Source organism: Hyunsoonleella rubra (assembly GCF_042684665.1).
In the GTDB taxonomy this organism is placed as follows: Bacteria; Bacteroidota; Bacteroidia; order Flavobacteriales; family Flavobacteriaceae; genus Jejuia; species Jejuia rubra.
Window position 1 is genome coordinate 57,672 of the sequence record NZ_JBHULY010000006.1, and the last position, 56,063, is coordinate 113,734.

A 56,063-nucleotide genomic window follows, 5' to 3' on the forward strand; every position below is an offset into this window, starting at 1 on the left:
ATGAGCCTAAAGATATCATTATCACTTCGGAAATTTTAAGCATAAAAACCATTTCCGTCAGGCTTAAGGAAAAAATCAACACTCTTGACGAGGTAGTGGTAGGCAAGATTTTAACTGGGGATTTATCTTCTGATATTGGTAATGTTGAGGAGGAGTTGCCAATTAATTTTTATGATTTGGGAATACCGGGTTATACTGGTAAAATAGCCACACAAAGTGAGAGGAGGCTTGCTCAAGCAGGCGAGTTTAAGCCAATAATGCTATTGGGGCTTCTGGGTGGAAGCATGCCTCTTGACCCAATAATAAATGGTATTTCGGGCAGAACTAAAATGCTAAAAGGACATGTGCAACATGAAAAAAATGATACCCTCTTAAAACGCATTCGAATTGAATTATCTGAGACTTTATTTAGTCTAAATCCGTTAGAAGAAGAATTCCGAATGGACTTTTTCTACTTCTGCGAAATGGACGATAACTTTTATGCTAGGTGTGCCGGAAAAACAGATTTGGAAGTACTGGAATTTCTTCAGGAAAAACTGAAGACTTATAAAGCCAATCAAATTTTAAAGCAGAATTAAATACTTTCGGAACGTTTTTTGAAACTTATAAATAAGTACATTAGCCAATATTTTGCTTTTATGAATTATTTTAAAATTCTTCCTTTATTGATTTTATTTGTGAGCGCATCAGCTTTTGGCGTTTTACATAAATATTATATCAGTGTCACTCAGTTAGAATATGTAGAGGAAAAAAAATCGATTCAAATTGTTTCCAGAATATTTATTGATGATTTTGAAAACGTTTTAAGAGAGCGTTATGACGAGGGCATTACTTTGGATGCTAAAAAGAATTATAGATTGAACGATATGTACATTGAAAAGTACTTAAGCGACAAATTACAGATAAAAATCAACAATGAGCAAACTGATTTGGTATTTATCGGTAAGGAAATAGATATTGATATTATAAAATGCTATTTGGAAATTGAAAATGTTGAAAGTATTGACAGTTTGGAGGTTTCCAATAAAGTATTGTTTGATGTATTTTCTGGGCAACAAAACATGATAAAATTGAATATCTACTCTGAAAGAAAGAGTTTTATACTGACTTCCCAAAACGAAAAAGCAGTGTTAAATTTTAATTAAATTAAAGTTTAAACCCTGTTAAAACTCTTATTTTTGAACCTTTTGTGTAACAAGTTGATAAAATCTGTTATCATATTGTGAAATTTACTAAAGAACTATTAGCACAATGACACGTCTTCTGAATTTCTTCCTATGTTTTGTTCTTGTGTCGGCAGGAACATTTGCCCAAGAACAAGAAAATGCAACGGTAAAAATGGGTCACACCAATACCAATAAATTTAGGCAACTGTATGACGAGTTTGCTACGCCAAACGCATATAGAACTGCATCAGGAGCTCCAGGTCATGCCTATTATCAGCAACAGGCTGATTATAAGATGGATATTGTTTTGGATGATAAAAACACCAAACTTTCAGGTTTTGAAACCATAACTTACACCAACAATTCCCCCGATGAACTAAAATATCTGTGGTTGCAATTGGAACAAAATATGCGGGCCAAGGATTCAAAATCTCCATTGATCGAGAGTAGTTCTACCGAATCGATAATGTTTCCAAGGACCTTTATAGGTAATTATCTACAAGAACCTTTTGACGGAGGTTTTAATATTGAAAAGGTGGAGGACACCAACGGCAAACCTTTAAAATATATGATTAACCGAACGATGATGCGGGTTGAGCTACCAAAACCTATGAAGACGGGTGATAAGTTTTCATTCAATGTCCAATGGTGGTATAATATCAATGACCATGTAATTAAAAGGGACCGTTCCGGCTACGAGTATTTTCCAAAGGACGGGAATCGGGCTTATGTAATTGCCCAGTTCTTCCCCAGAATGGCAGTTTATAACGATGTTGAAGGCTGGCAAAATTTCCAGTTTTGGGGAGATGAGGAGTTCGCGCTGCCCTTCGGTAATTATGAGGTGAATATTACTGTGCCGTCTGACCATATTCTGGACGCAACTGGAGTGCTTACCAATAGGAAGGAAGTTTACTCCAAAACCATGATGGAGCGTTATGAAATGGCCAAAAAATCCTATGAAGAACCAGTATTAGTTGTTACCCAAGAAGAAGCCGAAATGGCAGAAAAAGGCTTTTCCAACGAAACTAGAACATGGAAGCTTAAAGCGGAAAACGTTAGGGATTTTGCTTTCGCATCCTCCAGAAAATTTATTTTGGATATGATGGCCGTTAAAATTGGAAATAAAGATGTAATGGCTGTATCTATGTATCCAAAAGAAGGTAATCCGCTTTGGGAAGATTGGTCCACCAAGGCTGTAGCCAGTACCTTAAAGACATATTCTAAAATGACTTTTGATTATCCGTATCATAAGGCTATTTCGGTACATGCAAAAAATCAGGGGATGGAATATCCAATGATCTGTTGGAACCCCGGACGGCCCAAGGAAGATGGTACGTATAGCAATAGAGTTAGATATAGTATGCTAGGGGTAATCATTCACGAAATTGGACATAATTTCTTTCCAATGATTGTCAATACTGACGAACGGCAATGGGCTTGGATGGACGAAGGTATCAATTCTTTTTTGGAGTATTTGGCGCAGTTGGAATTTGGTGAAACTTATCCAGATGCCTTGGCTCCTGGACATGATATTTACCCTGCGGATAGAGGGCCAGCTAAGTTGATTGTTCCGTATATGAGTGACAATCAGGATAGGATAGCGCCGATTATGTCGAAACCCATGAACGCCTATCAATTGGCAGATAACGCCTATAGCAAACCCGCTGCGGCACTAAATATTTTAAGGGAAATCGTAATGGGCCATGAACTTTTTGATTATGCCTTTAAGGAATTTGCAAATCGATGGAAATTCAAGCACCCAACCCCTGAGGATTTTTTCAGGACCATGGAGGATGCCTCTGCTATAGATTTGGATTGGTTTTGGCGTGGCTGGTTCTACACCACCGATTGGGTGGATATTGGGGTAAAAGAAGTGAAAAAATATTATGTATCCTCTGAACCCAATGCAGATATGAAAGCGATAATGAAAGACCGTGGCATAAAAAGAAGACAATTAAGACCATTGGTGTATTTGGTTGAAGAGGGGAGCGAAGAATTTAAAAGTGCTATGAAAGATCAAGATCCTTCAGAAGTTGTTACGGTTAAGGAATACCTGATGGATAATTTTACTGCCGAAGAACGTCAAAATATTAAAGCCCCAAAATATTTTTACAACGTTACTTTTGAGAAACCGGGTGGTTTGGTAATGCCCATAATCGTGGAGTTCACTTATGCCGATGGAACAAAGAAAACGGTAACCTATCCCGCGCAAATTTGGCGTTTCAATGATAACGAAGTTAGCAAGGCTATAGCTTCCGATAAGGAAATTATAAGCATAGCCATCGACCCGAATGAGGAAACCGCAGATGTGGATACTTCAAACAACACGTGGCCTAGGGAATTCCAACAAAGTGAATTTGAAAGGTTCAAGCAACAGGTGAAAGGATAATGTCTTTATGAGCTGACTAAAAGTAATGGACTGTCAACCTGAACTTGTTTCAGGTTATCTGTAGAAGAGGCGTTTCGTTATCAAAGATTCTGAAGCAATCCCGAAAGCTTTTGGGACAGAATGACGTAAATCCGTTCTTTTTAAATAACCCTTTTATTCTCACCGAACAACTCACTATATTTGCATTGTGATACATCAAGCAACATTTTTGTTCATTAGTGGCGGTGAAATCGCCTTTATCCTATTTATCGCGGTAATGGTTTTTGGAGCCGATAAGCTTCCCGAAATTGCCAAAGGTTTGGGCAAAGGCATGCGCACACTCAAGGATGCCACCAACGATATTAAGCAGGAAATCACCAAAACTGCCGAAAACCACGGTGTAGATACCAGTATCACCAAAGATGTCAAAGAAGAGCTTGATAAAGTAAAAGAGGATTTAGAAGACTTCACTGGATCAGTTAAGCGGAAATTTTAGCGCTTTTCTTGCTGTGTATTTAATCTATTAATCGATTTCATAATACGTTTTACCGAATTTTTAGCCGAGGTATCGTTTTAAAAAATAGGTTTGGAATCCCAAATCTATATTTTATGAAAACACGCCTACTATTCTGTTTTCTATTTTTTTCCGTGCTTTCTTTTGGAAATGAAGATAGAGAAGTTATCAAACGCATCGATGCACTAAATACTTCGGCCAAAACATCGTTTGATAATAACGATATATTGGAATCATTTAAGCAATTTTTAGATGCGAAGGCTTTATCGGATTCTATAAACGATAATTACGGTAGTGCCACAGCCGATTTCAATTTGGGCAACATATATAGTTTAATGGGCGACCATGAAGCTGCAGAGGCCCATTACCATTCTACCTTAGAGTTGTTGCATAAAATAGATGATGCTTACCTTGTTTCTAATGCCTATTTCAATTTGGCCAAAATATACAAGAGCAAAAGGTATTTCAACCAAAGCATAAATTATTTTGAAAAAGCAATAAAATTTGCAATGCAAGGTGACGGCCAAAGTGAAACGGAAACGCATGATATACAACGCGTAATTTTTGAAGCTAGAGCTAATTTGTGCGAAATATATATTGATACCAACGATTTCGAGAAGGCCTTGTTGGGGTTTTCAAAAATGAACCGTTTCCTAAAGGAAAACGAAGTTGATAATGCTTCAAAAGCCTATTTTAATTATGTATATGCTAAGTATTATACTGAAAATGAAATGTACAATAATGCCAATTCCAAATTTAGGGAAGCGGCTTTTTTGATTGAAAGTAATGAGGAGGAGTTGGATTTGGAACTTCTAAGTAAAATATATTTTCAATTGTCAATTTCTTTGGCAAAATCAGATCACAGTACCCAAGCCTACCTTGCCTTGTTGGAGCACAATAAATATAGGGACAGGTTTTTAGATGCAGGAAAAGGAAAACGGGATTTGATCACAAAATCTAAGTTTCTAATTGAAGATTACAAAAATAATGCTGAGAAGGCAAACGCAGAAAGGTTATATCAACTGGAAATAGCCAATAAGTTCCGTAAAATTAATATCGCTATAGTGGTGACGCTTTTATTGCTCATTATCTCAATTATTATCATTTACAGGGGCTATGTCTCCAAGCAAAAACTCAATGATTCCTTAAAATTAAAAAACAGCGAATTAGAGCAGGCCAAGGATGCAGCCCTAAAAACATCAGAATTAAAGAGTAAGTTTATTTCTAACGTTTCTCATGAATTGCGGACGCCTCTGTATGGCGTGGTCGGGCTGTCCTCTTTGCTTTTGGATAACAACGATTTGAATCCTGCTGATAGAAAGCATCTAAAATCATTAAAATATTCTGGTGATTATCTGTTGAATTTGATTAATGATATTCTTCAAGTAAGCAAGATGGAAGCCAATAAAATTGAACTTACAAGTGTTTCTGTAAACCTAAGCGAGCTTTTAAATAATATGGTAGGCTCGTTCAATTATAGGCTTGAGGAAACGAATAATAAGATTGAAATAGCGATAGATAATTACGTGCCTCAATACATAATGTGTGATAAGGTACGGTTGTCTCAAATTCTCATCAATTTGATAGGTAATAGCATAAAATTTACGAGTAACGGAATTATCAATCTTAATGTGAAACTGTTGAGTCTAGATCCGAATAAAGTGGGATTGCGCTTTGAGGTCAAGGACAATGGTATTGGCATACCAAAGGAAAAATTTGATACTATTTTTGATAATTTTGCCCAATTGGAAGATAGCAATCTCAACTACCAAGGTACTGGACTGGGACTGTCAATTACCAAAAGTTTGATAGAGCTTTTTAACAGTGAAATAAAACTGGAAAGTCAAGTAGGTGTTGGTACAAAAATAAGTTTTGAAGTAGATTTTGAGTTGGATGTCACCAAAGATAATTCAGTTGCAACATTTAATTCTAGGGCAAATAAAATTAGTACACAAAAAAATAAGTATAAGATTTTAGTGGCTGAAGACAATAAGATAAATCAAGTTGTCACCAAAAACCTATTGGAAAAGCAAAATTATGCCTGCACTCTAGTTGGAAATGGTAAAGAGGCCTTAGAAGAGGTGAAAAAGAATCATTACGACCTTATTTTGATGGATATAAATATGCCGATCATGAACGGTAATGAAGCCACCCAGGCTATTAGAAGATTTAATCGGGCTTTGCCCATCATCGCTCTAACAGCTTCAGATATTGATGAAATAAAGCATCAATATAAAAATGTTGGATTTAATGATATTATTATCAAGCCTTTTGACAATTACGAGTTTTACCAAGTGATATCCCAAAACATTCAAAATAGAACAAAAAGAGACGGTGACAACGGTGGCGATATTTCGTTGGTTATCGCATCATAAATGACGTGAGTTCGAGGCAAGGAATTCAACTTAATTAATGTTATTCTAATAAAAACCAAGGGTTGTCAGCTTGTGCACATTCAAAGATTTTGGGCGTTACCCACAAGGGGTCGGGCTTTCCACTATATCTTTTAAAATAGGCGTCATTGCGAGGAGTTCGCGACGTGGTAATCTCAAATATTCAACAACTTCATAAACTTGGCTTTCCAATATTTTAAAAAGGATGCCGTTTCAATCCCTAACGCGCTTATCAGCCAAATTCAGTTTTCTAGACCAAGTTTTGTCATTCCTGCGACCGCGTATCGCCGTAGCTTTAGTGGTGGGGAAGGCACGAATTTATTGGAATATTCATCGAAGGGCAGGACGGGGATTTAAGGTTATAACACCAGCTATTACAAATACCAATTCAGTTCTCCATTTATTTCTGAACAAAGTCCAATTCCTGCTTTTCCTGAATCATCGTAGTTTAGATGATACTCGACCATTAAGTTATTATCGCGAATAACAGACATCAAATCATTGTGGGTTTTTGTTAATTCAGAAAAGGATTTTTTTAAGGAATCTAGTTCTTTGAGAACAGAATTCTTGTTAATATTTTTAAAATGTAATGTATTCATCCAAGCAGTTACAATTAGTTTGTTTGTGCCTGAAGTTTTTATTGTCATTCTTCCTAAGTCCAAAGGGACTCCATCGGTTATTCTGCTAATGCCCTCCCTAATTTGTTTATCGTTCATTTTTAAATTTCAATTTATTCAAGAAGCAAGTCTAGGACAATTTCCTACTAATAGTCAACCCATCCCGAATAGGCAACACTACAGTTTCAACCCGTTTATCTTTTTTCAAAAGTTTATTGTAAGCAATAAGGGCAGGGGTAGAAGTGTCCTCTTTTTTAAATATGGCATCCAAAACTTTCCCGCTCCAAAGCACATTGTCTGATAAAATTATACCGCCCGGGCTGAGCTTGTCAATAATAATTTCAAAGTAGTTGGTATAATTTTCTTTATCGGCATCAATAAACACCAAATCAAAATTACGGTTAAGCTCAGGGATAATCTCAAGCGCATTCCCCAGATGCTGGATAATTTGATTTCCATATTCCGATTTGTCAAAATACTTGCGCTGGAAATCATATAATTCCTCATCAATATCAATGGTGTGTAACTCCCCGTCGGCTTGCATACCCTCAGCCAAACACAATGCGGAATAGCCTGTATACGTCCCAATTTCCAGGATATTTTTGGGGCTTACCAATTTGGAAATCATGCTCAATACGCGCCCCTGATAATGCCCGCTTAACATCCGGGGTTGCAGAATCTTTTGATTGGTTTCGCGGTTTAATTGTTGTAGTAATTCTGGCTCATCCTCAGAATGAGCGACCACGTATTCGTCTAAATCTTCAGGTATAAAATGCATTTTTATTTTTTGAAATAGCAGACCCGACAGGTTTCCAAAACCTGTCAGGTCTATTAATTTAAAATTCTATTCACTAATGTTTCCTTCCCAGCTTCATCCTCACCATATAGCCATTGCAAAACATTGCCCTCCCAAATCCTATCATAATCCTCTTGGGAAATTACCTCCTTTTCCATGGCCAAATCCAAAATTTTCCCAGGGTAGGAGGATTGCGCGTCACTTTCCATTTCGCCCAAAGGATAAGGGTCATCCAGTCCCATCAACACCTGTTTGGAGCCATGGTTTCGTATCAATAGTTCCAGCCCTCCAGTGTCATGTACTAAGGTGTCAAAGAAAATATTTTTATGTCCAACGGCTTTTCGGGGGTGATGTTTGCCCTCAAACAAATCGGGCCTGCCATCAAACCCTTGTATGCGTCGTCCCAAATTGATTTGGGCCAATTGCCCACCATGAGCAAAACAGGTCCGCATATCCGGGAATTTTTCCTGATAGCCGTTAAGCGTTAAAAAATGATAAGCATCGGCACATTGTGCCAACATCCAAATCAAATGAAACCGCCATGCCGTATTATCCAAATTGATAAATTTTTCCCCATCATAGGGATGGATTTCAACGGCTAAATTATATGTGTTGGCCAATTCAAAAAGCGGTTCGTTTTCCTCGTCAAAAATACAGCGCCATGTGCCGATAGTGTCCATATAATGTGTCGGCAAACATAACAATCGCATGCCAAGTGTCTCAACACAACGTTCGATTTCCCAGCCCGCACTGCGAATAAAACCAGGGTGCACCACAAAACCGCAAGTAAATTTATCGGGGTTGTCATGCTGAATCCGCGCATTAAAATCATTCTGAAAACGCAGGGCCTTTTTCATTTCCTCAACTCGTAAACCATTCCCATAAAGTTGAGAAAGGTTCAATACCACCGCATGGTCAATCTGGTTGCGTTCCATCCATTCCAACTTTTCATTCAAGAAAAAACTCGAGTCGGTTACAGGGCGTTTCCATCCCTTCTGCAACATATATTTGCGCTCCTTGTCCACCCAAAAAATACCCTTTTCGCGCATAAATTCAGGGATTTCCTCAGGATAAGGAAGTAAGTGGGAGTGGCCGTTAATTCTAAGTTTGCGCTTTTCCATACTGGGGCGTTACCAAGTGATTAGTCTGGTGATCTTTAAATGAATATATTTGGTCAAGGTTCTTCTCAATGACGAGAATCAAAAAACTATTACTCAATCTTCACTTTTTTAGGGGGTTCCATCACATGGTTACAATTGGGACAACAACGTTTATTGAAATCGCCGTAATATCTATCAAAAATCTTGGGCATATCGGATTCAATATTGTCCAAAGTAAAGTCTTCTTCATAGAGCTTGGTATTGCAATTTTCACAGAACCAAAGTAGCGCATCCTTCATGCCTTTTGGCCGTGGATATTCAATCACCAAACCCACAGTATTTGGACCCCTCTGAGGCGAATGCGGTACCTTTGGAGGCAACAAATAGATATCTCCCTCCTTAATATGCACATCCTTGGGCGTACCCTTATCAATAATTTTCAAAACGATATCACCCTCCACCTGATAAAAAAACTCAGGCGTTTCATTATAGTGATAATCCTTCCGATTGTTAGGCCCACCGACCACCATCACAATAAAATCACCATCCTTCCACACCACTTTATTCCCCACGGGCGGTTTTAAAAGATGCCGGTGTTCCTCAATCCAATCCTTAAAATTTATTGGAGAAGTTAAATTGCTCATAGGATAATAATTTTTTGGGCGTTACCCCGCTTGGGCGGGGTCAGGCTATCCGCTGTATCTTTTTTGCTGAAAAAGCAAAAAAGGATGCCGCTTCTATCCTTAACGCGAATTCGTTATAAAGATACAAATAGTGGAAATGTTTTGACAGACTCGGTTTGTTAAATAATCACAAGGATTTTGTCCGTCCGCCATCCACTGGAACGTTGATGCCATTAATGTATCCCGCCGCCCCGCTGGCCAAAAAAACTATGGCATTGGCCGTTTCCTCGGGCTGGGCAAAGCGCTTGGCCGGGGTGTAATGCCTCATGATTTCGGTCATTTCCTCGATGGATTTATCCTCCAGTTTCGCTTTGATGTTTATGATTTCCGTCAAACGTTCGGTATCCGTAAAACCGGGAAGTACATTGTTTACGGTAATACCAAATTCGGCTACCTCCATTGATAGGGTTTTACTCCAGTTACCAACGGCTCCACGAATAGTATTGCTTACTCCCAGTCTTGGTATAGGTTCTTTTACCGAGGTTGAAATCACATTCACAATTCGTCCAAAACCTTCAGTTTTCATGAAAGGAATTGTGGCTTGAGCCAAAAGGTGGTTGCATTTCAGGTGCATGGTAAACGCATTTTCAAAAGCCTCTAAGCTGGCATTGACAATTTCCCCACTGGCGGGTCCTCCGGTATTATTCACTACAATATGAAAGCCGTGCTCCTTCTCGATAAATTTAATGACCTGTTCTTGTAATTCTCTCGGCTTCAAAAAATCTGCCACAATATACTTATGATTACGATGCTGTGGCAATTCTGCCAAAACTTCTTTCAGTTTTTCTCTATTGCGTGCTACTAGCGTAACGTTAACACCTTCCTGTGCCAATGCAATGGCCGTTGCTTTCCCAATGCCCTGCGTGCTACCGCAAACTAGGGCGTTTTTGTTGTTTAGTTTTAAGTCCATAAATAAGCCCTCCTAACCTCCCTATTTCGGCTGCGCTTAACACAGGCTCGGGGAGGAACTCTAAACTGGGTGATTGAGTTAATTTATTTATCATTAGTTTGTAGCTCGCCCCCTCCCTTTGGGAGGGTTGGGGTGGGCTTCTAACCCTGCAATTCTATCATCTTCCAAAATTGCTTCGGTTGCTTCCTTAACTTTTTTCAAAATCGTTTCAAGATTACCTGAGCTTGTGATTTCGCCATCAGAAACCATATTCAAAATGGCTTTATCCTGTGCACGCCCTTTTAGCATGGCTTCTCGGTATCCCATATCCTCATTAAAGGTAACCAAACTATATTTTGAAGAGTAATCATTTGGAAAGTTTTTTTCTAAAGCCATTTCTATTTTTCGCTTTTCCTGAAATATGGGGTTGGCCACATGGTCTTTCATTTCATGGAAATTATCAATGGCCAAATCGGCTATAGCATCGGTATCCTTTTTCCTTGTTTTTTCGTATTCGTAAAAAACCGTTTCCCAATTGCCCTCATATTTGTCCAAAATGGCATCGAATTCCACCACGTCCTCAAAGGAGGCATTCATCCCTTGCCCGTAAAATGGGACAATAGCATGGGCTGCATCGCCCATCAACAGGGTATTGCCCTTATAATGCCACGGTGAACATTTAATGGTTCCTAGTGGTGATGTTGGGTTTGAAAAAAAGTCTTCCACCAAATTTGGCATTACTGCCAGCGCATCCGGAAATTCCTTATGGAAAAATTCCAATACCCTTTCTTCGCTATTCAAATTATTGAAATTGTATTCGCCTTCATCATAACTTAGAAATAGCGTTACGGTAAAACTACCATCTAAATTTGGCAATGCAATCAGCATAAAACTTCCTCTTGGCCAAATATGCAGGGCGTTTTTATGGATTTTATGACCTCCGCTTTTCTTGGGTAAAATTGAGAGCTCTTTATAGCCATGGGTTAAATAGGCTTGAGAAAAGCTGAACAAAAACTTCTTGCCCAAGTAGTAGCTTTTTCGCATGGCTGAACCCGCTCCGTCTGTACCAATAATGATATCGGCATCTTCTACAAACTCATCCTTGGTATGATAATCTTTGAATCGGGCAGTGGTTTTTTCAAAGTTGACCGATTTACATTTTTTATTAAAATATATGTTGACGTTTTTGTGTTTTTCGGCTTCATCCAACAACAAAGCATTCAAACCGCCACGGGAGACGGAATTGATATATTCATCGGTTCGCCCACTGTAGTTGGATTGAAAGGTGTTGCCACGGGTGTCATGAATCATACGCCCGTGCATAGGGATACAAAGCTGTTTCACATTGTCTTCCAAGCCTACCAGTTTCATCGCTTTATTGCCCCTATCGGAAAAGGCGAGGTTTATGGAGCGCCCTGCACTAATATCTACTTTTCGTAAATCAGGGCGCATTTCATATACATTGACATTGTAGCCTCTTTGGCCCAATCTCAGAGCTAAAAGGCTACCGCAAAGACCTGCGCCGATGATGAGTACATTCTGGGAAGCCCCATCTAAATCTTCCCCTTGGGGGAAGACTTTCTCATTCGTATCTATAATTTTCTTTTTATTCATCATTAATGGTAACTAGTTCCTTCCCTTTGGGAAGGTTAGGATGGGCTTCAACTTCTCAACCAACCTCCAAGCATCCTCAAACGAATTATAAAGCGGTACGGGCGCACATCGAATCACATCCGGTTCGCGCCAATCACTGATAACACCCGCTTGGGTTAATTTTTCATGCAAGGATTTGTCTGCGTTCTTCACCTGAATAGAGAGCTGGCATCCCCGTTCTTCAGGATTTTTAGGAGTGATAATTCGAATGACGTCCTCACCCAAATCTTTCAACAAAAATTCAAAATAGCCTGTCAACTTTTTAGATTTTTTTGTCAAAGCTACCATGCCAACTTCAGCAAAAATATCCAATGAAGCTTTAATGGCCGCCATAGATAAAATAGGAGGATTGCTCAACTGCCAACCTTCGGCGCCTGGCAATTGGTCAAACTCGCCTCGCATGAGGAAACGCGTTTGTTTGTTGTGGCTCCACCAACCTGCAAACCGATTCAGATCCTTTCGATGGGCATGACGTTCGTGCACAAAGCACCCAGCCAAACTTCCCGGGCCAGAATTCAAATATTTATAGGTACACCAAGCGGCAAAATCTGCACCCGAGTTGTGTAAATTCAGTTGCACGTTTCCGGCACCGTGCGCACAGTCAAATCCAACAATGCAACCATATTGATGGCCTAATTCTGTAATCCGCTTTAAATCAAAAAACTGTCCCGTATAATAGTTAACACCGCCAATCATAATTAAGGCGATTTCCTCGCCTTGAGCTTTTAAAATTGTCTCTAAATCTTCATAACGCAACAGTTCTTCCCCTTCTCGTGGTTTCCAAAGTGCCAAGCCTTCTTCATCATCAAAACCGTGATGCCGTAATTGCGATTCTACAGCATATTTATCTGATGGAAATGCATCGCTTTCAATCAATATTTTATAGCGCGATTGGGTCGGTTGGTAAAACGATACCATCAGGAAATGCAAATTGGCCGTTAGGGTATTCATTACCACAACTTCAATGGGTTTTGCACCGACAATTTTGGCCATATTTTCCGTTAGAAATTCATGGTATTTCAACCAGGGATTTTTGGCTTCAAAATGGCCTTCAACACCCAAATTAGCCCAATCTTCCAGCTCTTGATTTACATAAGCTTTGGTCTTTTTGGGCTGCAATCCCAATGAATTGCCTGTCATGTAAATCACTTCATTTCCTGCCTCGTCTTTCGGTATGTGAAATTGATTTCGGAAAGGTTTTAAAGCATCGTTTCGATCCTGTTCCAATGCGTATTCAAGGCCTAATTTATAATCGGACAAAATGATTTTGATTTTGGGTGTATCACAAAAATAGGCATTAAATGTTTAGGAAGAAGTGCAAAATTGCGACTTTAAATTACATTGAAATTTTCGTATCTTTAGTACAAACTAAAAGCTATGGGGAAAATAAAAGAGTATTCAAACGGTGAAACCACGGTGGTTTGGGAGGCCGGTAAATGTATCCATTCGGCTATTTGCGCTAAGGGGTTGCCAAAAGTTTTTCGACCAAGATTGCGACCTTGGATTAAAATGGACGAGGCAGAAACAGAGGCCATCATTAATCAGGTGAAACAATGCCCATCTGGAGCTTTGAGTTATTATATGAACGATGAAAAAGACCAATCTTCGCAAACCATGGAAACTAAAGTTGAGGTTTTGGAGGATGGTCCATTACTGGTCTATGGAACTTTAAAAGTAGTAGCAAAAGACGGTTCTTCAGAAGCAAAAAATAAAACTACGGCCTTTTGCAGATGTGGAAAATCTGAAAATAAACCCTATTGCGACGGGGCACACGTAAAAGCAGAATTTAAAGGTTAACCGTTAAAAAAGTGCTAAAAAAGATAAAGCGCTTCAATATAATTATTGAGGCGCTTTAGATATATATAGACGCGTGTGCGGAAAAAACGGTTTGCTTTATTTACGATATTTGTCGTGAAATAGACGTTTGCTTACAGTTATGGATAAAAATCAATCCTTTTTCGAAACCAACAAGTCAACCTGGAATGATAAGGTCAAAGTTCATGCCAAAAGTGAAATGTATGACATGGAGGCATTCAAAAAAGGCAAATCTTCTTTAATGCCTTATGAATTGGAAGCTTTGGGCGATGTTTCGGGAAAGTCTTTGTTGCATTTGCAATGTCATTTTGGCCAGGATACTTTGAGTTGGAGTAGAATGGGGGCAAAGTGTACCGGTGTAGATTTAAGTGATGACGGTATTAAATTGGCCAAAGAACTGAATGAAGAATTAAAGTTAGATTCTAAATTTATATGCTGTAACGTTTTGGATACTTCTGAGTATGTAAAAGAACAATTTGATATTGTTTTTACAAGTTACGGTGTCATAGGTTGGTTGCCAGATTTAAAACCTTGGGGCAAAATGATTGCTGAACGGTTGAAACCTGGAGGCATTTTTTTTATAGCAGAATTTCACCCAGTGGTTTGGATGTTTGATTATTTGCAGGATGACTCCATCATTAAATATGGTTACATGCAAGATGAGGTGATTTATGAAGAATATGAAGGCACCTACGCCGATGAAAACTCAAAAATGGTTAGTAAAGAATATGGTTGGAATCACGGTTTAGGTGAAGTAGTTTCTTCTTTGACCGAAGCAGGTTTACATATTGAGTATTTAAAAGAATATGACGAAAGCCCTTATGACGTATTGCCCAATTTGATAAAAACAGATTCTGGTATGTATGTAACTAAGGATAAATTATATCCTTTGATTTTTTGTTTGGGGGCGAGGAAGAAGTGAATTGAGGATTTCGGTAATATGTTTGTATAGATATTGTTGTGTGATTAAATAAATAACTAAACAAGATGGAGTGGTCGTAGGAAAATCTGAAAAATTGTCCGCTCAAACTAGGAACTAATAATTGTTTTTTCCTTGGTGTTGAAATAATATTTATATCTTTTTTCGATAATAATATTTTTCAAATCCTTTTGGGAAATCTGTTTCGGTTCCAATTTTTTCAAATCCAAGTTTTTCGTAAAATTCAGGTGCTTGGAATGAAAACGTATCCAAACTTATAAATCTACAATTCCTTTTCTTCGCTTCTTTTTCAGTTTCCAGAATTAATTTTTTCCCTATTCCACTGTTCCTGTTCTCAGATTTAACAACAAAAGTTTTTATTTCCAATGTCCCCCAAATCGAACGCCCATAAAGTCCCCCAATTATTTCATCGTTATTGTTTCTAACAATTATTTCAATCGGTTTGTTAATTTCATCTTTAAACTGATTAGTTTTACTCCTATTATATTCCACTAATAATTCGACCACTTTGTCATAAGATTTTTGGTCAACTTTGTCAGCTACTTTTATATTCATTATACAAATTAACACTATTATCCAGCATTAACGAAGGTAGGCGAAGAAATCTATATAATCAAATTTCAACTTACACCCTACTAGTATGAGATTCTGAAACGAGTTCAGAATGCCAAAAAGCTTAATGTGTTTCCTTCAAAAGCTCCTTAGGGAACTTAGCCTGAAACCGCTTTAACCTCGGGATTGAAACATTTCTGATGTAACTATTATTGGGATGCAAGCGTTCGTAGTTTTGGTGGTAATCTTCGGCTACCCAAAATTTTTGAAAAGGATATACTTCGGCCGCTATTGTGGCGTTCAGCTTTTTCGCTAAAGCTTCTTTTTTCTTTAAAATAACTTCCTTTTGCGCTTCATTTTGATAAAAAATAATAGAGCGGTATTGTGAACCGCGATCTGGTCCCTGTCCATTAACCTGGGTGGGGTTTTGGGACGCAAAATAAGCATCAACTAAAATATCGAAACTGACAATTTTCGGGTCATAAATAACCTCGACGGCTTCGGCATGTCCGGTACGACCCGTATTACTCGTGTCGTAAGTCGGGTTGTTTGTGTGGCCGCCGGAATAACCGTTAATCACCTCTTTTACACCTTTAATACTTTCATAAACTGCTTCGACGCACCAAAAACAACCGCTGGCAAAATAGGCTTTGGCCAGACCATTTTCTATGGAAACGGTCACAGGCTGGGCGTTTTTAACTTCATCCATTTTCTTGCTATTTTGCGCCACATTTTGGCAACTAAATAACAAGGTTAAAACAAAAAGGGTGATGATATTTTTCATAGCGATATGTTTATGTATACTAAAGTTACTTTTATATAGACGTCTAAAAATACAAAACCTTAAACGGTTTTGATTTTTTTTCAGGTTTTAAACAATTGGAATATTGCAATATCACGATTAAATTATATAAAAATAAACCCTAGCAATAAAATCACTAGGGTTCAAATTATATATTTTAAGAAGAACTATAGCTTAGAAAACAGCTTGTCCATTTTTGCCTTTTGCTCTTCTGCAAGGGTCGCGTCCACTAAAATTCTACCGCTATGCTCATCGGTAATTACCTTCTTGCGCGAGGCAATTTCCACTTGCACTTGTGGAGGTATGGTAAAAAACGAACCTCCTGATGCCCCTCTTTCAATTGGTACAACGGCTAATCCGTTCTTAACATTTTTACGGATTCTATCATAGGCAGACACCAAACGGGCTTCGATCTGAGTTTTGTATTCATCAGATTTCGCAAGTAATGCTTGCTCCTCTTTTTCCGTTTCGGCCAAAATTGCATCCAATTCGCCTTTTTTGTGCTTTAAGTGGGTTTCGCGCTCCTTTAATTGCTCTTTGGTTTCAGCAATCACCTCTTTTTTCTGCTCAATTTGTACCTTAAATTCCTTGATATGCTTTTCGGCCAATTGAATTTCCAACTCTTGGAATTCTATTTCCTTTGATAAAGAGTTGAACTCCCTATTGTTGCGAACATTTTTCTGTTGTTCCGCATATTTTTTCATCAAAGCCTTAGATTCTTCAATCAGGTTCTTTTTTGAAGAAATATCATTGTCAATAACCTCCAAACCATTAACCAGTTTTTCGAGTCTGATGTTTAATCCTGCAACTTCATCTTCTAAATCTCTAACTTCTAAAGGCAGTTCTCCACGGACATTTCGAATTTCATCTATGCGGGAATCTATAAGTTGTAAGTCATATAAAGCTCTCAAGCGCTCTTCTACGGTAGCTTCATTCTTTTTAGCCATACTTTAAAAATACTTAACGGGATTGGTATTTGTATTCGATAAAATGATTGCAAAATTAGTAATTTTTTTCTTAAGATAAGCTACCAAAAGATTTTTTGTGAATTGTTCACTTTCGTAATGGCCAATGTCCGTCAAAAGTATGCGATTTTCGGCTGTGAAAAAGTCGTGGTATTTTAAGTCTGCAGTAACAAAAGCATCTGCTCCCAAATCTTTGGCAGATGAAATGGCAAAACTTCCGGACCCACCTAAAACAGCAACTTTTTGGATGGTTTTACCCAAAAGTGAAGAATGCCGAATAACACCAGTATTCATTTTTTCTTTGAGATAACTTAGGAATTCAGTTTCAGACAAGGGTGAGGTCAATTCCCCAACCATACCCATACCTATTTGCTGGTTTTTATTTTCGATGGTGACCACTTCATAAGCTACTTCTTCATAGGAATGCGCCTCAAAAAGGGTTCGAAGTATTTTGGATTCCAAATGTTTTGCAAAAATCACAGTGACTTTAGTTTCAGCTTCGGTATGCGTTTCACCTTTGTTACCGATAGTTGGTGAGGATTCATCATTGCCTTTAAACGTGCCATAACCCTCAACATTAAAACTACAATTGCTATAGTTGCCAATATCCCCAGCTCCTGCTTTAAAAAGTGCAGTCCTTAATGCTTCAGCTTCATTTTTTGGAACATAGGTTGTCAGTTTTTTGATGGTGCCACTTTGTGGGATAAGAATTTTTTTGTGGGTCAATCCTAATTGATTGCAAATCATATTGTTTACCCCTTGAAAGGCATTGTCCAGTGCCGTATGCATACTGTAAATAGCAATATCGTGCTTAAGGGCTTTTATTACCACGCGTTCAACATAGGTTTTACCGGTCAACTTTTTTAAACCTTTGAAAACAATAGGGTGGAAGCTGACGATTAAATTACATTTTTCTGAAATAGCCTCATCAACAACAGATTCAAGTGTGTCTAAAGTGACCAAAACTCCTGTCAATTTTGCATTTTTGTCACCCACCAAAAGCCCAACATTGTCAAAATCTTCGGCATAGGAGAGAGGGGCGAGTGCTTCTAAATGGTCAATGACGTCTTGTACAATCATGGTTTATTTGTTTGCTTCAAAGATAAAATATTATACATTCGCTTAAATGAAGCTTCTTCGAAAAATATTGTTCCCCATTGTACCGGTTTATTTTATAGTAACATGGTGTCGCAACAAACTTTACGATTGGGGCATAAAATCATCCACTTCTTTTGATTTTCCCGTCATCTGCGTGGGGAATTTAAGCGTTGGCGGCACCGGAAAAACACCAATGATAGAATATTTAATTCGCCTTTTAAAAGATGAAAATAGTTTATCAACTTTAAGCCGGGGTTACAAAAGAAAGACAGAAGGCTTTCAGTTGGCCAATGAAGATGCCATTGCACAGACCATTGGAGATGAGCCTTATCAATTTTATCATAAATTTGGAAGTGAGGTACAAGTAGCTGTTGATGGTAATCGTGTGAACGGCATACAACAGCTAAGAAAACTATCAAACCCGCCCAATCTCATTTTGCTGGATGACGCTTATCAACATCGAAAGGTAAAGGCAGGATTTTACATTTTACTTACCACTTTTAACAATCCTTATTTTAAGGATATTGTATTGCCAACCGGAGATTTAAGAGAGCCAAGAGGGGGAGCCCAAAGGGCTGACATCATAGTTGTAACAAAATGTCCGCCGAATTTAAGTGAGGCTGAAAAGTCGCAATTTGTAAATAGCATCAAGCCAAAAGAAGGACAGTCCGTTTTTTTCAGTTCGATAGGGTATGCCGATGAGGTGCTTTCCGAAAGATCAAAAAAGAAATTAACAGAATTGGAAAGTTTTACCTTGGTAACTGGCATCGCCAATGCTCAGCCCCTTGTGGATCACTTAAAACGAAAAGGATTAAGTTTTGAGCATTTAAGTTTTAATGACCATCACGAATTCACTGAAAAGGACATTGCTTTGCTGGAAAAAAAATTCATGATTTTGACCACCGAAAAAGACTTTATGAGATTGAAACACTACCATTGCTTAATGGGCAAATTATTCTATTTGCCTATTTCGGTGTCAATGGATGAGCCGGAACAGTTCGATAATTTAGTCAAAAACTATCTGAAGTCTTACTAAGCGGTTGCGTTATTCTTACTGGATAATGCGTTAAATAGCTTTTTCTCAAACTCTTCCTGTTTAAACGGTTTTGGAATAATATCGGTAAATCCAGCTTCTTCAAACTCGTGCATTTTGTCTTCAATAGTAACTGCTGTTAATGCAAAGATGGTGAGCTCTTTATCAAACGTACGTATAATCTTGGTAGCTTCAATACCACTAATACCCGGCATGTGGATGTCCATCAAAATAATATCATACTTGTTAGCTTTTACCATATCCACAGCCCCTTCGCCATTATCCACTATTTCGCAAAATAAATCCATTTTGTTCAGGATTTTTTTGGTAATCATCTGGTTGATTTTATTGTCTTCAACCACAAGGATTTTTACACTACTGAGGTCTAGATTGGCAGGCTTGGTATCTAATTTTTTCACCTTTTTGTTGGAAGCTATTTCTGAGGCTTCGTTATACTCCAAAGGAATTTCAAAGAAAAAGGTGGTGCCTTTCCCCAATTCGCTTTGCATGTAAATATTACCCTTTAAAATTTCTATCAAACCTTTCACGATTGATAGTCCAAGGCCGGTACCTCCATATTTTCGGTTAATCTGGATAGAACCTTGAGAAAAGCTTTCAAACATATTGTCCTGCTTCTCTTTGGTGATACCGATACCATTGTCTTCCACTTCAAAACGTAGCGTGTAATTGTTGTTTTCCTCAGCAATTTTATACACTCGAATCCAAATATCCCCATCTTTGGTAAACTTGATGGAGTTTCCGATAAGGTTAATTAGGATTTGCGAAATCTTCAATTGGTCTGCAATGAAGTTTTCGGGCAAATCTTTATCGTATTCAAAATGAATGGTGATGTTGTTGTCCAAAGCCTGATTGTTCAGAGCAAGGATAATATTGTTGATTTTCTTTTTAAGGTTAAAGGGTTCTGGTTCAATTTCAACCTTATTGGCTTCAATTTTATTGATTTGAAGTATATCGTTAATAAACGTCAACAAGTAATCCCCTGAGAATTTCAACGATTTTAAATGTTGGATCTGCTCGGGTTTGGGGTCTTCATCCAATAACATATTACTGAGGCCTGTTACCGCATATAATGGTGTACGGAGCTCGTGGGTAACTGTTGAAAGGAAGTTTGCTTTTGTTTTTGAGGCTAATTCAGCTTTTTCTTTAGCAATAATTAGCTCGTTGTTTTTCTTGTGGAGCATATTATTGGTTTTAAGTCTGATATTATTATTCTTATAGAGTGATAGGGTGAGTAGCGATAGAATGGTAATCAAAGCCACACTTAGTATAGATATTAGCGTGCTTAAATCATTCTTGCTATTGGCTTCGTCAAGTTCAGCCTTCTGTCTTTTGTTATGTTCTATTTGATCGTTGATCAAAAATTGAATACGTTTTTCAGGGGATAAATTGGCTTTTTTCACCGCGCGTAAAGAGTCGGAAAGGGTAACGTGCTTTTTCAAGTAGTCATTTGCCAATTGATGGTTTTGGGTGCTTTCGTAAATATTGCTCAATACCAAATAGCCCCTATTGGTAGTGCTACTATAGCCGTTTGTTTTGGCAATATCCAAGCCTTCTTTTGCGAAATCCAGAGCTTTGGCGGGATCGCTTAAGGCATGATATACCTTCCCGTGATAAATTAAGGCACTACTCAGGATATCATTGAATTCTTCCTTTCTTGAGAGCGCTACGGCTTGCTCAATCAATTCTCTTGATTTTCGGAAATTTTTAAGTTCCAGATATGCATTTCCCTCTGCAAGAAGGGTTTCGGCCAATTCTTTTTTGAGTTCTTCTTCTTGGAATTTTGACTTGGCCGCCCTGTAGGAGTCCAATGCCTGATATGTGTTTTTCTTGGACATGTAAACGTCCCCAAAGGTTTTAAACGAACGCCCCAAATTTTTATTATCGTTGGTAATGCGTTGCATTTCAACAGCTTTGTTCAGTACCTGGATGGCATCTTCTTCTTCCTCTATAATAAGGTGTAAACGGCCTTTGATGGAATAAATTAGACCAATACTTTTTTTCAGGTTAGCATCTTGAGCTAGTTCCAAAGCTTCATCCAAAGTTTTTTGAGCCTCGAAATATTTGAAATTGGCAATATCCTTTTGAGATTGCTCTACGCGATAGTCGATGTTATTCTGTATGATTTCAGGGTCATCCTCAATAGAATTTTGAGACGATAAGCTGAAGGACACAAGCATTAAAACAATGCATATGCTTATATATTGCTTTATTTGGGACATTTTAGTATAAATAGGTCCGACAAATATAAATATTTATTCGATAAAATACACTTTTTTTCCGATAAATTGCACATTTTATCTAATTTATGTGCTTTTGAGCCTTATATGACGAGCGAACCAAAGCACTACTTTCTACGTGTCTAAAACCAAGTTCAAGCCCAATTTTCTTGAATTCGTCAAACTCACTTGGTTCAATAAAGCGTTTAACGGGTAGGTGCTTTTTAGAAGGTTGAAGATATTGACCGATGGTCACCACATCAACGTCGTGCGCTTTTAAATCATGCAAGGTTTCAATAACTTCTTCACGCGTTTCCCCTAAACCAAGCATGATGCCTGACTTGGTACGTCTTTGCCCTTGTTGTTTCAAATATTTCAAAACGCCCAAACTTCTTTCATACTTCGCTTGTATACGAACTTCCCTTGTTAGCCTTTTTACCGTTTCAATATTATGGGATACTACTTCCGGAGATACTCCTATTATACGGTCGATATGTCGTTCAATACCTTGAAAATCTGGAATTAAGGTTTCTAATGTGGTTTCAGGGTTCATTCTGCGCACGGCCTTTACAGTTTCAGCCCACATGATACTACCCATATCTTTTAAATCGTCTCGGTCCACACTGGTCAGTACGGCATGTTTTATCTTCATGATTTTTATGGAACGGGCAACTTTTTCTGGCTCGTCCCAATCCACGGACTCTGGCCTTCCTGTTTTTACGCCACAAAAACCACAAGAGCGGGTGCAGATGTTGCCCAAAATCATAAAAGTAGCAGTACCCTCGCCCCAACATTCGCCCATATTTGGGCAACTCCCTGAAGTACAAATGGTGTTCAGATTGTATTTGTCCACCAAACCCCTTAATTCGGTGTATTTTTTTCCTGTGGGCAACTTAACACGCAACCATTTTGGTTTGCCTTGGCGTTCTGGTAATATATTGGAGACTGCGTCTGTTTTCATAAGCTGAAAAAATGGACAGCAAAGATACGAAGTATTCTTTTAATTACGGGCTTAAAGAGTCGTGAGGTACCATGCGCTGAATCCAATAAGGAAAAGGATACCAAGCCAACTCAATACGTGCAGATTTCTGGAAGGATGCCATTGTTTGGGTGTGTGCTTGCTCGAAATGAGTCGATAATTGATGATAGCGTAGAAAGGTGCAGTCATAAATGAAAGGATGGTGGCTATTTTAATAAGCAGACCCATTTCAGAAGCCAAAAATAGAAAGATACATACCGTGCCAATGCACAATAAAATAATCCAAAAAATGTAACCAAATTTAAGAGGTCTGTTGATCAATAATTCCGTTGTTCTATCCATGGACCTTGGAGAGGCATCCAAAGTGGTCAATGTAGTACTGAACATCGTTGTAAAAGCCGCGAGGCCAATAATAATGTAGGCCCAGTTCCCCAGGCTAGTAGTATACATATCTATCAACTGGCTTGCAAATACCCCTGCGGAATTACTAAACGTCTCCCCGCTACCATACATCACCAAAGCTCCCAAAAGGACAAATCCGATGCCAAGAAAAATAGTGCTGAAATAACCTATATTGAAATCGAATAAGGCTTTTTTAGTTGAAAAGGAATTGTGGTCTTTTTTCTTTTCTATGGCCCAAAGGGAATGCCATATGGAAATGTCCAAAGGTGCAGGCATCCAGCCCATAAAGGCAATTAAAAAGGTAATTTCCAAACTGTTTTCGGGCAATACTTGGGTTAGTGAAAGTGGAGTGGTATTGTTGAACAATGCCATAGCGACCGCAACAACGGTGCTTATGGAAAGTGTAATTATGATAACTTTCATCAAGTTATCCAGCAATTTATATTTTCCAAGTATCAAAAGTGAAAGACAAATTAAAAGGATAATTATAGACCATATTTGAACACTTGAAATTGTTTGACTACCAAAAGAAATGGGTTGAAAATTAATAAACAATGAAGAAGCAATCCCAGCCGTTACAATGGTCACCGCCATCTGAATCACAAACATGGAGCCTAAGGTGAGAATGTAATAGGCTAGTAAAACCCCTTTGCCTAATTTTTTGTAACCTTCAAGCAAACTTTCGCCGGTGGCCGTCGCATATCTCGGGCCATATTGGAAAAAAGGATATTTAAAGAGCGTTACCAAAACTAATGCCCATATCAACCCCAATCCAAAATCGGCTCCAGCCCTTGTGGATTGCACCAAATGAGACACGCCAATGGCCGCTCCCGCAAATAATAAGCCCGGGCCTAAGGCTTTTAGTTTATGCATCATTTAGGGTTTTGAATTATTTCCGCCAATAGCTTTTTTGCCCTAAGCAGTTTCACCTTTACATTATTTATGGGCTCATCCAATTCTTCGGATATTTCCTTATAGCTCAACTCCTGAAAGTAGCGCAGATTAATTACCTTTTGATAATGCGGCTTTAGCTTTTTGATATCGCGAAGCAACTTGGCAAGATGTTGTTCCGTAATCAATTTATCTTCGGCGGATGGTGATTCGTCCAAAATTTGAAGAACGGTTTTATCGTCTTTGGAAATCACGTGCTTGATGGAGTTTTTTTCCTTCCGCAATAAATCAATATGGATATTCTTTGAAATGGTAATCAGCCAGGTTTTGAAAGTGTATTTTTCGTCAAAAGTTTCTATCCGGTCAAACGCCCTGGAAAAGGTTTGGATGGTTACATCCTCGGCATCGTTTTCATTATGGATGCGCTTCAACTGAAACCCATAAACATGGTCCCAGTACAAATCCAGCAAATAATTAAAGGCCTTTTGGTCGTTCTTTTTTGCGCGAGAGATCGCTTCGTTTATTTCCAATGGTTGGGCTTTGAGATGATATTTGTTATAAATATAGCCATTTGAAAGGTAATTAGGAAGATTTCCAGAAATGGTAGCATCCAAAGGACATCTTTTTCGCCCAATTTTTTTGTTGAGCCTACGTAAATTAGATATTGGATACTTATTCTAAAAGCTATCAAGCCAATTACGAATTGCGGTAGATGGGATATGGCTAAAAGCAAAAAGGACAATAGCCAAAATAGTACATTCGTGATATAGAAAAGTGCCAGTGCAAATTTGTGTTCTTTTTTGTAATAAGATGCCGTAGAAATGTGCCGTCGTTTTTGAAGCGCCCAGGCCTTGAAAGAAGTTTTAGGAGGCGAGGCGGTAAAACTGTTTTTTGATATGCAAATGGCGGTATTCGTTTTTGTCGACGACTGATTTACGAAAAGATCATCGTCACCAGACCGAATGTTCATATGCCCCATAAATCCTTTGGACTCAAAAAACTGAGTTTTGGTATAAGCCATATTTCTGCCTACACCCATATAGGCGAATCCCATTTTGGCAAACGAAAAATAGGAAATGGCCGTGACTAGTGTTTCAAAACGAATCAACTTATTCAAAAATGAATTTTTGATTTTCGAATAGGCGCCATAGCCTAGTACAATGGATTTTTCAGAACTGAACTTGGAGACCATTTCGGATATCCAGTATTCTGAAACTGGTTGGCAATCCGCGTCGGTAAACAATAAAAGGCCGTGCTTTGAAGCTTTTATTCCTAATGTTAAAGGATATTTTTTATTGCCCCAAAAAGTTTCGACAGGTTTTACATCAACCACCTTAATTTTAGGATTGGAAGACGCAAAAGTTTTCATAACTTCTAGGGTGTCGTCCTTTGAGCCGTCATTTATCAAAACCACCTGAAAATCAGGATAGTTCTGCTTCAAAATAGAAGGCAAAAATGTTTTAAGGTTATCCCCCTCGTTTTTTGCACAAATGATTACTGATACCGGAGTTTTTTGGGATGATTTGTTGTTTTCAACTTTAAGGAAAGCAAACTTTCCGAAGACATACAGGTAATAAATGACTTGAATAAGTACAACGCCAATGAAGAAAAATAGCGCAATATCCAGAAAAATCATTTATTATTTTGAATGTTGTGGTTCGTTACATTCGCTAAATTGGTCTGGGGTCTTACCACAAAACCCACAGGCTTCCCCCTCTTGATTTAACATGGGATTTTGACTGGCGCAGGTACCGGCAAATTTCCCGTCTTTTTTTGCCCAGATTTTGATGGCTATTCCAGCAACACCAAGGCCCAAAAGCAGTAAAGTGATTAAGAGAAGTTTCATGGAAAATGATTTATGCAAAGATACTGATTTTGTTAAAATTTATAAGAAATTGAATTCATTAATTATATTCTAGTGACCTTTATGTTTTTTAGGTGTCTCATTGTTAATGTCTTACATTTTTTAATACTAACCAATTAAATACATATTAATTATGAAAAAATTATTTGCTGAGTTTTTTGGAACGTTTTGGCTCGTTTTTGGAGGTTGCGGAAGTGCTATTTTTGCAGCCGCTTTTCCTGAGGTGGGTATCGGTTTACTGGGAGTTTCCTTGGCGTTTGGACTTACTGTTTTAACCATGGCTTATGCCGTTGGACATGTTTCTGGAGCACATTTTAATCCAGCTGTATCCTTTGGACTTTGGGCTGGAGGGAAGTTTGAAGCCAAAGAGCTTGTCGGTTATATTATTGCCCAAGTTATCGGTGCCATTGCTGCGGCCGGAGTACTTTATTTGATAGTTTCTGGAAAAGGTGATTTTACAGGTATCGGCGGATTTGCCGCTAACGGCTACGGAGAATTGTCGCCTGGAGGTTATAGTATGATGTCCGTGCTAATTACGGAGTTTGTACTCACGATGTTTTTTCTGTTGATAATTTTAGGGAGCACTTATCCAAAAGCTCCAAAGGGATTTGCAGGAATAGCCATTGGTTTGGCATTGACCTTGATTCATTTAATAAGTATTCCAATTTCAAATACTTCGGTAAATCCAGCACGTTCTACAAGCCAAGCTCTGTTTGCAGGTGGTGATTTTACAGCACAATTGTGGTTGTTTTGGTTGGCACCGATCGCAGGGGCCATTGTTGCAGGATTCATTCACAAAGCATTTTTCGATAAGACATAAAAAAAATAACCTTGAATAAGAGTTATTAATAGCGACGAAAAAGCCTCTTCTAATACAGAAGAGGCTTTTCAATTTTTGGATGCTATTATTTATAATAACGTTTATTGCAAACTAATTTCTGCAACAGTATTTTCAACGGAAGCAATATGATTACCTCCTTTAGGCTCTATTGTGATATTCAATTTAAGCGCATTTTCCGCAAACGGAATTCTTCTTAGTTGTCTGTCAGATTCCGTTAAAATACCCAAGCTTACCATTCGGTCCTGCAGTTCGGCCCAAATTTGATAGCACTGTTCTTCAGGCAATTGTGGCAAAGACACCACATCAATCATGGATGTTTTTTCCTTTGGATTGATATAGGCTACCGTTTTCAGGTTTCTAGCTCTATTATTGCCCTGCATAATGTATTTATAAGTGTCAGGGTTATTTAATTGCTTAAACTGTTGCATCACCGCATCCAGCTTTTTATTGTTCATTTCAATATCGCTTCTTAAATCAAATATTTCATCAACCACCACCTGATTTTCATCGTTCAGTTTTTGGTTTTGATTGTAAAACAAATAAGAAGTTCCCGCAAAAATTAGTGCCGCAATACTGGCCGCCACACTAAATTGATACCATTTTTTATACTTTTTAGTTGGCTTTAATGCTATTACGGGGGTGTCGTCCAACTCCTCTAAAATATTGTCTAGAATGTTTTTAGGGGCTTCCACAGCATTGCTTTTGGCAACAATTTCCAAATTGTGCTGCAGGGTGTTGTAGGCTTTCTGAACCTCTGGATATTTTGAAATGTAAGCTTCAACTTCTTGGGTTTCCATAAAGTTGGTGTTGCCTATCAGATATTTTTCCAAAAGGCCAGAATTCAAAAAAGTAGTTATTTTCGCATTCATGACTTGGTTTAATTAAGGATCGTAAATTTTTTTCAATTCCCTCAATCCAATTTTTAATCTTGATTTTATTGTCCCCAACGGGATATCTAGTTCTTCACTAGCCTCCTGTTGTGTCATACCTTCAAAAAATAGTGCATTAATCACTATCTGATACTTCTCGTCCAAGCTGCCCAGATGCTTTTTTATATCCATCACATCTTGGTTCAAAGAGTTCGTCGTAATCTTATATACGCTAGAACTTTCAATTTGGACTTCCTTTTCGGTTTTATTTTTCAAGGAACGCACTTTGTCAATGGCCGTATTATAGGTGATACGATAAAGCCAAGTGAACAATTTTGCCTTTTCAGGGTCGTATTTTTTGGCGTACCTCCAGATTTTTACAAAACTTTCCTGAAGCACGTCCTGCGCCGTATCATCATCCACAATAATTTTTTTCACCACACCGTATAGCGCATCCGCGTAATACTCATATAGCAAAGAAATAGCGCGTTTATCGCTATTTTTAAGTAGCCCTACAATTTCTTTTTCGATGTCTGAAATCAATTTAGTTGGTGTTTTTCTATCAATTGATACTCAATAGGGTCAAAAGTACATGAATTTTTTCATTTGAAAATTAACGAAAACCAAATGAAAAAATTACTTGGACTTATAAAGCGCCTTCTGAAGTGGAACTAAATTTCTAATTTTTCTTTTTGAAAAAACTTAGTTTTCGCCGAAGAGATTTGCCGTTTCATTCGATTAAAGAATGTTTACCTCCGCCTCAATGGAAATATCGAATAGACGTTTGACGGTTTTTTGGATAAGCTGTGAAAGTTTTAAAATATCGGAACCCTTGGCACCACCGTAGTTCACAAGCACCAACGCCTGTTTTTTATGAACGCCGTAGTTTCCAAAGGTTTTACCCTTAAATCCAGCTGTTTCGATTAGCCAGCCCGCTGGTACTTTTACTTCACTATCAGAAACTGGATAGCTCGGAATCGCTTCAAAATTCAATTTTAGTTTTTCAAAATGTACTTTTGAAATCACTGGATTCTTAAAAAAACTACCGCTATTGCCAATTTCTTTTGGGTTGGGTAATTTACTTTCCCTGATATTGATAACCGCTTTTGAAATATCCTGAATCGTTGGATTTTTAACACCTAAGTTTTGCAGTTCCGAAGTAATAGCCCCGTAAGAAGTATGTAATTGATGGTTGCGTTTGGTCAGTTTAAAAATCACACTGGTGATGATATATTTTCCCTTTGCCTTTTGTTTGAAGATGGAGTTTCTATAGCCGAATTCACAATCTTCTTTAGTAAAAGTCCTTATCTTTTGCGTAGTAATTTCAATTGTGTCACATGAGACAAAGGTGTCTTTTAGCTCCACCCCATATGCTCCTATATTTTGAATAGGTGCGGTCCCTACATTACCAGGAATTAGGGAAAGATTTTCTAATCCGCCATAATCATGTTTCAGGCACCAAAGCACAAATTCGTGCCAGTTTTCACCGGCAGAGGCTTTCACCAAAACATAATCCGTGGTTTCATCAATAACCGAAATGCCTTTTAAATTAACGTGAATCACCAATTTATCCTGATTTTTGGTCAACAGCATATTGCTCCCGCCGCCTAAAATCAGTTTTTCAGGGTAATCCTCTTGAGCAAGCACATCCTTGAGTTGGTTTTCGTCGGATACGGATACAAAATGTTTCGCATCGATATCAATGCCAAAAGTGTTATATTTTTTTAAGGATATATTTTCTGCAATTTGCATATTAGTCCTCCTTGTAAACTTTTAGAGCCTCCCTGATGATTTGGACTGCCTTTTTCAGGCGTTCGCTATGAAGCACATAGGCAATCCTGATTTGGTTCAGTCCAATACCCGGAGTGGAATAAAACCCACCGGCCGGAGCAACCATCACAGTTTCATTGTCCACATGGAAAGATTCCAAAAGCCATTGTGCAAAATGGTCCGAATTTTTTACTGGCAACTCCGCGATGCAATAAAACGCCCCTTTTGGAGTGGCAACTATTACGCCTTCGATCTTATTGAGTTCTTCAATCAAGACATTCCTTCGTTTTATGTACTCATTTTTAATATTTACAAAATAAGAAGATGGCGTGTCTAGCGCGGCCTCACTGGCAATCTGTGCGTAAGTGGGCGGGCTCAAGCGTGCTTGGGCAAATTTTAAAACGGTCTGAATTAAGGTTTTGTTTCGAGAAACGAGGCAACCAATACGTGCACCGCACATGCTGTAACGCTTGGAAACCGAATCGATCATAATGGTATGCTCGTCAAGTCCCTCTAGTTCCATGACCGAATGGTGCGAATGCCCATCATAAGTGAACTCCCGATATACTTCGTCCGAAATCAAAAACAGGTCGTGTCTTTTAACCAAATCTGCCAATTGGGCAATCTCTTCTTTGGAATAAAGATATCCCGTGGGGTTACCCGGGTTACAAATCATAATTGCCTTCGTCTTTTCGGTAATCAGCTTTTCAAATTCCGAAATAGGAGGGAGTGCAAAATTATCTTCAATTCTGGAAATAATGGGTTTTACTTTGACGCTGGCTGCGGTAGCGAAAGCAATGTAGTTTGCGTAAAAAGGCTCACAGATAATCACCTCGTCATTAGGATCCATGATGCTTCCAAACAAAAAAGCAATGGCCTCGCTAGCCCCTGTTGTTACTATAATATCGGCATGGGATACTCTAATATCATGCTCTGCATAATAGTCTGCAATCTTTTTTCTATAGGTATCGGAACCCTCGGAACGCGAGTAGGATAGTACTTCCACATCATTTTCACGTACCGCACGAAGAGCCACTTCGGGAGTTTTGATATCGGGTTGTCCTATATTTAGGTAATAGATGTGTTTCCCTTCTGCCTCCGCTTGTTCAGCATAGGGCACCAGCTTTCGTATAGGCGATTCGGGCATATTGCGCCCTTTTTGTGATATTGACGGCATTTTAGTTTAAATGGTCTGCAAAGTTGAGAAAATTATCTTAAAATTATTTTAAAAAATGAGCCTAAATTCAGGCTGAATACCAAAGATTTGTAAATTGAAATTCAGAAATCCCAAAGATTTTACAATGAATAAACGTCTTTACTTGACGCTTTTACTAGTAGCCTGCATAGGAATATGTACTGCTCAAAAGGATAGATTTACTATTCAAAACAAAAAAGGGGAAACCAAGGTTAGGTTCCAGCTAATCAATAATTTGATAGTGTTCCCTGCGGAAGTGAACGGGATAGAACTCTCTTTTTTACTAGACACTGGGATTACCAAACCGATGATTTTCAATATCGTAAACATGTCTGATAGTTTAATGGTGAAAAATCCAGAAACTACCATATTAAGAGGGCTCGGTGAAGGTGAATCGGTAGAAGCATTGAAGTCCGATGGTAATGTGATAAAAATTGGTGATGCCCTAAAACTAGATCAGGATTTATATGCCATTTACGATTCTCGCTTGAATTTTGCTCCAAAGCTTGGTGCACCAATTAATGGCATCATCGGTTATGATATTTTGAAGGATTTTGTTGTGGAAATAAACTATTCCAGTAAGTTTTTGAAGTTTTACAATGCTGAAAGTTACGAGTATAAAACTTGCAATTCTTGTGAGGTACTTGGCTTAGGGTTTTATAACAACAAACCCTTTATTCATGCCAACGTTACGGTAAACAAAAAAGCAATTCCCGTAAAAATGCTTATTGATTCCGGGGGAAGCGACGCCATTTGGTTGTTTGAAAATGATAGTTTGGGAATCAAATGTGGCTCGAATTACTTTCGGGATTTCCTGGGATATGGGTTAAGCGGAAGTGTATACGGCAAACGCTCTAAAATTGATGGTTTTAGTTTGAATAGTTTCATTATGAAAGAAGTGAATGTGTCCTATCCCGATTCCACGTCGATTAGTTACGATAGAATAATGGAGGGTAGAAATGGCACTGTGGCAGGCGAAATTTTAAAACGGTTTAACATCATTCTCGATTATAAACAGCAACGTATCACTTTTAGGAAAAATGGGTATTTCCGAAATAAATTTTTCTATAATAAGTCCGGTATTGTGCTGGAATATGGGGGGTACAGGTATGTCAGGGAAAAGGATAATAACGACCATAGTGTAACGATTGGCAATAATTCCAGGGCAAGTAGTGCCAAGGTGGTGCTTAACACCAAATATAGGCTGAATTTAAAACCGGCTTATACCATTGTTGAATTGAGAGAGGGATCCCCTGGAGCTTTGGCAGGTTTAAAGTTGGGGGATATTATTATAAAAATAAATGGGAAATTAGCACATAGCTATACTTTACAAGAAATTACCCAAATGTTTCATGACGACAACGGAAAGTTCATCAGGCTTCTGGTGGAGCGCAAAGGAAAGAAGTATGAGCACAGTTTTAAGTTAAAGGATATACTGAACTAAAAAAGCCCAGGTACTTGGCCTGGGCTTTCAATTATGTCAAAGTATTAATTGGATTCTTATTGCTCCACCAAACTTTTGGTTTTCTTTTCTAAAACATTGTTTTTGCTGGGGTCAACCACCAAACCTTTAATTTTTAAGGCTACTGTTGGGGTTTCGGCATTAGACATCACAGTGATGGTCTTTCTGATAGGATTTACTCTATTCGTATCATATTTTACCTCAATTTGTCCTGTTTTGCCCGGCATAATGGGATCTTCAGGTTTTTTGGGGATGGTACATCCACAACTTGAAGTTACTTTTGATATGATTAATGGTGCCTCTCCAGTATTGGTAAATTCAAATACTCTCACGCCATTTGATCCTTTTTCAATTGTGCCATAATCAATAGTAGTTTCCTTAAACTCAATCTTGGCAACCTTGCCTTGAGCATTAAGAGAAAAGCTAATTAACCCTACAAATAGAATAGTAATTAGATGTTTCATCTGCTTGTTTTTTGGTTATTATTTAATGTAAACATAGGTACTTTTTCCACAACCTGCAAAATTAATAGACAAACGGTATAAATCTTAACATTCTTAATAATACCATAACCTGCCATCAACTTTCACAGAAAAAGAAATATAAGTACTTTTGCACATCAAAAGTCAAAAACTGTTCCAAAGTATGCAAATTCCATCAAAATACGATGCTAGCAAGGTTGAAAGCAAGTGGTATGATTACTGGATGAAACACGATTTTTTTCATTCCGAACCTGATGAAAGAGAGCCCTATACCATCGTGATTCCACCACCAAATGTGACAGGGGTTTTGCACATGGGGCATATGCTGAACAATACCATTCAAGATGTATTGATTCGTCGTGCGCGCTTGCAAGGCAAAAACGCTTGCTGGGTGCCCGGAACAGACCATGCTTCTATTGCTACCGAGGCTAAAGTGGTGGCTAAATTAAAGGAACAAGGCATTGACAAAAATGACCTGTCTAGAGAGGAATTTTTAAAACACGCATGGGATTGGACCCACGAATATGGCGGTGTGATATTGGAGCAGTTGAAGAAATTGGGCTGTTCCTGCGACTGGGATCGTACAAAATTTACGATGGATGACGATATGTCAGAAGCTGTCGTTAAAGTTTTTGTGGATTTGTACAATAAAGGACTGATTTATAGAGGGTATCGTATGGTAAACTGGGATCCCGAAGCCAAAACCACGTTGTCTGACGAGGAAGTGGAATATATAGATAAACAGGGGAAGTTATATCATATAAAATATAAAATAAGCCCCCTAACCCCCGAAGGGGGAAATAATGATGCTCAATATAAGAGTGAGAGTTCCCCTCCCGATCGCTATCGGGATTCGGAGGGGCTAGGGGAGGCCGAGGAGTATTTGATAATCGCCACGACTCGCCCCGAAACCATTTTGGGAGATACCGCAATTTGTATCAACCCAAATGATGACAGACATGTTAATCTAAAAGGGAAAAAAGCCATAGTTCCGATTGCGAATCGTGTTATTCCGATTATTGAAGACGAGTATGTGGATGTGGAATTTGGTACCGGATGTCTAAAAGTGACACCTGCCCATGATGAAAATGACAAGGTTTTAGGTGATAAGCATAATTTAGAAGTGATTGACATCTTTAATGAAGATGCCACATTGAATAGTTATGGCTTACATTACGAAGGCAAAGACCGCTTTGAGGTGAGGAAAGCGATTGTAAAAGAATTGGAAAGTCTCGGATTGATTGCTAAAATCGAAGATTATAACAACCGTGTCGGTATTTCCGAACGCACCAAAGCGATTATTGAGCCTCGATTATCGGATCAATGGTTTTTAAAAATGGAGGATTTGGTAAAACCTGCCATCAATTCGGTTTTGAATGATGGTGAGGTTAAATTATTTCCAAAGAAATTTGAAAACACCTACCGCCATTGGATGGAAAACATCCGCGATTGGAACATTTCCAGACAATTGTTGTGGGGGCAACAGATTCCAGCCTATTTCTATGGAGATGGCAAGGAAGATTTTGTAGTTGCAGAAACCATTGAAGAGGCAGTTTTAAAGGCACGAGAGGTAACCAACAATAAGGAGCTAAAGGCTGATAGCTTGCGTCAGGATACTGATGCACTGGATACTTGGTTTTCCTCATGGTTATGGCCCATGTCGGTTTTTGATGGCATTCGAAATCCTGAGAACGCCGATATAAATTACTATTACCCTACCAATGATTTGGTAACTGGGCCGGATATCTTGTTTTTCTGGGTGGCACGAATGATTATCGCCGGATATGAGTTCAAAGGTGAAAAACCTTTTGAAAATGTATATCTCACAGGATTGGTGCGCGATAAGCAACGTCGAAAAATGAGCAAATCCTTGGGGAATTCTCCAGATGCTTTAAAACTGATTGAAGAATATGGGGCTGACGGTGTTCGTGTAGGTCTGCTATTAAGTTCTGCTGCAGGGAATGATTTATTGTTTGATGAAGGGTTGTGTCAGCAAGGAAAGGCCTTTGGTAACAAAATTTGGAATGCGTTCCGATTGGTGCAAGGTTGGGAGATTGATGAAAATTTAGAGCAACCCGAAACCGCAAAAGTGGGATTGGATTGGTACCAATCGAAATTCCAAAAGGCTTTGGCCGAGATTGAAGATCATTTTAGCAAATATAGATTGAGCGATGCCTTGATGACCATTTACAAGCTCATTATGGATGATTTCTCCTCGTGGCTACTGGAGATTGTAAAACCGGCCTATCAACAACCGATTGATGCCAAAACGTACAATGCCATAATTGAGGCACTGGAGAATAACTTAAAAATTCTTCATCCGTTTATGCCATTTTTAACCGAAGAAATCTGGCAGTTTATTGCAGGACGCACCCCTGAAGAAGCTTTAGTTATTGCTAAATGGCCTGAAGCTAAGGCCATAAACGAATCTTTAATTTCTGAATTTGAATTTGCCACAGAGGTCATTTCCGGGATTAGAAATATCAGAAAGCAAAAGAATATTGCTTTTAAGGATGCGATTGCGTTTTCAATGACTAATAATGAAAATAAAACTTCAACTTTTGATGCAGTAATCACAAAATTGGGGAATCTGGAAGCCATTAATTATGTCAATGAAGCTGTGGATGGGGCATTAACCTTCCGAGTAAAGTCCAACGAATATTTTATCCCAATGTCGGGAGCCATTGATGTGGAGGCCGAAATTAAAAAACTCACTGAGGAACTGAATTACACCGAAGGTTTCCTAAAATCCGTACAGAAAAAACTATCCAACGAGAGATTTGTCAACAACGCCCCAGAGCAGGTCGTGGACAGCGAAAAGAAAAAAGAGAGCGATGCTTTGGCTAAGATTGAAACGCTAAAGGCTAGTTTGGCTAGTTTGGGGTAGGTTTTTAGTTCTTGTTAGAAGTCTCTCCCATAATTTTGCTGTAGGGCGAAGGTTTGTCAAAAAGGACAGTTGGTTTGTGGATGTAGTTTCTGTTATTTGCTGTTTTATTTGAAATCAAAGTTTTTTCAATATAAATTCCTTTTTATTTTCTTTAAAAGTGAATTTAGTATAATCTATTTCGTCGTTTTCGTTTCTTGGAAAAATTATCGAAAGATTCATTGGTTTGAGACTAAACTTAGCATTATTTATTGGGATTAAGGGCAGTGGATTTTTTCCTTCTGCTTTAAAATATAAGAGATTTCTTTTGCCTTCTAATATCATGGCATATGGAAGGTCTGGAGAGGAATACTTTCCTTCACATAATTTTAAGGAAGCATCATTGATTACAAAAGTCTCTTCTACAGGTCGAATCCCAAGCCTCTTGTTAGTGTAGTCAATTAATACATTAAAGCGTTCCAATTCTTTTAAACCAATATGTCCTTCTCTATTCTTATCGCGAGAATGCCCAGTGGACGAAAACCTAACTGGCATTGCCCAATTTGTGAATCCAGCAATTTCCAAACTATGAACAGGCCATGAAGTGCCCATCATTGGTTTACCATCTATTCCCATGCCTATTATTTGTTCTTTACGTTTTACAGGAGCAATTACGTTTTTACTATGATTTGTTTTAACCCACATATAGTTCATATTTCCTAAGTCAAAATGTACTTTTAGTGGGATTTTTTGATCTTCTGGCTTAATCCGTAAATTAATATTACAATATGGTTTGTTATTCTTAAATTCAAGATTTGAATAGGTCCAGTCTTTATGTGAAATATTCTCTTTTGGATTATGCAATGTTAAGATTTTATTTTCCTGATTAATTTCTAATGCCACAAACTTTAACAGGTCATAGCCTATAATGCCATCATACGGAACGTTATCATAAGAAGTGCTTTTAAAAAACATTTCTGGTGGCCACAACCCTACAGATAGATTTTTAAGAAAAATATTATCATTCAATTTAAGATGTAATCCATCAATAAATTTCACGGGTTTTTCCATATAGATTTGTGTATGTGAGCCAATTTTATCATGTTCATCCAAAGGGTCTCGAAATCCAATGGTTCTATCAGATTCAAAAATGCAGGTGATGGGAGCGCCTGTATCTAAAACAAAGTTTAACGCTTTTGAATTATTTATTTGAAGTTTAATAACAATTAATCCGTTAATCATCTTGTAAGGAAGTGTTACTGGGCTTTCTAGTTTGTTGACCATAACTAACTCTTTAGCACTTTTCCCATTAGGATTGCAAGAGTAAAGTAATATCATGATCACTATGATTATGTGTAGTTTCATTCTCGATAAGAATTGCTGGTTTTTAATTTTCTTAATAACGTTCATCTTACGAATCTGAGGGAATGTGTTCTAATATATCTCCAGGTTGACATTCCAATATTTCACAAATACTATTCAAGGTGTTAAACCTTATACCCTTTACCTTGCCAGTTTTCAGTAAAGAAAGATTGGTTTCCGATATGCCAATAATCTCAGCTAATTCTTTTAGTTTCATTTTACGTTTGGCCAACATAACGTCTAGGTTTACAACTATACTCATATCATGGCATCCTTATCCTCCTGCAGGAGTTGTCCTTCTTTAAAAACTTCGCTCAAACTGAGACTAAATAGAGCAAAAACTAACTCGCTAAAAGGCAACCCTATTTCTAAACCAATACCATGCTGTCCCTCATCAATAAAATTTACCGTTCCAAAAAAGGCCAGTACCAAGGTGTATTTGGCTATTTGTCTAAAATACAACGTGTTTTTGCTATGGAACGTTTTATAGTCTCTAACCGATTTCAAAATTTTAATCATTTTATGAATGCATAATATAATCAGAAATACTCTTGCAGATTCTCTGAGAAGAATCCATAGTTTCATTCCCGGGCCAATCTCGGTAAAGAGGGTACTGCTTGTTTTGATATCACATTCGGTGCATATGTGAAAGGTTGAGAGATTCCCATCATTCAATATTTTCAAATCAGAATAAGTTTCTGGAAAAATGTAAACATAACTTAGTCCAAAAACGAATACAGTTACTAAGGCTATCAAAAGCCAAAAAGTGAACCTGTTGATGGCTATCGCGGCTCCAATTATTTTATTTCGTTTCATGAATGTTAAATTTTTATTTGACACAAACATAAAAAAATTTATGTAAAACATAAAATAATTTTCATAAAATATAATTTTTTAGATGCACGTGGTATCCATAATATAATTCAATTTTGTGGTAATGTGCTGTTTTAGTACTGAAGCAAATTCAGCAAATGTGACCCATATCTGATAGTACCGAATTAAGTCGATATTATTTATGAAGTCAAGAAAGAGGTTGCCAAAATCTCCTCCCATAAGTTTTTGGGAAATAACATTAAGTTCATAGGTGTCACCCGAAAAATGATACACACAAAGCCAATGTGTTTAGGTACTTTTAAGCTACTCCCGATACAAAAAGTAGTTATTTACCAATATGATATAGGCTTCCTTGGCTTCATCCTCTGAAACATTTCTCACCTGAAAAAGGGCATTGGTTTTAAAGGCGTTGATGATGGGCTTTTTGCCTCGGGGTTTGCCATAATCGTTAGTGGCTTTTTTATAATAGGCATAAAGTTTTAACAGGACATCGGCAGGAAAAGGGTCTGTGTAAGCATTGACGCGCGCCACGGCTTCTTCAAAGGCTTTATCTAATGCTTCGTTACACATTGGTTTCCGCTATCACACTTTCGCCCCCGCGGACTTTTTGGTTCAATTCCACTTTTATATTGGTATCTAAAGGCAAAAACAGATCTACTCTGGAACCAAATTTGATGAATCCTGAATCCGCGCCTTGGTGGGCTTTATCGTCTACCTTCGCATAATTTACAATACGCTTAGCTAAAGCGCCTGCTATTTGTCTGTAAAGCACCTTGCCGTAGGTTGTGTTTTCCACTACTACCGTGGTTCTTTCGTTTTCCTCACTGGCTTTAGGGTGCCAAGCTACCAAATATTTTCCGGGGTGGTACTTGCTAAACAGCACTTTCCCACCAATGGGATAGCGAGTCACATGTACATTCAAGGGTGACATAAACACACTTACCTGCAGACGCTTGTCGTTAAAATATTCTTTTTCAAAAACCTCTTCAATAACAACTACTTTCCCATCAACGGGCGACACAACTTGATTATCATCAATTTGCGTATTACGTTTCGGATTTCTAAAGAATTGTAAAATCAGAATTAAAAAAATTAATAGTGCAATTAAAATCAGCGTTCTTAACCAGCTAATGTCAATAAATTTATCCACCAGCAAAAAACAGGCAACGACTATTACCAAGGTGATGAATATGATTTTATGGCCTTCCTTATGAAACATACTGTAAAATTCTTAAAAATAAATAAATAAATGGTGAAGCGAAAATCATACTGTCCAAACGATCAAGCAAACCACCATGACCAGGCATGATAGCACCGCTATCTTTAACACCAGCTTGTCGTTTGAATTTGGATTCAATCAAATCCCCTAAAGTACCAAAAACACTGATGATGATACTCAAAATCAACCAGCTATTAAAAGTGAAATTGGGCGTATCCGTGAATTTCGAAATAAAATAACTGGCAATACAGGCAAATAATAATCCGCCCAAAAAACCTTCTACCGTTTTTTTAGGTGATATCTTTTCGAACAGTTTTTGCTTTCCAAAGTTTTTTCCAATTAAGTAAGCGAAGGTGTCATTCACCCACACCAAAATAAAACAGGCTAAAAGGATTTCTGGGTTATAGGGCTCGTAAAAATTAGCGATAAGTACCATGAACACAAAGCCACTGGATAGATAAAATGTGGTGATGATATATCGCTTTGTAGCAAAGAGCGGAATGGTTTTATGTGAAAATAAGTCTTTAATCAAAAGCAATTCCACAAAAATGGTCAAAACCATCAAAATTTGAGTTGCCTCTACGAGACCAGTTGTTGAATTCAATGCAAGTTGCCAATACCCAAACACAAAATAAAGAATGGCAAAAATAAAATAGGGAACAATGCTTTTTAGTTGGATGAGTTTTTTGAACTCAATAAGAGATATAATACCGAAAACAAAGAAAAGGGCGAAAAGCGCGTGTTGGGATCCAGAGGTAAGCACAAATATCAATAAAACCACATAGAGCAAACCCGATAAGGAGCGCAATAGTATATCCTTCATATGCTACAAATGCTTAAATTATAAATCCTCTAACAGTAGCAAATATAAGTTTTTAGCACTACTTCCGTAGCTTAAAAAATCTTTTTCGTCCGAGGATTTGAAGTGCTTGATGGTGGTAATATTGGTGGGGATTTTTTGTCGGTTCTTCGATTTGATGCCTCTGAGGCCTTCACCAATGTTATCCGCAATTTGGCTCGTCGTTGCAAATACAATGAAGTTAAAAGGCAATTCCGGTAATTTTTTCCCAGCAATTTGATTGGAACTGATTAATAACGAGCCATCGGTAGCAATAAGGTTTTCGCAAGTGGTCAAAAAATAAGTAGCCTCGCTTAATCGCTTTGTGGGCAGTATATTGGTAGATTTAAACCTGTCTCCCAAGTTGTCATCAATGATTAACACGGGTTTTTCTTCCCAATCGTTTTCCTGTAAAATATGCTGAAAATTTTCAAAAACCTCGTTTAAGTTATCGCAATACAAAAACTTACCACCATTAGCCTTAAAATTTATAGTGAATTTTTCATCTATCGGTAGTTTCAGTTCGGGCATATATTTACCCCTGTCTTCTGATTTTATTTCCTTTTCGGAGCGATCAGATTTCGATCCGAAAATTTTCTTAAAAAGATTCATGCAGGTATTTGCTATTAACCTAGTTTTCGAGAGTTTTTCAAATATAGAAAATCTTAAATTATTACTCCAAGCAATTCAGGTTTTTTACAAAAAGCTTAACTAATAAGGCCTATTTGTCCAAGTTTTCACGTTCTTCCTTCTCAAAAGGTCTCATTCCAAAGATTTTTTCCAAATTATCCTTAAAGATGACTTCCTTCTCTAAAAGCACTTCGGCCAGTTCAGTCAATTTGTCCTTGTTGTCTTCCAAAAGTTTTACGGCACGCTGGTATTGTTCTTCAATGATATCAGAGATTTCCTTATCAATCAATTCTGCCGTTTTTTCGCTATAGGGTTTCGTAAAACCGTATTCGCTTTGGCCGGAAGAGTCATAATATGTCAAGTTGCCCACTTTATCGCTCAAACCGTAAATAGTCACCATGGCCCGCGCCTGTTTGGTTACTTTTTCCAAATCGCTTAGAGCTCCAGTTGAAATTTTATCAAAAATGACCTTCTCTGCCGCACGACCACCAAGAGCAGCGCACATTTCATCGAGCATTTGCTCAGGACGCACAATCAAGCGTTCTTCTGGTAAATACCAAGCGGCGCCCAATGAACGGCCACGTGGAACGATAGTTACTTTTACTAATGGTGCAGCATGCTCCAGCATCCAACTTACCGTAGCATGGCCTGCTTCATGGTAAGCTACAGCTTGCTTTTCACTTGGGGTGATGATTTTATTTTTCTTTTCTAGTCCGCCAATAATTCTATCTACGGCATCAAGGAAATCCTGTTTGTCAACGGCTTTTTTCCCATTTCTTGCGGCAATCAGAGCGGCTTCGTTACATACATTGGCTATATCTGCACCTGAAAATCCTGGGGTTTGTTTTGCAAGAAAATCGGTGTCTAAGTCTTTAGACTTTTTTAGAGGTCTTAAATGCACCTCAAAAATTTCTTTGCGTTCGCGTAAATCAGGAAGATCCACGAAAATCTGTCTATCAAAACGCCCAGCACGCATCAATGCTTTATCCAAAATATCAGCGCGGTTGGTAGCCGCCATCACAATTACGTTAGTATTGGTGCCAAAGCCGTCCATTTCGGTCAACAATTGATTTAGGGTATTTTCGCGCTCATCATTACTGCCAGACATAGCATTTTTTCCACGAGCCCGGCCGATGGCATCAATCTCATCTATGAAAATAATAGAAGGTGATTTTTCCTTGGCTTGCTTAAATAGGTCACGTACACGAGAAGCACCGACACCTACAAACATTTCCACAAAATCCGAACCGGATAGAGAGAAGAAAGGTACTTTTGCTTCACCTGCAACAGCCCTTGCTAAAAGGGTTTTTCCGGTTCCCGGAGGGCCTACCAATAGCGCTCCTTTCGGAATTTTTCCACCAAGCGTGGTATATTTTTCGGGGAACTTCAAAAAGTCCACAATTTCTTGAACTTCTTCTTTTGCACCTTCCAAGCCGGCGACATCCTTAAACGAGGTTTTCACCTCAGTATTTTGGTCAAAAAGCTTCGCCTTGGATTTTCCAATATTGAAAATTTGACCTCCAGCACCACCACCTGCACCTCCGGACATACGACGCATAATAAAAATCCAAACACCTATCAACAGAACAAAAGGCAGAATACCTAACAGGAAATCTGCCAAATGATTTTCTTCCGTTATGTAAATGGGCTCCAAATCAAGGTTTTGCTCCTCGATAATTTTATTCAGTTTATTCTGGAATATTTCCAACTCGCCAAACTCAAATTTATAGTTTGGAACTGGTGTGGTGGACGGCATAAAGCTTGTGGGTTTTGACTTTTTATGAATCTCCATTTGGGAGGCTTCTTTGGTCAAATATACCTTTGCCAGCCTTCTGTTAACGATTTCAACCTTTGCTACATCACCGTTTTCCACAAACTTAAAAAACTGCGTGGGGTTGGTCATTTTTCCATCTTGATAGCCACTATTGTTGAATAATGTAAACACCAAAAAGAGGGACAGGATTATGCCATAAATCCAATACGGGCTGAACTTAGGCTTCTTTTCTTTTATATTTTTCTTGTCGTTTGCCATGTGTTTTTTTTAGTAACTAGTTTCAATTACCGTAGTTTTCGCATCGCCCCAGAGGCTCTCAATGTCATAGTATTCCCTGATATGCTTTTGGAATACATGTACAGCAATGTTAACATAGTCCAGCAACACCCATTCTGCATTTTCGGCACCTTCAATATGCCACGGGTGATCCTTTAATTCTTTACTTACTTTTTTTCTAATGGAGTTTACAATAGCGTTTACTTGTGTGTTTGAAGTCCCTTCACAAATAATAAAATAATCGCAAACCGTATTTTCAATTTCCCTTAAATCTAAAATGCTTATTTCTTTTCCTTTAACATCCTCAATCCCACTAATGATAACCGATATTAACTGATCTGCGCTTATTTTTTCTTTCGCCATTAATTTTATTTAATTTGTGCAAAGTTATTATTTTTTTAGTTCTTTATCCTTTAAAATTTTCACAACATTTCAAAGCCATAAAACAACTCTTAAATGCCTATAATCAAACTTGATGCCATCAACTCAACCAATAGTTTTTTAAAGGAGCTTATCGGTAATCAGCAGGTTGAAAATTTTACGGTGGTTACGGCAAAACATCAAACCAATGGGCGAGGGCAAATGGGGGCTACATGGGAGTCTGAACCATCTAAAAACTTGATGTTTAGTGTCTTTGTGGATACATCGGGTTATCATATGGAGTTCCCTTTTTTTCTCAGTATGGTTACGTCATTGGCCTTAAGAAAGGCGCTGTCACAGTTTGCCATCCCAAAACTGAAGGTGAAATGGCCGAACGACATTTTGTCACACAATTCCAAAATCTGCGGGGTTTTGATCGAAAATGTCATAAAGAATGGTAACGTTAATGCATCGATTATAGGAGTGGGCATCAATTTAAATCAAACTGAATTTAAAGGTTTGCCGAAAGCATCTTCCTTAAAATTGATAACTGGTAGATTTTACGATTTGGATGAAGTCCTCGATGCAGTGCTAGCCAATTTGAAACACTATTTTGAACTTTTGAAACAGGGTGCATTTGGAGCATTAAAAACCGAATACGAATCTTATTTATTTCGCAAAAATAAACCTTCGACTTTTAGGGATAGAGAAGGGAATTTATTTTCAGGATACATTCAAGATGTTTTGGAAACAGGGGATTTGCAGGTACTTTTAGAGGATGATGTTACTAAAGCTTTCGCCCTAAAAGATATCGAATTGCTGTACTAAACGGCCTTTGGTAAGTTGGTTGCCAAAGTCTCAATAAATTTATTGATGGGGCCTTTTATCATCATGCTCATCATAGGGTTAAAATCACCACTGAACACTAATTGCACACCACTTTCGAAGTCGTTTTCATCTGAAATATTTGCCACCAATGAAAAGTCAATTTTTCCGCCTGCCGCGCCAAACTCTATACGGCTATGAGGCGTGGCGTCCTTTTTTTTCAATACGATTTCTGGCATGCCTTTTAATGCGAAAACGAAAGTGTCTTCACTCAATACCTCAAATTTACTCGTGTTTTCAGGCATTAAAGCTTCAAAATTATTAATATCAGACAGAAAATCATAAACGTCCTTTGAAGTTTTGGGGGCGCTTACCTTTGGAGATTCTAAATTCATGTTTGTTGTTCGTTGTTAAGTTGTTGAGCGTTAAGTCGCTCTTGGCGTTATATCTTAACGCCTTTACATTTATATCAAATAGCATTCCATTCACTGGGATTGATATTCCATTCCTTCAAAGTTTTTAATTCCTTGCCGGAAATGTAATTGGTCTGCAACGCCTGATCCAAAAGGCTTTCGTAATTGCTGAGGGTATAAAGGGTCACATTTTCCTTTTCAAAATTTTCTTTTGAAACTTCAAAACCGTAGGTGAAAACTGCAATCATTCCTTTTACATTTATTCCACCATCTCGCAAGGCTTTAACTGCGTTTAAACTGCTTTTTCCGGTGCTAATCAGGTCTTCAACTACTACCACATTCTGTCCTCTTTCAATAAAACCTTCAATCTGGTTTTTTCGCCCATGACCTTTGGCATCCGGCCTCACGTAAATAAAGGGTAAATTCAAATATTCGGCAACCAACATACCGATACCGATGGCTCCCGTTGCAACACCGGCAATAGCGTCCGGTCTGCCATATTGCTTTTCAATATGTTTGGCCATCGTTTCCCGAACATAATTCCGTATAGGAGGAAAAGATAGGATAATTCGATTGTCACAATAAATTGGTGATTTCCAGCCCGATGCCCAAGTAAAAGGAGCCTGTGGACTGAGTTTTATTGCATTTACTTGCAACAAAACTTCGGCGGTTTTTTTGGCGGTGTGTTTATTGAAAATCATAATCGCAAAAGTACGTGAATTTTTTCATTTGGAAATCGACAAAAACCAAATGAAAAAATTATATTGACTAGCTAAGCGGTTCCTGAAGTAAAACTAAATTTTGTATTTTTTATGAACAAAATTTAGTTTTTACAGAAGAAAATTACGCATATATTTATTTTTTATGGCTGGAATCCATGTGATAAAATATTTTTTTCAACAATGAACAGTTTCAGCTTAAAAATGATATTTTTACCGCGTTGTATTCAGTAAATCATCCGTATGCATAAAATATTCGTAGGCGACAAACCCATCATTTTGACCACAACTTTTGAGGAAAAGGAAGGGCGCAAAAATTACAGATTGAACAGGGTAGTTTTAAGTAGGGTGATTCGAAAAATGAATGCTTCCAGTTCCATAACGGAAGTTTGTCTTGTCCATAAAAACGAAAAAAAACTCTTAAAAAAGTTTCTAAAAAAATTGCCCAATGTTGAAGCCGGAGGTGGAAAAGTATATAATGACAAAGGTAAGATCCTATTTATTTTTCGAAACGGAAAATGGGACTTGCCCAAGGGGAAGATTGAAAAAAAGGAAGGAATTGAAGAGGCTGCCATCCGGGAGGTAGAAGAAGAAACTGGGGTAGAAGGACTAAAAATAGTAAAGCCACTAGAAACAACGTATCATATTTTTAAACGCAATGGACGCTATAAAATTAAGGTGACTTACTGGTTTGAAATGAAAACTTCTTACGATGGAGAACTAAGCCCCGAAAAAAAGGAAGGCATTACTAAAGCCAAATGGTTGGGCAAAAAGAAAACGAAAAAAGCTCTTGAAAATTCTTATGCCAATATTAGGGCATTGATTTAAAAAATCACTAACTTAGTTTTAAATTGCTGTTATAGATAGTTGACTTTCTCTCAAAGTAAACGGTTTTACTATGAAAGAATATAAACTGTCGTTTGGTACCATTATCGTCTTAAAAGATAATTTGGCCGAGGTTATTATCAATGAAGGTGTTGTGATGAATGAAGTTATGGTAGATATTTATCATGATTTTTTATTAAGCTATTTAAAAGCACCTTTCTCGTTATTGATCAATAAGAAAAATTCCTATTCCTATACATTTTAGGCACAAAAAATGATTGCTAATTTAAAGGAAATACATGTTATGGCGGTTGTTGTGGGTACAAGCGGTGCCTTGATGTCCACAAAAACTTTGATTAAAATTAACGAGGAAAACGACTGGAATATAAAGTTATTCCATACCAGGCCCGAAGCTTTGGAATGGATTGAAAGTCACTACGTTTATTCCATGGCGGAGTAATGGCAATTTGCTAAGCCACAATTTGTTCACTCTATATTTGCGCATCCCTTTTTAAACAGTAAATTTGCACCTTCAAAAACCAAACCATGACTGCATTTTTCAGAAAGCGCACCAAAAACGCCAAAAACGATATTTTAAGTGGATTAACCGTGGCCTTGGCCTTAGTGCCAGAAGCGGTAGCTTTTGCCTTTGTAGCAGGGGTTGATCCATTAGTAGGGTTGTACGCCGCATTTATGATTGGTTTGATTACAGCGATTTTTGGAGGTCGCCCGGGAATGATTAGTGGTGCTACTGGGGCTTTGGCCGTAGTGATGGTGAGTTTGGTTGCTGAAGGCAATGCGATGGGCGAACCATCGGAGCAATTGGGCTTGTATTATCTCTTTGCAACTGTGATTTTGATGGGCATTATCCAAATGCTGGCGGGTGTGTTTAAGTTAGGTAAGTTTGTACGCTTAATTCCTCACCCTGTGATGATGGGCTTTGTGAATGGTTTGGCTATTGTGATTTTCCTGTCACAACTAAATATGTTTAAGGATGCCAATGGTGATTGGTTTACAGGGCCACAAATGTGGATTATGCTCGGACTAGTTGGGCTTACCATGGGTATTATGTTTGGCTTGCCAAAGCTTACCAAAAAATTGCCGGAAGCACTAATTGCAATTTTGGTAGTCTCTGCCATCGTGATTTTAGGAAGCCTGGATGTGGCTACAGTTGGTAGCTTTATCCGTGATGGAGGAGGTGAAGGCTTAAAAGGAGGCTTACCAACGTTTCAAATGGATATTTTTAGCAAAGTGCCTTTCAACTGGCAAACTATAAAATTCATTGGCCCGTATGCGGTTATTCTGGCTGCTATTGGACTGATCGAGTCCCTAATGACGTTGAATTTGGTGGATGAAATTACCGAAACCCGAGGTAATGCTAATCGGGAATGTATGGCTCAAGGCGGGGCAAATATCGTAACGGGGTTCTTTGGTGGTATGGGTGGTTGCGCCATGATTGGACAATCTTTGATCAATATTAAAAGTGGTGGCCGTGGGCGTTTATCAGGTATTGTGGCGGCATCTGCATTATTGATGTTTATTTTGTTTGCTTCAAGTTATATCGAACAGGTACCTATCGCAGCATTGGTTGGTGTGATGTTTATGGTTGTAATTGGAACATTTGCATGGAGTAGTTTTAGGATTCTTAGAAAAATCCCTTTGAGCGATGCCATTGTTTTAATTGCTGTGTCGTTGATAACCGTTTGGAAAGATTTGGCCGTAGCCGTAATTGCAGGCGTAATTATAAGCGCATTGGTCTTTGCATGGGAAAATGCAAAAAGAATTAGAGCCAGAAAACGAATGAAAGATGACGGTACCAAGGTTTATGAAATTTGGGGTCCATTGTTTTTTGGTTCTATTATAGCGTTTAACGAGAAATTTGATGTGAAAAATGATCCGGATAAGGTTGAGATTGATTTTGTAGAATCTCGCGTAAGTGACCATTCTGCACTTGAGGCTATTTTCAATTTAGTTGAAAAATACGAAGCGGCAGGAAAGTCCATCAAATTGAAGCATTTAAGTGAAGATTGTAAAGTGTTGCTGTACAAGTCCAACCCCAAATTTAGGGAGGTCGTTGTTGAAGACATTGACGACCCCCGTTATCATTTGGCCGAAAATCCTGAGGCTTTTGAAAAACCACTTTCGGAGTATAAGTTGTAGTTTTTAAGTTCAGAGTTCAGAGTTCAGAGTTCAGAGTTCAGAGTTCAGAGTTCAGAGTTTGGGATTTTTTTGATTTTTAGACTGCGACTGCCAATTGAATACTATCGTATCGGCCGTTTCAATTGCTCCTTCACCCGCTCAAAAGATTTTTTACTAGCGCGTTCCCAACGGTAAATATTGTGTTTTTTGCCCTTGTTGGCTTCTTGTTTTACGGCTTTATCTCTAATTTCTTTTACCCAATTAAAGCGTTTACTGGTAATGGAAACTACTAAAGTATCATCGCATCCCAAAGCCTCCAGCGCATTCAATGCGGCAATGGACACATTTTGAACTTTGTCATTTATGGCATGCATTAAGGCAGGCACAGAGGAACATTTTCCAGCATGCTCCAGAGCCTCTGCAGCTAATTTTCTTGTTTTGTAGTTGCCATGCTTTAAGGCATATTCCAATTTGGGAACATCTTTGGTGTCCATCCAAAAATCAATAGTGTTTTCAGAGGGCTGACATACGTTAAGCTTAAAAAGAAAATATGTAAAGTGGTGTAACATGGTTGAAGGTTGACTATTTATATGTAGCTTATTTCAACGAAATATTACAGGTACTCTCGCAAACCTGCCTACCGGAAGGCAAGGACGCCAAGGCGCAAAGGTTTTGTGAAAGAAAGGTTTAGAAGACTTTATTTTGAAGTTTAAAACTCTTGGCGACTTAGTGCCTTTGCGAGAAATAAAAATATTTACTTCACCCGCACACTATCGGGCACCAACAAGGTATAATCCCCATTATTTCTAATAACATCCCTTACAATGGAAGAAGCGATATAAGAGGTGTCGGCTGAGGTCAATAAAAAGATAGTTTCAATGGGCGCCAAATCCCTATTGGTGTGTGCAATGGCCTTTTCGAATTCAAAATCTGCTGGATTTCGTAAACCTCTTAAAATAAATTCTACATCATTTTTTACACAAAAATCCACCGTTAAGCCTTCGTAGCTGACTACGGATACTTTTGGTTCGTCCTTAAACGCCTCCACAATAAATTGTTTCCGTTCCTCAAGGGAAAACATGTATTTTTTTTCGGCGTTGATGCCAATGGCTACAATAATTTCATCAAATAAGCGAACGCCACGTTTGATGATGTCGTAATGTCCTAATGTCAAGGGGTCAAAAGACCCTGGGAAAATTGCGCGTTTCATTCTTGATTTGGACTCAAGATTATTTGAATCAAGAGACAAGATAGTTAATTATCCAATTTATCGATAAAGTTTGAGATTTTTTGTTGGATTTTTTTGATTCTAGTTTCAAATTCATCAAACTTATCTTCAGCGATGAATTTTAGATTTTTGCAAACGATGATTTGAGTTTCCCATTCAAAAGCCGACCCAAGACTATCTTCTAAAAACTTTATAAAATGTTTGTCACTTCTTTTGCTACTGCCCTCGGCGATATTTGATGCAATGGAAACACAACATCTGTTTAACTGACTGCGCAGACCGAATTTTTCATAGTCCGGTAGAGTAGAAGTGAATTTGTAATTATCGGTAATTAATTCAACGCTTTCTTGCCAAATTTGTAGATTTTTAAAATTATGCCTTTTCATTCTTTTCGTTATATCTTGTTTCCTGTTTCCAAAAATCTTGTTTCAATTCATTTAAGTGCTTCTTGTATCGCATTATCAAACAAATCCGACAGAGAAATTCCCGCTACTTGGGCTTGTTGTGGCAAGATGCTTTCCTTGGTGAGTCCCGGGACGGTGTTGATTTCCAACAAATGCGGTTCCCCGTTTTTGAAAATGTATTCGCTTCTGGAAAAGCCTTTTAGTTTTAGAATTTCATATACTTTTTTTGCTAAAACGTTGACTTTTATTTCTTCTTCGGCAGTCAATCGGGCAGGCGTGATTTCTTGGGATTTCCCCAGATATTTGGCTTCGTAATCAAAAAAATCATTCTCTGATACGATTTCGGTGATGGGCAATACTTTGGTTTCGCCTTTATAGGTAATGACGCCAACCGAAACTTCGGTGCCGTCTAAAAAGGATTCGATGATGATTTCGTCGTCTTCCTTGAATGCCACGTTAATGGCATTTTGTAAATCTTCTTTTTTGTGGACTTTGGTGACGCCAAAACTGCTTCCGGCTTTGTTGGCCTTAACGAAACAGGGTAGGCCAACGGTTTCGATTATTTTAGTTTCATCTACGGTGTCGCCCAAATTCAAATAATAGGATTCGGCGGTTTTGATACCGTAGGGTTTTAAAATGCTCAAACAATCGCGCTTGTTGAAGGTTACGGAAGCTTGATACATTGGGCAACTGGTATGGGGAATGCCCAACAATTCAAAATACCCTTGCATAAAACCATCTTCGCCCGGGGAGCCGTGAATGGCGTTAAACACACAGTCAAAAGTTATGTTGAAGCTGTCCACATTTATGGAAAAGTCGTTTTTGTCAATGGGGAATTCCGTGTCGTCTTCATCCACATACACCCATTTGTCCTTAAAAATATGGATGCGATAGGGGTTGTATTTATGTCTGTCAAGAGTTTGGTAAACTACGTTTCCGCTGGTTAATGAGATTTGGTATTCGCTGGAATAGCCTCCCATGATGATGGCTATGTTTTTTTTCATTTATAGTTGTTTAATACGCGTTAAAGTTTGAAAGGTTGTTCGGTGGTTTTTTGGAACGTTGTGCACCCGCGTTAGGGATTGAACGGCCTGCTTGAAATCCCCGACGCAGGAGGGATTGAGTAGTGAAAGCCCGACCCTTGTGGTAACGCCCAAATAATTGACATTAAAAAAAGGAATGTTGCTTGCCACAACCAAACTGGAACAATAACTCGTACTTATTTATAGTTAAGCTAAAGTATCATATAAATCGCAAAAGAAAAAACTGTTGTTTATATTTGCCTAATCCAAAAATCGACAAATGAGTTTCTTTAAGTTTTTGTTCAGTAAAACGTTTTTAAAGCAGTTAGGTTTGGCCATTGTGGCCGTTGTTGTTTTATGTTTTATCATGTTGAAATGGTTGAAATCTACGACCAATCATGGTGAATTTGAGACGGTTCCGGATTTGACGGGGAAATCGTTAAGCGTTGCCGAGATGGAACTGGACGAGAATAATTTGGTGATGCAGATTCAGGATTCGGCCAATTTTAATCCGGATTACCCAAAGTTTGCGGTGATTGAGCAGGAGCCTGTGGCGGGCACAAAAGTGAAGGAAGACCGGAAAATATACCTTACCTTAAACCCTTCGGGCTATAGAAAAGTGGAGGTGCCGGATTTAAAGGAGCGTACCTTTAGGCAGGCGAAACCGCACTTGGAAGCGCTTGGGTTTAGTGTTGGGAAAATCACCTATGTGGATAATTTAGGGAAGGACATTGTGTTGCAGTTAAAGTATGACGGGAAAACGTTGAACCCTGGCGAAAAACTGTCAAAAACTTCAAAAATTGATGTGGTTTTGGGTAACGGAAGGCGTCCGTAACTATGCAGTCTCACTAATACTTCGCCATGGAAAATTACGGTCCGCAATTACCTGAAGAGGATAGTCTCCACGAGCACTACAGCTTTACGGTTGACAAGGGGCAATCGCCGTTGCGCATTGATAAATATTTGATGAATTGCATCGAAAACATGACGCGCAGTAAAATTCAAAATTCGGCCAAAAATGATGGTATTTTGGTGAATGGGTCGCCTGTAAAATCTAATTACAAAGTGAGGCCCAATGACCAGATACAGGTGCTATTTGAACACCCCACTTATGAAGCGTTGTTGGTTGGCGAGGATATTCCGTTAGATATCGTTTATGAGGATGACCACTTGGTGGTGGTGAATAAGCCTGCGGGTATGGTGGTGCATCCCGGACACGGGAATTACTCCGGCACGTTAATTAATGCGTTGATTTACCTTTTTGAAAATTTACCGAATAACTCTAGCGACCGCCCGGGACTGGTGCATCGTATTGATAAGGATACAAGTGGACTTTTAGTAGTTGCCAAAACAGAACAGGCTATGGCGCATTTATCGTTGCAGTTTGCTGAAAAAACCAGCGAACGCGAATATGTAGCCTTGGTTTGGGGTAATGTTGAAGCCGATGAAGGGACTGTTGAAGGCAACATTGGTCGTCACCCCAAAAACCGATTGCAAAACACAGTGTTTTTGGAGGATGACGCTGAAAAGGGAAAACCTGCTGTGACGCATTATAAAGTGTTAGAGCGTTTGGGTTATGTGACGTTGGTATCCTGTAAGTTGGAAACTGGCCGTACCCACCAAATTCGTGTGCATATGAAGCATATTGGGCATACGCTTTTTAATGATGAGCGTTACGGCGGCGATGCTATTCTCAAAGGCACTACGTTTACGAAGTACAAACAGTTTGTAGAGAATTGTTTTAAAATCCTGCCACGACAAGCGCTTCACGCCAAAACTTTAGGTTTTGAACATCCTAAAACTGGGGAGTTTATGCGTTTTGAAACACCAGTGCCTGAGGATATGGAATTGTGTATTGAGAAGTGGCGGAATTACTCCAAACATTTGGAATAATGAACATTTGTTTTAAGAACTTAAATGTTTGAGTAGCTCTTTTATCCCAAATTCAGGACTTGTAAATACATCTTTGTCAATATCTTTCAAATAGCCTTTTGCCCCGGCCATGGATGCCTGTGCTAAAAAGAACACATCGGCCTCTGCTACTTTGGCCTCAATAGTTTCTGCAATGCCTCTTTCATAGCTTTCTAAGTTTCCTTCCTCAAAATGTGCCCAGAATTTGGAGCAATCGCAGTTGACGATTTCAATGGCCTTGTTTTTTTCATTGGCAATTTTGATCATCAGGTCCTCGCTGACCGTTTTGGTGGAATTGGCAGTATAAACCAGCCCAATTTTTGTGTAATTATCCACCAAAAATTCCATGATAGGCTTATCGATTCTGAACACATCAGGAAATTTATCACTTTCGGCACCATAGGTAGAGCAGGTGCAGATGATAATTGAGGGGTTGTCCCTTCTAATGGCTTCAATTTCCTTTTCAAACTGTAAAGTATCTGTAATCCCAGTTTCCAGGGCGCTATCCAAAATATCTTTGTTGACATAATGCTTTATCTTCAACGATTTATCTTGAGCCCGAACTAAGGCTTCAAAGTTAGAAATATGAGCTTTATTGGTATGTAAAAATGCTATCATTTGCGATTTTCAATTATTGAATAACAAATCTAATCCAAAACCTTCAAAGTATCAATTCAGCCTATAACTTCATTATAAATATTTTTGATGTTGCATTTATAAAATGAGCAGGTAATTGTAAATTTGAAAAAACGAAAAATAAAACTGCATGAAACTTGTTATTTCGCCGGCTAAGTCCCTGGATTTTGAAACTGAGTTGCCCACAGATAGATACACCGAACCCAGGTTTTTAAAGCAATCGGAACGTTTAAATAAGCTGTTAAAGAAAAAATCGGCAAAAAGCTTATCAAAACTGATGAGCATTTCTGATGCATTGGGGCAGTTGAATTATGAGCGTAACCAATCCTGGGAATTGCCTTTTACCCAAAACAATGCGCGTCCTGCTATATATGCATTTAACGGGGACGTATACCGTGGTTTGGATGCCTACACCATTCCTAAGGAGAAATTAGATGTGATGGAAGATAGTGTACGTATTTTGTCAGGTTTATATGGATTGCTAAAACCAACGGATTTAATTCAGCCTTACCGATTGGAAATGGGTACAAGAATGCCCGTTGGTGTAAAGAAGAATTTATATGAATTCTGGAAAAAGGACATTACCAAAGCGCTAAATGAAGAACTTGAAGACGGGGAGCTGTTTCTGAACCTTGCAAGCAACGAATATTTCAAAGCCATTGATGTTAAATCACTTAAAGTGCCAGTGATTACTGCAAATTTTAAAGATTTTAAAAACGGACAGTATAAGGTCATCTCGTTCTTTGCGAAAGAAGCCCGCGGTGCCATGGCCAGATACATAATAGATACGAATGCCCAAACCATTGAAGATGTAAAAGGTTTTAATTATATGGGTTACGGGTTTAGTGCGGAGATGTCTTCAGATACCGATTTGGTTTTTATAAGATAGGTTTAAATTTAAAAAGCCCCATGTCAACTAGGAAAGAAAAGACATCTGAAAATAAACAGTTTTCACTAAGTTTGATTTTAATCTAAGCTTATTTATGTGGTATTACTTAATTATAGCTCTCCAAGGATTTTGTATTTATCATGCTATCAAAAACAGAAGCCCTTATTATTGGATATTCATTATATTTTTCCTATCCTTAATTGGATGTATAATATACATTATTACCCAAGTTTATAACAAAAGGGATGCTGAAAAAATTACTTCGGAAATCACTCACATCATCAACCCAACCAAAAATATCCGTGATTTAGAAAAGCAGTTGGAGTTTTCAGAGTCCTATCAAAATAGGGTGAATCTAGCAGATGCATATTTAGAAAATAAGGACTACAATAACGCCATAAAACATTTTAAAGAAGCTTTGGACGGTAATTTTCAAAATGATTTTTATGTAATCAAAAATATGATGGAAGCCTATCATCAAATGGAGGATTATAAAAATGTAGTTAATTATGGTGAGCAGATTGTATCGCATCCTGAGTTTGCAAAATCGAGGACACAGTTCTTGTACGGTATGGCTTTAGAGAAAGAAGGACAAATCAAAAAAGCAGAAGAAAATTTAAAGGCTATAGATATTCGGTTTTCCTTTTATAATGAAAGATTAATTTATGCTAAATTTTTGATTGATGTTGATAAAAAGGAAGAGGCAAGAGAAATCTTGGAGGCCTTAATTTCAGAAGGACAGCACATGACAAAACCCAATAAAAGGCTTTACAGTAATACCATTACTGAGGCCTCAAAAATGATAAAGGCTTTGTAATTATTTCGCCTTCGCTTTACTGCCAACACTCACTTTTTGTTCTACACTGGGTTTCTTTTTAATCCGTGGACGTCTTGCGCCAAAAGTACCCCTGTTAATTTTACCGCGCTTTGTTTTTTTATCACCTTTTCCCATAATTTCTTTTATTTTAGTTTGAAAAGAATATAATAATTTAATCACTTAAAGTCAAATTTTTTGTTCCTCCATCGGCATCCATATCCGCCTTTTATTCAGAATAATACCAAAAAGCTAATCGTTGGCACTTTACCACCACCAAGATTTTCAACAGGTGAACTTTTGGATAGGGATGTTGATTTTTGCTATGGGAGTTATTACAATTCACTTTGGCTATATATTGATAAAATCCATGATTTGAATTTACGTTTTGACAATTCTATGGAGGCCGTTCAACAGCGAAAGGATTTTCTAATCCAACATAAAATAGGTGTTTGCGATATTGTAGAAAGTGCAGAACGTGATAAAATTGATGCCTCGGATTTGGGAATGCAAAATGTCAAATTAAGGGATTTGATAAGTTATTTAATAGCATTTCCAAAAATTGACAAAATACTTTTCATGGGAGGAAACAGTAAAAATGGCCCAGAGTATTTCTTTAGAAAACATATTAGACAGTACGGCTTAAAATTGGAAGTCGTATTCGATGAAATTCCTAGAATCCATCAATTCGAGCTTTTTCATTCAGAACGAAGTGATGAATCTCGAATAATAAAAACCGTTTCGCTCACCTCCCCATCAGGCTCAGCAAATCGAGCCATCGGTAGCATTCCGCTTTACAAACAATTAAAAGCCAAAAACTCGAAATTCAGTACTTTCGATTTTCGGGTGATGCAGTATCGGGAGTTTTTTTGAATAAATTGAGTTTAATCCTCAATTAATGGTTTTCCTATGTCGTCAATTTCGTTATTGGCATCTGGATGTTTTGGGTCTGGGCCGTATTGGTTTGGGCCAACGTCGCCATTTTGCACTGTGAAAACCAAAAGTATGATGCCCCCGATATATGGAATTAGGGTAAGCAGGTAGTACCACCCACTTTTTCCCGTATCGTGCAACCTTCTTACGGTAACAGCGAGTGCCGGTAGGAATGTAGCTAAAACATAGATAAGTAAAACTATAAGAGCAACTGGAGAATCAGCAGATTCAGCTAAAGCGCCAGAAAGAAATGCTAAGACGAATACTATGATAACATGAAACAGGGTAAACATCCAATATTCTTGGCGTCGAGCTCTTCCGTTGAAATTTGCGTAGTTGTCCTTAATAACTTTTAAGTACCAATTCATGAGCAAAACTTTTGAGGTAAGTCCTGTTAATTAAGAATCGAATGTACGAAATCTTTAATCGCACTTGTTCCATTTTTCTTTAAAAACTTCACAAAAGCACTCCCAATAATGGCGCCTTTAGCATGCTCAGTGGCTTGTGTAAACGTATCATTATTACTAATGCCAAAACCAATGATTTGTGGGTTTTTTAGGTTCATTTTGGCAATACGCTCGAAATACTCGGTTTGTTCATCGCCAAAACCGGATTTTGCACCGGTAGTACTTGCGCTACTCACCATATAAATAAACCCGTTTGAAATGGAATCGATATATCGAATACGTTCATCGCTGGTTTGAGGTGTAATCAAAAACACGTTTATTAGACCATATTTCTCAAAAATAGCCTGGTATTGCTCATGATAAACA

General features: G+C 38.1%; 62 protein-coding genes (2 of these 62 cut by a window edge). 21 read left to right on the forward strand and 41 right to left on the reverse strand.

Going from position 1 to position 56,063, the window contains the following annotated elements; translation table 11 throughout:
- The 5 genes from ACFSR8_RS04535 to ACFSR8_RS04555 form a co-directional block, all read left to right on the forward strand.
- Positions 1–578 carry the 3' portion of a hypothetical protein gene (locus ACFSR8_RS04535; RefSeq protein ID WP_380289492.1) on the forward strand. 166 nt of this gene lie to the left of the window's left edge, so only the last 578 of its 744 coding nucleotides appear in the window; its start codon lies off the left edge, out of view; the stop codon is at positions 576–578.
- A 60-nt stretch (positions 579–638) separates the two neighbouring features.
- Positions 639–1,145: a DUF6702 family protein gene (locus ACFSR8_RS04540; protein WP_380289494.1), complete on the forward strand. Its 507-nt coding sequence runs from the start codon at positions 639–641 to the stop codon at positions 1,143–1,145.
- A 106-nt stretch (positions 1,146–1,251) separates the two neighbouring features.
- A complete protein-coding gene (locus ACFSR8_RS04545) occupies positions 1,252–3,555 on the forward strand; it encodes a M1 family metallopeptidase (RefSeq protein ID WP_380289496.1) in 2,304 nt (767 codons plus the stop codon).
- A 187-nt stretch (positions 3,556–3,742) separates the two neighbouring features.
- A complete protein-coding gene (locus tag ACFSR8_RS04550) occupies positions 3,743–4,030 on the forward strand; it encodes a Sec-independent protein translocase subunit TatA/TatB (protein WP_380289498.1) in 288 nt (95 codons plus the stop codon).
- A 113-nt stretch (positions 4,031–4,143) separates the two neighbouring features.
- Positions 4,144–6,423, forward strand: a complete 2,280-nt coding sequence (locus ACFSR8_RS04555) for a tetratricopeptide repeat-containing hybrid sensor histidine kinase/response regulator (protein ID WP_380289500.1) — start codon at positions 4,144–4,146, stop codon at positions 6,421–6,423.
- Positions 6,424–6,815: 392 nt separating this feature from the next.
- Here ACFSR8_RS04555 and ACFSR8_RS04560 read toward each other — a convergent pair whose 3' ends face one another.
- The 7 genes from ACFSR8_RS04560 to kynU form a co-directional block, all read right to left on the reverse strand.
- Positions 6,816–7,157 (reverse strand): hypothetical protein, encoded by a 342-nt coding sequence (locus ACFSR8_RS04560; RefSeq protein ID WP_380289502.1) that lies wholly within the window; start codon positions 7,155–7,157, stop codon positions 6,816–6,818.
- Positions 7,158–7,188: 31 nt separating this feature from the next.
- Positions 7,189–7,836, reverse strand: coding sequence for an O-methyltransferase (locus ACFSR8_RS04565; protein ID WP_380289504.1), 648 nt, complete (start codon positions 7,834–7,836; stop codon positions 7,189–7,191).
- A gap of 53 nt (positions 7,837–7,889) precedes the next feature.
- The gene (locus ACFSR8_RS04570; protein ID WP_380289506.1) at positions 7,890–8,975 is read right to left on the reverse strand and encodes an amidohydrolase family protein; all 1,086 of its coding nucleotides are present in this window, start codon (positions 8,973–8,975) and stop codon (positions 7,890–7,892) included.
- An 89-nt stretch (positions 8,976–9,064) separates the two neighbouring features.
- The gene (locus tag ACFSR8_RS04575; RefSeq protein ID WP_186558459.1) at positions 9,065–9,598 is read right to left on the reverse strand and encodes a 3-hydroxyanthranilate 3,4-dioxygenase; all 534 of its coding nucleotides are present in this window, start codon (positions 9,596–9,598) and stop codon (positions 9,065–9,067) included.
- A 166-nt stretch (positions 9,599–9,764) separates the two neighbouring features.
- Complete coding sequence (locus tag ACFSR8_RS04580; protein ID WP_380289509.1) at positions 9,765–10,547, reverse strand: SDR family oxidoreductase; 783 nt, start codon at positions 10,545–10,547, stop codon at positions 9,765–9,767.
- A 93-nt stretch (positions 10,548–10,640) separates the two neighbouring features.
- Entirely contained in the window at positions 10,641–12,140 is a 1,500-nt protein-coding gene (locus tag ACFSR8_RS04585; RefSeq protein WP_380289717.1) for an FAD-dependent oxidoreductase, read from the reverse strand.
- 12 nt (positions 12,141–12,152) lie between these two features.
- Positions 12,153–13,439, reverse strand: a complete 1,287-nt coding sequence (gene kynU, locus ACFSR8_RS04590) for a kynureninase (RefSeq protein ID WP_380289511.1) — start codon at positions 13,437–13,439, stop codon at positions 12,153–12,155.
- Positions 13,440–13,556: 117 nt separating this feature from the next.
- Between kynU and ACFSR8_RS04595 the strand changes: the two genes are divergently transcribed.
- Together ACFSR8_RS04595 and ACFSR8_RS04600 are read left to right on the forward strand one after the other, a co-directional pair.
- A complete protein-coding gene (locus ACFSR8_RS04595; RefSeq protein ID WP_380289513.1) occupies positions 13,557–13,976 on the forward strand; it encodes a (4Fe-4S)-binding protein in 420 nt (139 codons plus the stop codon).
- A gap of 139 nt (positions 13,977–14,115) precedes the next feature.
- Complete coding sequence (locus ACFSR8_RS04600; protein WP_380289515.1) at positions 14,116–14,916, forward strand: class I SAM-dependent methyltransferase; 801 nt, start codon at positions 14,116–14,118, stop codon at positions 14,914–14,916.
- Positions 14,917–15,066: 150 nt separating this feature from the next.
- Here the strand turns inward: ACFSR8_RS04600 and ACFSR8_RS04605 are convergent, their stop codons facing one another.
- From ACFSR8_RS04605 to ACFSR8_RS04620, 4 genes are all read right to left on the reverse strand, one after another.
- Positions 15,067–15,489 carry a GNAT family N-acetyltransferase gene (locus ACFSR8_RS04605; protein ID WP_380289517.1) on the reverse strand — a complete coding sequence of 141 codons (423 nt, stop codon included), beginning with the start codon at positions 15,487–15,489 and terminating at the stop codon, positions 15,067–15,069.
- Between the two features lie 121 nt (positions 15,490–15,610).
- On the reverse strand, positions 15,611–16,270 hold the full coding sequence (msrA, locus tag ACFSR8_RS04610) for a peptide-methionine (S)-S-oxide reductase MsrA (protein ID WP_380289519.1): 660 nt from the start codon (positions 16,268–16,270) through the stop codon (positions 15,611–15,613).
- Positions 16,271–16,455: 185 nt separating this feature from the next.
- Complete coding sequence (locus ACFSR8_RS04615; RefSeq protein WP_380289521.1) at positions 16,456–17,235, reverse strand: zinc ribbon domain-containing protein; 780 nt, start codon at positions 17,233–17,235, stop codon at positions 16,456–16,458.
- Between the two features lie 3 nt (positions 17,236–17,238).
- Positions 17,239–18,333: a Nif3-like dinuclear metal center hexameric protein gene (locus tag ACFSR8_RS04620; RefSeq protein WP_380289523.1), complete on the reverse strand. Its 1,095-nt coding sequence runs from the start codon at positions 18,331–18,333 to the stop codon at positions 17,239–17,241.
- A gap of 46 nt (positions 18,334–18,379) precedes the next feature.
- On the opposite strand from ACFSR8_RS04620, the gene lpxK reads away from it, so the two are divergent.
- Positions 18,380–19,387, forward strand: a complete 1,008-nt coding sequence (lpxK, locus tag ACFSR8_RS04625) for a tetraacyldisaccharide 4'-kinase (RefSeq protein ID WP_380289525.1) — start codon at positions 18,380–18,382, stop codon at positions 19,385–19,387.
- On the opposite strand, the gene ACFSR8_RS04630 is transcribed toward lpxK, so the two are convergent.
- The 6 genes from ACFSR8_RS04630 to ACFSR8_RS04655 form a co-directional block, all read right to left on the reverse strand.
- Positions 19,384–21,624, reverse strand: coding sequence for an ATP-binding protein (locus ACFSR8_RS04630; RefSeq protein ID WP_380289528.1), 2,241 nt, complete (start codon positions 21,622–21,624; stop codon positions 19,384–19,386). The genes lpxK and ACFSR8_RS04630 overlap by 4 nt on opposite strands.
- 79 nt (positions 21,625–21,703) lie before the next feature.
- Positions 21,704–22,582, reverse strand: coding sequence for a lipoyl synthase (gene lipA, locus ACFSR8_RS04635; RefSeq protein ID WP_380289530.1), 879 nt, complete (start codon positions 22,580–22,582; stop codon positions 21,704–21,706).
- A 51-nt stretch (positions 22,583–22,633) separates the two neighbouring features.
- Positions 22,634–23,878: an NRAMP family divalent metal transporter gene (locus tag ACFSR8_RS04640; protein WP_380289532.1), complete on the reverse strand. Its 1,245-nt coding sequence runs from the start codon at positions 23,876–23,878 to the stop codon at positions 22,634–22,636.
- Entirely contained in the window at positions 23,875–24,423 is a 549-nt protein-coding gene (locus ACFSR8_RS04645; RefSeq protein WP_380289534.1) for an RNA polymerase sigma factor, read from the reverse strand. Before ACFSR8_RS04645 ends, ACFSR8_RS04640 begins: the two co-directional genes overlap by 4 nt.
- Positions 24,414–25,529 carry a glycosyltransferase gene (locus ACFSR8_RS04650; protein ID WP_380289536.1) on the reverse strand — a complete coding sequence of 372 codons (1,116 nt, stop codon included), beginning with the start codon at positions 25,527–25,529 and terminating at the stop codon, positions 24,414–24,416. Before ACFSR8_RS04650 ends, ACFSR8_RS04645 begins: the two co-directional genes overlap by 10 nt.
- A 3-nt stretch (positions 25,530–25,532) precedes the next feature.
- Positions 25,533–25,739 (reverse strand): membrane or secreted protein, encoded by a 207-nt coding sequence (locus tag ACFSR8_RS04655; protein WP_186558532.1) that lies wholly within the window; start codon positions 25,737–25,739, stop codon positions 25,533–25,535.
- Between the two features lie 151 nt (positions 25,740–25,890).
- Between ACFSR8_RS04655 and aqpZ the strand changes: the two genes are divergently transcribed.
- On the forward strand, positions 25,891–26,577 hold the full coding sequence (gene aqpZ / locus ACFSR8_RS04660) for an aquaporin Z (protein WP_380289539.1): 687 nt from the start codon (positions 25,891–25,893) through the stop codon (positions 26,575–26,577).
- A 101-nt stretch (positions 26,578–26,678) separates the two neighbouring features.
- Here the strand turns inward: aqpZ and ACFSR8_RS04665 are convergent, their stop codons facing one another.
- From ACFSR8_RS04665 to ACFSR8_RS04680, 4 genes are all read right to left on the reverse strand, one after another.
- Positions 26,679–27,467: an anti-sigma factor domain-containing protein gene (locus ACFSR8_RS04665; RefSeq protein WP_380289541.1), complete on the reverse strand. Its 789-nt coding sequence runs from the start codon at positions 27,465–27,467 to the stop codon at positions 26,679–26,681.
- 12 nt (positions 27,468–27,479) lie between these two features.
- Positions 27,480–28,010 (reverse strand): RNA polymerase sigma factor, encoded by a 531-nt coding sequence (locus ACFSR8_RS04670; RefSeq protein ID WP_186558537.1) that lies wholly within the window; start codon positions 28,008–28,010, stop codon positions 27,480–27,482.
- Positions 28,011–28,205: 195 nt separating this feature from the next.
- Positions 28,206–29,219 carry a UDP-N-acetylmuramate dehydrogenase gene (murB, locus tag ACFSR8_RS04675; RefSeq protein ID WP_380289543.1) on the reverse strand — a complete coding sequence of 338 codons (1,014 nt, stop codon included), beginning with the start codon at positions 29,217–29,219 and terminating at the stop codon, positions 28,206–28,208.
- 1 nt (position 29,220) lies between these two features.
- A complete protein-coding gene (locus ACFSR8_RS04680; RefSeq protein ID WP_380289545.1) occupies positions 29,221–30,414 on the reverse strand; it encodes a pyridoxal phosphate-dependent aminotransferase in 1,194 nt (397 codons plus the stop codon).
- Between the two features lie 124 nt (positions 30,415–30,538).
- Here ACFSR8_RS04680 and ACFSR8_RS04685 point away from each other — a divergent pair, with 124 nt between their 5' ends.
- Positions 30,539–31,876 (forward strand): PDZ domain-containing protein, encoded by a 1,338-nt coding sequence (locus ACFSR8_RS04685; RefSeq protein WP_380289547.1) that lies wholly within the window; start codon positions 30,539–30,541, stop codon positions 31,874–31,876.
- 56 nt (positions 31,877–31,932) lie between these two features.
- Here the strand turns inward: ACFSR8_RS04685 and ACFSR8_RS04690 are convergent, their stop codons facing one another.
- A complete protein-coding gene (locus tag ACFSR8_RS04690) occupies positions 31,933–32,358 on the reverse strand; it encodes a DUF1573 domain-containing protein (protein WP_380289549.1) in 426 nt (141 codons plus the stop codon).
- A gap of 181 nt (positions 32,359–32,539) precedes the next feature.
- On the opposite strand from ACFSR8_RS04690, the gene ACFSR8_RS04695 reads away from it, so the two are divergent.
- Positions 32,540–35,263 (forward strand): valine--tRNA ligase, encoded by a 2,724-nt coding sequence (locus ACFSR8_RS04695; RefSeq protein ID WP_380289551.1) that lies wholly within the window; start codon positions 32,540–32,542, stop codon positions 35,261–35,263.
- A 114-nt stretch (positions 35,264–35,377) separates the two neighbouring features.
- Here ACFSR8_RS04695 and ACFSR8_RS04700 read toward each other — a convergent pair whose 3' ends face one another.
- From ACFSR8_RS04700 to rsfS, 9 genes are all read right to left on the reverse strand, one after another.
- Positions 35,378–36,577 carry a hypothetical protein gene (locus tag ACFSR8_RS04700; protein ID WP_380289553.1) on the reverse strand — a complete coding sequence of 400 codons (1,200 nt, stop codon included), beginning with the start codon at positions 36,575–36,577 and terminating at the stop codon, positions 35,378–35,380.
- 73 nt (positions 36,578–36,650) lie between these two features.
- Positions 36,651–36,863: a helix-turn-helix domain-containing protein gene (locus ACFSR8_RS04705; RefSeq protein WP_186558562.1), complete on the reverse strand. Its 213-nt coding sequence runs from the start codon at positions 36,861–36,863 to the stop codon at positions 36,651–36,653.
- Entirely contained in the window at positions 36,860–37,417 is a 558-nt protein-coding gene (locus ACFSR8_RS04710) for a DUF2975 domain-containing protein (RefSeq protein WP_380289556.1), read from the reverse strand. Before ACFSR8_RS04710 ends, ACFSR8_RS04705 begins: the two co-directional genes overlap by 4 nt.
- Positions 37,418–37,738: 321 nt before the next feature.
- A complete protein-coding gene (locus tag ACFSR8_RS04715) occupies positions 37,739–38,005 on the reverse strand; it encodes an acyl-CoA-binding protein (protein ID WP_380289558.1) in 267 nt (88 codons plus the stop codon).
- Positions 37,998–38,654: a phosphatidylserine decarboxylase family protein gene (locus ACFSR8_RS04720; protein ID WP_380289560.1), complete on the reverse strand. Its 657-nt coding sequence runs from the start codon at positions 38,652–38,654 to the stop codon at positions 37,998–38,000. Before ACFSR8_RS04720 ends, ACFSR8_RS04715 begins: the two co-directional genes overlap by 8 nt.
- Positions 38,644–39,477, reverse strand: coding sequence for a phosphatidate cytidylyltransferase (locus ACFSR8_RS04725; protein ID WP_380289562.1), 834 nt, complete (start codon positions 39,475–39,477; stop codon positions 38,644–38,646). Before ACFSR8_RS04725 ends, ACFSR8_RS04720 begins: the two co-directional genes overlap by 11 nt.
- An 18-nt stretch (positions 39,478–39,495) precedes the next feature.
- Positions 39,496–40,104 carry an LUD domain-containing protein gene (locus tag ACFSR8_RS04730; protein ID WP_380289564.1) on the reverse strand — a complete coding sequence of 203 codons (609 nt, stop codon included), beginning with the start codon at positions 40,102–40,104 and terminating at the stop codon, positions 39,496–39,498.
- 109 nt (positions 40,105–40,213) lie between these two features.
- Positions 40,214–42,154, reverse strand: coding sequence for an ATP-dependent zinc metalloprotease FtsH (ftsH, locus tag ACFSR8_RS04735; protein WP_380289566.1), 1,941 nt, complete (start codon positions 42,152–42,154; stop codon positions 40,214–40,216).
- A 9-nt stretch (positions 42,155–42,163) separates the two neighbouring features.
- Entirely contained in the window at positions 42,164–42,535 is a 372-nt protein-coding gene (rsfS, locus tag ACFSR8_RS04740) for a ribosome silencing factor (protein WP_186558594.1), read from the reverse strand.
- A gap of 93 nt (positions 42,536–42,628) precedes the next feature.
- Between rsfS and ACFSR8_RS04745 the strand changes: the two genes are divergently transcribed.
- Entirely contained in the window at positions 42,629–43,360 is a 732-nt protein-coding gene (locus ACFSR8_RS04745) for a biotin--[acetyl-CoA-carboxylase] ligase (protein ID WP_380289568.1), read from the forward strand.
- Here ACFSR8_RS04745 and ACFSR8_RS04750 read toward each other — a convergent pair.
- Both ACFSR8_RS04750 and pyrE read right to left on the reverse strand, forming a co-directional pair.
- On the reverse strand, positions 43,357–43,752 hold the full coding sequence (locus ACFSR8_RS04750; RefSeq protein ID WP_380289570.1) for an SRPBCC family protein: 396 nt from the start codon (positions 43,750–43,752) through the stop codon (positions 43,357–43,359). The two genes, ACFSR8_RS04745 and ACFSR8_RS04750, sit on opposite strands and share 4 nt — an antisense overlap.
- A 74-nt stretch (positions 43,753–43,826) precedes the next feature.
- Complete coding sequence (pyrE, locus tag ACFSR8_RS04755; protein WP_380289572.1) at positions 43,827–44,471, reverse strand: orotate phosphoribosyltransferase; 645 nt, start codon at positions 44,469–44,471, stop codon at positions 43,827–43,829.
- A gap of 261 nt (positions 44,472–44,732) precedes the next feature.
- On the opposite strand from pyrE, the gene ACFSR8_RS04760 reads away from it, so the two are divergent.
- The 4 genes from ACFSR8_RS04760 to ACFSR8_RS04775 all read left to right on the forward strand — a co-directional run bounded on the left by ACFSR8_RS04760 (position 44,733) and on the right by ACFSR8_RS04775 (position 47,474).
- Positions 44,733–45,317 (forward strand): NUDIX hydrolase, encoded by a 585-nt coding sequence (locus tag ACFSR8_RS04760; protein WP_380289574.1) that lies wholly within the window; start codon positions 44,733–44,735, stop codon positions 45,315–45,317.
- Between the two features lie 70 nt (positions 45,318–45,387).
- A complete protein-coding gene (locus ACFSR8_RS04765; RefSeq protein WP_380289576.1) occupies positions 45,388–45,579 on the forward strand; it encodes a hypothetical protein in 192 nt (63 codons plus the stop codon).
- A 9-nt stretch (positions 45,580–45,588) separates the two neighbouring features.
- On the forward strand, positions 45,589–45,774 hold the full coding sequence (locus ACFSR8_RS04770; RefSeq protein ID WP_380289578.1) for a hypothetical protein: 186 nt from the start codon (positions 45,589–45,591) through the stop codon (positions 45,772–45,774).
- A gap of 86 nt (positions 45,775–45,860) precedes the next feature.
- Complete coding sequence (locus ACFSR8_RS04775; protein WP_380289580.1) at positions 45,861–47,474, forward strand: SulP family inorganic anion transporter; 1,614 nt, start codon at positions 45,861–45,863, stop codon at positions 47,472–47,474.
- Positions 47,475–47,575: 101 nt separating this feature from the next.
- Here the strand turns inward: ACFSR8_RS04775 and ACFSR8_RS04780 are convergent, their stop codons facing one another.
- The 4 genes from ACFSR8_RS04780 to ACFSR8_RS04795 form a co-directional block, all read right to left on the reverse strand.
- The gene (locus ACFSR8_RS04780; RefSeq protein WP_380289582.1) at positions 47,576–48,022 is read right to left on the reverse strand and encodes a HEAT repeat domain-containing protein; all 447 of its coding nucleotides are present in this window, start codon (positions 48,020–48,022) and stop codon (positions 47,576–47,578) included.
- A 185-nt stretch (positions 48,023–48,207) separates the two neighbouring features.
- Positions 48,208–48,663 (reverse strand): pantetheine-phosphate adenylyltransferase, encoded by a 456-nt coding sequence (gene coaD / locus ACFSR8_RS04785; protein WP_380289584.1) that lies wholly within the window; start codon positions 48,661–48,663, stop codon positions 48,208–48,210.
- Between the two features lie 44 nt (positions 48,664–48,707).
- Entirely contained in the window at positions 48,708–49,067 is a 360-nt protein-coding gene (locus tag ACFSR8_RS04790; RefSeq protein ID WP_380289586.1) for a four helix bundle protein, read from the reverse strand.
- Positions 49,068–49,114: 47 nt separating this feature from the next.
- Entirely contained in the window at positions 49,115–50,089 is a 975-nt protein-coding gene (locus ACFSR8_RS04795; protein ID WP_380289588.1) for a D-alanine--D-alanine ligase, read from the reverse strand.
- A 298-nt stretch (positions 50,090–50,387) separates the two neighbouring features.
- On the opposite strand from ACFSR8_RS04795, the gene ACFSR8_RS04800 reads away from it, so the two are divergent.
- Together ACFSR8_RS04800 and ACFSR8_RS04805 are read left to right on the forward strand one after the other, a co-directional pair.
- A complete protein-coding gene (locus ACFSR8_RS04800) occupies positions 50,388–50,942 on the forward strand; it encodes a PASTA domain-containing protein (protein ID WP_380289591.1) in 555 nt (184 codons plus the stop codon).
- A 26-nt stretch (positions 50,943–50,968) separates the two neighbouring features.
- Positions 50,969–52,000, forward strand: coding sequence for an RluA family pseudouridine synthase (locus tag ACFSR8_RS04805; protein ID WP_380289593.1), 1,032 nt, complete (start codon positions 50,969–50,971; stop codon positions 51,998–52,000).
- 12 nt (positions 52,001–52,012) lie between these two features.
- On the opposite strand, the gene ACFSR8_RS04810 is transcribed toward ACFSR8_RS04805, so the two are convergent.
- Positions 52,013–52,636 carry a hypothetical protein gene (locus ACFSR8_RS04810; protein ID WP_380289595.1) on the reverse strand — a complete coding sequence of 208 codons (624 nt, stop codon included), beginning with the start codon at positions 52,634–52,636 and terminating at the stop codon, positions 52,013–52,015.
- A 148-nt stretch (positions 52,637–52,784) separates the two neighbouring features.
- Between ACFSR8_RS04810 and yaaA the strand changes: the two genes are divergently transcribed.
- Entirely contained in the window at positions 52,785–53,543 is a 759-nt protein-coding gene (gene yaaA, locus ACFSR8_RS04815) for a peroxide stress protein YaaA (protein ID WP_380289597.1), read from the forward strand.
- A gap of 94 nt (positions 53,544–53,637) precedes the next feature.
- Entirely contained in the window at positions 53,638–54,360 is a 723-nt protein-coding gene (locus tag ACFSR8_RS04820) for a TRAFs-binding domain-containing protein (protein WP_380289599.1), read from the forward strand.
- Here ACFSR8_RS04820 and ACFSR8_RS04825 read toward each other — a convergent pair whose 3' ends face one another.
- A complete protein-coding gene (locus tag ACFSR8_RS04825) occupies positions 54,361–54,495 on the reverse strand; it encodes a 30S ribosomal protein THX (protein WP_380289601.1) in 135 nt (44 codons plus the stop codon).
- A gap of 60 nt (positions 54,496–54,555) precedes the next feature.
- On the opposite strand from ACFSR8_RS04825, the gene ACFSR8_RS04830 reads away from it, so the two are divergent.
- Positions 54,556–55,230 carry a uracil-DNA glycosylase family protein gene (locus ACFSR8_RS04830; protein ID WP_380289603.1) on the forward strand — a complete coding sequence of 225 codons (675 nt, stop codon included), beginning with the start codon at positions 54,556–54,558 and terminating at the stop codon, positions 55,228–55,230.
- Between the two features lie 11 nt (positions 55,231–55,241).
- Here the strand turns inward: ACFSR8_RS04830 and ACFSR8_RS04835 are convergent, their stop codons facing one another.
- Positions 55,242–55,658 carry a DUF805 domain-containing protein gene (locus tag ACFSR8_RS04835; protein WP_380289605.1) on the reverse strand — a complete coding sequence of 139 codons (417 nt, stop codon included), beginning with the start codon at positions 55,656–55,658 and terminating at the stop codon, positions 55,242–55,244.
- A gap of 26 nt (positions 55,659–55,684) precedes the next feature.
- A protein-coding gene (gene trpA, locus ACFSR8_RS04840) for a tryptophan synthase subunit alpha (protein WP_380289607.1) crosses the window boundary here: on the reverse strand, positions 55,685–56,063 show its 3' portion. It continues 386 nt past the right edge of the window; only the last 379 of its 765 coding nucleotides appear in the window; its start codon lies beyond the right edge, outside the window; its stop codon occupies positions 55,685–55,687.

What these genes read in the sequence shown, in the direction of transcription:
- ACFSR8_RS04540 (WP_380289494.1), top strand. Translation starts at nt 639, where the DNA reads ATGAATTATTTTAAAATTCTTCCTTTATTGATTTTATTTGTGAGCGCA.
- ACFSR8_RS04545 (WP_380289496.1), top strand. Translation starts at nt 1,252, where the DNA reads ATGACACGTCTTCTGAATTTCTTCCTATGTTTTGTTCTTGTGTCGGCA.
- ACFSR8_RS04555 (WP_380289500.1), top strand. Translation starts at nt 4,144, where the DNA reads ATGAAAACACGCCTACTATTCTGTTTTCTATTTTTTTCCGTGCTTTCT.
- ACFSR8_RS04560 (WP_380289502.1), bottom strand. Translation starts at nt 7,157, where the DNA reads ATGAACGATAAACAAATTAGGGAGGGCATTAGCAGAATAACCGATGGA.
- ACFSR8_RS04565 (WP_380289504.1), bottom strand. Translation starts at nt 7,836, where the DNA reads ATGCATTTTATACCTGAAGATTTAGACGAATACGTGGTCGCTCATTCT.
- ACFSR8_RS04570 (WP_380289506.1), bottom strand. Translation starts at nt 8,975, where the DNA reads ATGGAAAAGCGCAAACTTAGAATTAACGGCCACTCCCACTTACTTCCT.
- ACFSR8_RS04575 (WP_186558459.1), bottom strand. Translation starts at nt 9,598, where the DNA reads ATGAGCAATTTAACTTCTCCAATAAATTTTAAGGATTGGATTGAGGAA.
- ACFSR8_RS04580 (WP_380289509.1), bottom strand. Translation starts at nt 10,547, where the DNA reads ATGGACTTAAAACTAAACAACAAAAACGCCCTAGTTTGCGGTAGCACG.
- ACFSR8_RS04585 (WP_380289717.1), bottom strand. Translation starts at nt 12,140, where the DNA reads ATGAATAAAAAGAAAATTATAGATACGAATGAGAAAGTCTTCCCCCAA.
- ACFSR8_RS04595 (WP_380289513.1), top strand. Translation starts at nt 13,557, where the DNA reads ATGGGGAAAATAAAAGAGTATTCAAACGGTGAAACCACGGTGGTTTGG.
- ACFSR8_RS04600 (WP_380289515.1), top strand. Translation starts at nt 14,116, where the DNA reads ATGGATAAAAATCAATCCTTTTTCGAAACCAACAAGTCAACCTGGAAT.
- ACFSR8_RS04605 (WP_380289517.1), bottom strand. Translation starts at nt 15,489, where the DNA reads ATGAATATAAAAGTAGCTGACAAAGTTGACCAAAAATCTTATGACAAA.
- msrA (WP_380289519.1), bottom strand. Translation starts at nt 16,270, where the DNA reads ATGAAAAATATCATCACCCTTTTTGTTTTAACCTTGTTATTTAGTTGC.
- ACFSR8_RS04615 (WP_380289521.1), bottom strand. Translation starts at nt 17,235, where the DNA reads ATGGCTAAAAAGAATGAAGCTACCGTAGAAGAGCGCTTGAGAGCTTTA.
- ACFSR8_RS04620 (WP_380289523.1), bottom strand. Translation starts at nt 18,333, where the DNA reads ATGATTGTACAAGACGTCATTGACCATTTAGAAGCACTCGCCCCTCTC.
- lpxK (WP_380289525.1), top strand. Translation starts at nt 18,380, where the DNA reads ATGAAGCTTCTTCGAAAAATATTGTTCCCCATTGTACCGGTTTATTTT.
- ACFSR8_RS04630 (WP_380289528.1), bottom strand. Translation starts at nt 21,624, where the DNA reads ATGTCCCAAATAAAGCAATATATAAGCATATGCATTGTTTTAATGCTT.
- lipA (WP_380289530.1), bottom strand. Translation starts at nt 22,582, where the DNA reads ATGAAAACAGACGCAGTCTCCAATATATTACCAGAACGCCAAGGCAAA.
- ACFSR8_RS04640 (WP_380289532.1), bottom strand. Translation starts at nt 23,878, where the DNA reads ATGATGCATAAACTAAAAGCCTTAGGCCCGGGCTTATTATTTGCGGGA.
- ACFSR8_RS04650 (WP_380289536.1), bottom strand. Translation starts at nt 25,529, where the DNA reads ATGATTTTTCTGGATATTGCGCTATTTTTCTTCATTGGCGTTGTACTT.
- ACFSR8_RS04655 (WP_186558532.1), bottom strand. Translation starts at nt 25,739, where the DNA reads ATGAAACTTCTCTTAATCACTTTACTGCTTTTGGGCCTTGGTGTTGCT.
- aqpZ (WP_380289539.1), top strand. Translation starts at nt 25,891, where the DNA reads ATGAAAAAATTATTTGCTGAGTTTTTTGGAACGTTTTGGCTCGTTTTT.
- ACFSR8_RS04665 (WP_380289541.1), bottom strand. Translation starts at nt 27,467, where the DNA reads ATGAATGCGAAAATAACTACTTTTTTGAATTCTGGCCTTTTGGAAAAA.
- murB (WP_380289543.1), bottom strand. Translation starts at nt 29,219, where the DNA reads ATGCAAATTGCAGAAAATATATCCTTAAAAAAATATAACACTTTTGGC.
- ACFSR8_RS04680 (WP_380289545.1), bottom strand. Translation starts at nt 30,414, where the DNA reads ATGCCGTCAATATCACAAAAAGGGCGCAATATGCCCGAATCGCCTATA.
- ACFSR8_RS04685 (WP_380289547.1), top strand. Translation starts at nt 30,539, where the DNA reads ATGAATAAACGTCTTTACTTGACGCTTTTACTAGTAGCCTGCATAGGA.
- ACFSR8_RS04690 (WP_380289549.1), bottom strand. Translation starts at nt 32,358, where the DNA reads ATGAAACATCTAATTACTATTCTATTTGTAGGGTTAATTAGCTTTTCT.
- ACFSR8_RS04695 (WP_380289551.1), top strand. Translation starts at nt 32,540, where the DNA reads ATGCAAATTCCATCAAAATACGATGCTAGCAAGGTTGAAAGCAAGTGG.
- ACFSR8_RS04700 (WP_380289553.1), bottom strand. Translation starts at nt 36,577, where the DNA reads ATGATATTACTTTACTCTTGCAATCCTAATGGGAAAAGTGCTAAAGAG.
- ACFSR8_RS04705 (WP_186558562.1), bottom strand. Translation starts at nt 36,863, where the DNA reads ATGAGTATAGTTGTAAACCTAGACGTTATGTTGGCCAAACGTAAAATG.
- ACFSR8_RS04710 (WP_380289556.1), bottom strand. Translation starts at nt 37,417, where the DNA reads ATGAAACGAAATAAAATAATTGGAGCCGCGATAGCCATCAACAGGTTC.
- ACFSR8_RS04715 (WP_380289558.1), bottom strand. Translation starts at nt 38,005, where the DNA reads ATGTGTAACGAAGCATTAGATAAAGCCTTTGAAGAAGCCGTGGCGCGC.
- ACFSR8_RS04720 (WP_380289560.1), bottom strand. Translation starts at nt 38,654, where the DNA reads ATGTTTCATAAGGAAGGCCATAAAATCATATTCATCACCTTGGTAATA.
- ACFSR8_RS04725 (WP_380289562.1), bottom strand. Translation starts at nt 39,477, where the DNA reads ATGAAGGATATACTATTGCGCTCCTTATCGGGTTTGCTCTATGTGGTT.
- ACFSR8_RS04730 (WP_380289564.1), bottom strand. Translation starts at nt 40,104, where the DNA reads ATGAATCTTTTTAAGAAAATTTTCGGATCGAAATCTGATCGCTCCGAA.
- ftsH (WP_380289566.1), bottom strand. Translation starts at nt 42,154, where the DNA reads ATGGCAAACGACAAGAAAAATATAAAAGAAAAGAAGCCTAAGTTCAGC.
- rsfS (WP_186558594.1), bottom strand. Translation starts at nt 42,535, where the DNA reads ATGGCGAAAGAAAAAATAAGCGCAGATCAGTTAATATCGGTTATCATT.
- ACFSR8_RS04745 (WP_380289568.1), top strand. Translation starts at nt 42,629, where the DNA reads ATGCCTATAATCAAACTTGATGCCATCAACTCAACCAATAGTTTTTTA.
- ACFSR8_RS04750 (WP_380289570.1), bottom strand. Translation starts at nt 43,752, where the DNA reads ATGAATTTAGAATCTCCAAAGGTAAGCGCCCCCAAAACTTCAAAGGAC.
- pyrE (WP_380289572.1), bottom strand. Translation starts at nt 44,471, where the DNA reads ATGATTTTCAATAAACACACCGCCAAAAAAACCGCCGAAGTTTTGTTG.
- ACFSR8_RS04760 (WP_380289574.1), top strand. Translation starts at nt 44,733, where the DNA reads ATGCATAAAATATTCGTAGGCGACAAACCCATCATTTTGACCACAACT.
- ACFSR8_RS04765 (WP_380289576.1), top strand. Translation starts at nt 45,388, where the DNA reads ATGAAAGAATATAAACTGTCGTTTGGTACCATTATCGTCTTAAAAGAT.
- ACFSR8_RS04770 (WP_380289578.1), top strand. Translation starts at nt 45,589, where the DNA reads ATGATTGCTAATTTAAAGGAAATACATGTTATGGCGGTTGTTGTGGGT.
- ACFSR8_RS04775 (WP_380289580.1), top strand. Translation starts at nt 45,861, where the DNA reads ATGACTGCATTTTTCAGAAAGCGCACCAAAAACGCCAAAAACGATATT.
- ACFSR8_RS04780 (WP_380289582.1), bottom strand. Translation starts at nt 48,022, where the DNA reads ATGTTACACCACTTTACATATTTTCTTTTTAAGCTTAACGTATGTCAG.
- coaD (WP_380289584.1), bottom strand. Translation starts at nt 48,663, where the DNA reads ATGAAACGCGCAATTTTCCCAGGGTCTTTTGACCCCTTGACATTAGGA.
- ACFSR8_RS04790 (WP_380289586.1), bottom strand. Translation starts at nt 49,067, where the DNA reads ATGAAAAGGCATAATTTTAAAAATCTACAAATTTGGCAAGAAAGCGTT.
- ACFSR8_RS04795 (WP_380289588.1), bottom strand. Translation starts at nt 50,089, where the DNA reads ATGAAAAAAAACATAGCCATCATCATGGGAGGCTATTCCAGCGAATAC.
- ACFSR8_RS04800 (WP_380289591.1), top strand. Translation starts at nt 50,388, where the DNA reads ATGAGTTTCTTTAAGTTTTTGTTCAGTAAAACGTTTTTAAAGCAGTTA.
- ACFSR8_RS04805 (WP_380289593.1), top strand. Translation starts at nt 50,969, where the DNA reads ATGGAAAATTACGGTCCGCAATTACCTGAAGAGGATAGTCTCCACGAG.
- ACFSR8_RS04810 (WP_380289595.1), bottom strand. Translation starts at nt 52,636, where the DNA reads ATGATAGCATTTTTACATACCAATAAAGCTCATATTTCTAACTTTGAA.
- yaaA (WP_380289597.1), top strand. Translation starts at nt 52,785, where the DNA reads ATGAAACTTGTTATTTCGCCGGCTAAGTCCCTGGATTTTGAAACTGAG.
- ACFSR8_RS04820 (WP_380289599.1), top strand. Translation starts at nt 53,638, where the DNA reads ATGTGGTATTACTTAATTATAGCTCTCCAAGGATTTTGTATTTATCAT.
- ACFSR8_RS04825 (WP_380289601.1), bottom strand. Translation starts at nt 54,495, where the DNA reads ATGGGAAAAGGTGATAAAAAAACAAAGCGCGGTAAAATTAACAGGGGT.
- ACFSR8_RS04835 (WP_380289605.1), bottom strand. Translation starts at nt 55,658, where the DNA reads ATGAATTGGTACTTAAAAGTTATTAAGGACAACTACGCAAATTTCAAC.